Annotated in this window: 49 protein-coding genes, 13 pseudogenes and 2 other annotated features (2 of these 64 cut by a window edge); of the genes and pseudogenes, 30 read left to right on the forward strand and 32 right to left on the reverse strand. The window is 59.3% G+C overall.

Annotation, left to right across the window (positions count from 1 at the left end; genetic code table 11):
* From HJB83_RS22925 to HJB83_RS22945, 5 genes are all read left to right on the forward strand, one after another.
* On the forward strand, positions 1-381 hold the end of the coding sequence (locus HJB83_RS22925; protein WP_221133007.1) for a hypothetical protein. Its footprint begins 465 nt before the window's first position; the window shows 381 of its 846 coding nt (coding positions 466-846); its start codon lies beyond the left edge, outside the window; its stop codon occupies positions 379-381.
* A gap of 177 nt (positions 382-558) precedes the next feature.
* The gene (locus HJB83_RS22930) at positions 559-1,110 is read left to right on the forward strand and encodes a phosphatase PAP2 family protein (protein ID WP_221133008.1); all 552 of its coding nucleotides are present in this window, start codon (positions 559-561) and stop codon (positions 1,108-1,110) included.
* A 10-nt stretch (positions 1,111-1,120) separates the two neighbouring features.
* Positions 1,121-3,259 (forward strand): bifunctional DedA family/phosphatase PAP2 family protein, encoded by a 2,139-nt coding sequence (locus HJB83_RS22935; RefSeq protein WP_221133009.1) that lies wholly within the window; start codon positions 1,121-1,123, stop codon positions 3,257-3,259.
* A 353-nt stretch (positions 3,260-3,612) separates the two neighbouring features.
* Positions 3,613-4,188: a dihydrofolate reductase family protein gene (locus tag HJB83_RS22940; RefSeq protein WP_207584474.1), complete on the forward strand. Its 576-nt coding sequence runs from the start codon at positions 3,613-3,615 to the stop codon at positions 4,186-4,188.
* A 1,043-nt stretch (positions 4,189-5,231) separates the two neighbouring features.
* Positions 5,232-5,378: a DUF1127 domain-containing protein gene (locus tag HJB83_RS22945; protein ID WP_080753481.1), complete on the forward strand. Its 147-nt coding sequence runs from the start codon at positions 5,232-5,234 to the stop codon at positions 5,376-5,378.
* Between the two features lie 491 nt (positions 5,379-5,869).
* On the opposite strand, the pseudogene HJB83_RS34775 reads toward HJB83_RS22945, so the two are convergent.
* Positions 5,870-6,190 (reverse strand): annotated as a pseudogene (locus HJB83_RS34775) (2'-5' RNA ligase family protein); the annotation flags it as partial.
* A 36-nt stretch (positions 6,191-6,226) separates the two neighbouring features.
* Between HJB83_RS34775 and HJB83_RS34265 the strand changes: the two are divergent.
* The 4 genes and pseudogenes from HJB83_RS34265 to HJB83_RS34270 all read left to right on the forward strand — a co-directional run.
* A pseudogene (locus tag HJB83_RS34265) lies at positions 6,227-6,454 on the forward strand (ISL3 family transposase); the annotation flags it as partial.
* 240 nt (positions 6,455-6,694) lie between these two features.
* Positions 6,695-6,991 (forward strand): co-chaperone GroES, encoded by a 297-nt coding sequence (gene groES, locus HJB83_RS22950; protein WP_207584475.1) that lies wholly within the window; start codon positions 6,695-6,697, stop codon positions 6,989-6,991.
* 65 nt (positions 6,992-7,056) lie between these two features.
* Positions 7,057-8,700, forward strand: a complete 1,644-nt coding sequence (groL, locus tag HJB83_RS22955; RefSeq protein WP_207584476.1) for a chaperonin GroEL — start codon at positions 7,057-7,059, stop codon at positions 8,698-8,700.
* Positions 8,701-9,022: 322 nt separating this feature from the next.
* Positions 9,023-9,689, forward strand: a pseudogene (locus HJB83_RS34270) (LysR substrate-binding domain-containing protein); the annotation flags it as partial.
* Here HJB83_RS34270 and HJB83_RS22965 read toward each other — a convergent pair.
* From HJB83_RS22965 to HJB83_RS22975, 3 genes are all read right to left on the reverse strand, one after another.
* The gene (locus HJB83_RS22965; RefSeq protein WP_207584479.1) at positions 9,667-10,275 is read right to left on the reverse strand and encodes a J domain-containing protein; all 609 of its coding nucleotides are present in this window, start codon (positions 10,273-10,275) and stop codon (positions 9,667-9,669) included. The pseudogene HJB83_RS34270 and the gene HJB83_RS22965 sit on opposite strands and share 23 nt — an antisense overlap.
* Before the next feature lie 168 nt (positions 10,276-10,443).
* The gene (locus HJB83_RS22970; RefSeq protein ID WP_221133011.1) at positions 10,444-11,034 is read right to left on the reverse strand and encodes an SOS response-associated peptidase family protein; all 591 of its coding nucleotides are present in this window, start codon (positions 11,032-11,034) and stop codon (positions 10,444-10,446) included.
* Positions 11,024-11,308, reverse strand: a complete 285-nt coding sequence (locus HJB83_RS22975) for a hypothetical protein (protein WP_246762817.1) — start codon at positions 11,306-11,308, stop codon at positions 11,024-11,026. The genes HJB83_RS22970 and HJB83_RS22975 overlap by 11 nt, the downstream gene beginning before the upstream one ends.
* A 43-nt stretch (positions 11,309-11,351) precedes the next feature.
* Here HJB83_RS22975 and HJB83_RS22980 point away from each other — a divergent pair, with 43 nt between their 5' ends.
* Positions 11,352-11,846 (forward strand): SOS response-associated peptidase family protein, encoded by a 495-nt coding sequence (locus HJB83_RS22980; protein ID WP_221133012.1) that lies wholly within the window; start codon positions 11,352-11,354, stop codon positions 11,844-11,846.
* Here HJB83_RS22980 and dinB read toward each other — a convergent pair.
* The gene (gene dinB, locus HJB83_RS22985) at positions 11,843-12,931 is read right to left on the reverse strand and encodes a DNA polymerase IV (protein WP_207584482.1); all 1,089 of its coding nucleotides are present in this window, start codon (positions 12,929-12,931) and stop codon (positions 11,843-11,845) included. The genes HJB83_RS22980 and dinB overlap by 4 nt on opposite strands.
* Before the next feature lie 228 nt (positions 12,932-13,159).
* On the opposite strand from dinB, the gene HJB83_RS22990 reads away from it, so the two are divergent.
* On the forward strand, positions 13,160-13,387 hold the full coding sequence (locus HJB83_RS22990) for a hypothetical protein (protein ID WP_207584483.1): 228 nt from the start codon (positions 13,160-13,162) through the stop codon (positions 13,385-13,387).
* Positions 13,388-14,009: 622 nt separating this feature from the next.
* Here HJB83_RS22990 and HJB83_RS22995 read toward each other — a convergent pair.
* Positions 14,010-15,182: pseudogene (locus HJB83_RS22995) on the reverse strand (IS3 family transposase); the annotation flags it as partial.
* Positions 14,784-14,900 (reverse strand) — a sequence feature (AL1L pseudoknot). Its footprint overlaps the pseudogene before it by 117 nt.
* A gap of 317 nt (positions 15,183-15,499) precedes the next feature.
* Between HJB83_RS22995 and HJB83_RS23000 the strand changes: the two are divergent.
* Positions 15,500-15,748, forward strand: a pseudogene (locus HJB83_RS23000) (methyltransferase); the annotation flags it as partial.
* 567 nt (positions 15,749-16,315) lie between these two features.
* Here the strand turns inward: HJB83_RS23000 and HJB83_RS23005 are convergent.
* Positions 16,316-17,066, reverse strand: a pseudogene (locus tag HJB83_RS23005) (IS6 family transposase).
* A gap of 464 nt (positions 17,067-17,530) precedes the next feature.
* On the opposite strand from HJB83_RS23005, the gene zwf reads away from it, so the two are divergent.
* From zwf to HJB83_RS23020, 3 genes and pseudogenes are all read left to right on the forward strand, one after another.
* The gene (gene zwf, locus HJB83_RS23010) at positions 17,531-18,997 is read left to right on the forward strand and encodes a glucose-6-phosphate dehydrogenase (RefSeq protein ID WP_018494277.1); all 1,467 of its coding nucleotides are present in this window, start codon (positions 17,531-17,533) and stop codon (positions 18,995-18,997) included.
* Between the two features lie 217 nt (positions 18,998-19,214).
* Positions 19,215-19,924 (forward strand): annotated as a pseudogene (locus HJB83_RS23015) (ISL3 family transposase); the annotation flags it as partial.
* Positions 19,925-19,943: 19 nt separating this feature from the next.
* Positions 19,944-20,329 (forward strand): annotated as a pseudogene (locus HJB83_RS23020) (IS6 family transposase); the annotation flags it as partial.
* 382 nt (positions 20,330-20,711) lie between these two features.
* On the opposite strand, the gene HJB83_RS23025 reads toward HJB83_RS23020, so the two are convergent.
* Positions 20,712-21,311 carry a peptidoglycan-binding protein gene (locus HJB83_RS23025; RefSeq protein WP_207584489.1) on the reverse strand — a complete coding sequence of 200 codons (600 nt, stop codon included), beginning with the start codon at positions 21,309-21,311 and terminating at the stop codon, positions 20,712-20,714.
* Positions 21,312-21,467: 156 nt separating this feature from the next.
* Here HJB83_RS23025 and HJB83_RS23030 point away from each other — a divergent pair, with 156 nt between their 5' ends.
* Genes HJB83_RS23030 through HJB83_RS23045 form a run of 4 tightly spaced genes read left to right on the forward strand, consistent with a single transcriptional unit; the run spans position 21,468 to position 22,600 of the window.
* Complete coding sequence (locus tag HJB83_RS23030) at positions 21,468-21,701, forward strand: hypothetical protein (protein WP_207584490.1); 234 nt, start codon at positions 21,468-21,470, stop codon at positions 21,699-21,701.
* Complete coding sequence (locus HJB83_RS23035; RefSeq protein ID WP_207585203.1) at positions 21,701-21,883, forward strand: hypothetical protein; 183 nt, start codon at positions 21,701-21,703, stop codon at positions 21,881-21,883. Before HJB83_RS23030 ends, HJB83_RS23035 begins: the two co-directional genes overlap by 1 nt.
* Positions 21,884-21,920: 37 nt before the next feature.
* Positions 21,921-22,175, forward strand: a complete 255-nt coding sequence (locus tag HJB83_RS23040) for a type II toxin-antitoxin system Phd/YefM family antitoxin (protein WP_207584491.1) — start codon at positions 21,921-21,923, stop codon at positions 22,173-22,175.
* Positions 22,175-22,600: a type II toxin-antitoxin system VapC family toxin gene (locus tag HJB83_RS23045; protein ID WP_207584492.1), complete on the forward strand. Its 426-nt coding sequence runs from the start codon at positions 22,175-22,177 to the stop codon at positions 22,598-22,600. Before HJB83_RS23040 ends, HJB83_RS23045 begins: the two co-directional genes overlap by 1 nt.
* A gap of 109 nt (positions 22,601-22,709) precedes the next feature.
* On the opposite strand, the pseudogene HJB83_RS23050 reads toward HJB83_RS23045, so the two are convergent.
* The 4 genes and pseudogenes from HJB83_RS23050 to HJB83_RS23065 form a co-directional block, all read right to left on the reverse strand.
* Positions 22,710-22,926: pseudogene (locus HJB83_RS23050) on the reverse strand (cysteine hydrolase family protein); the annotation flags it as partial.
* A 25-nt stretch (positions 22,927-22,951) separates the two neighbouring features.
* The gene (locus HJB83_RS23055) at positions 22,952-23,806 is read right to left on the reverse strand and encodes a transglutaminase family protein (RefSeq protein ID WP_221133013.1); all 855 of its coding nucleotides are present in this window, start codon (positions 23,804-23,806) and stop codon (positions 22,952-22,954) included.
* 16 nt (positions 23,807-23,822) lie between these two features.
* Entirely contained in the window at positions 23,823-24,266 is a 444-nt protein-coding gene (locus HJB83_RS23060; protein WP_246762870.1) for a response regulator, read from the reverse strand.
* A gap of 274 nt (positions 24,267-24,540) precedes the next feature.
* Complete coding sequence (locus tag HJB83_RS23065) at positions 24,541-25,158, reverse strand: TetR/AcrR family transcriptional regulator (RefSeq protein ID WP_207584494.1); 618 nt, start codon at positions 25,156-25,158, stop codon at positions 24,541-24,543.
* A gap of 89 nt (positions 25,159-25,247) precedes the next feature.
* Between HJB83_RS23065 and HJB83_RS23070 the strand changes: the two genes are divergently transcribed.
* The 7 genes and pseudogenes from HJB83_RS23070 to HJB83_RS23100 form a co-directional block, all read left to right on the forward strand.
* A complete protein-coding gene (locus HJB83_RS23070) occupies positions 25,248-26,021 on the forward strand; it encodes an SDR family oxidoreductase (RefSeq protein WP_207584495.1) in 774 nt (257 codons plus the stop codon).
* Between the two features lie 1,220 nt (positions 26,022-27,241).
* A pseudogene (locus HJB83_RS23075) lies at positions 27,242-27,554 on the forward strand (hypothetical protein); the annotation flags it as partial.
* Between the two features lie 393 nt (positions 27,555-27,947).
* Positions 27,948-28,541, forward strand: coding sequence for a DUF6088 family protein (locus HJB83_RS23080; RefSeq protein WP_221133014.1), 594 nt, complete (start codon positions 27,948-27,950; stop codon positions 28,539-28,541).
* Positions 28,534-28,821 carry a hypothetical protein gene (locus HJB83_RS23085; protein WP_405049178.1) on the forward strand — a complete coding sequence of 96 codons (288 nt, stop codon included), beginning with the start codon at positions 28,534-28,536 and terminating at the stop codon, positions 28,819-28,821. Before HJB83_RS23080 ends, HJB83_RS23085 begins: the two co-directional genes overlap by 8 nt.
* A 130-nt stretch (positions 28,822-28,951) precedes the next feature.
* Positions 28,952-29,395, forward strand: a complete 444-nt coding sequence (locus tag HJB83_RS23090) for a plastocyanin/azurin family copper-binding protein (protein ID WP_207584497.1) — start codon at positions 28,952-28,954, stop codon at positions 29,393-29,395.
* A gap of 21 nt (positions 29,396-29,416) precedes the next feature.
* A pseudogene (locus HJB83_RS23095) lies at positions 29,417-29,587 on the forward strand (pyridoxamine 5'-phosphate oxidase family protein); the annotation flags it as partial.
* 395 nt (positions 29,588-29,982) lie between these two features.
* Positions 29,983-30,177: pseudogene (locus HJB83_RS23100) on the forward strand (IS66 family transposase); the annotation flags it as partial.
* Positions 30,178-30,239: 62 nt separating this feature from the next.
* Here HJB83_RS23100 and HJB83_RS23105 read toward each other — a convergent pair.
* The 6 genes from HJB83_RS23105 to HJB83_RS23130 all read right to left on the reverse strand — a co-directional run bounded on the left by HJB83_RS23105 (position 30,240) and on the right by HJB83_RS23130 (position 35,277).
* On the reverse strand, positions 30,240-31,556 hold the full coding sequence (locus HJB83_RS23105) for an ATP-binding protein (RefSeq protein ID WP_207584505.1): 1,317 nt from the start codon (positions 31,554-31,556) through the stop codon (positions 30,240-30,242).
* Positions 31,553-32,230: a response regulator transcription factor gene (locus HJB83_RS23110; RefSeq protein WP_221133015.1), complete on the reverse strand. Its 678-nt coding sequence runs from the start codon at positions 32,228-32,230 to the stop codon at positions 31,553-31,555. Before HJB83_RS23110 ends, HJB83_RS23105 begins: the two co-directional genes overlap by 4 nt.
* The gene (locus HJB83_RS23115; protein ID WP_221133016.1) at positions 32,227-32,793 is read right to left on the reverse strand and encodes a cytochrome b/b6 domain-containing protein; all 567 of its coding nucleotides are present in this window, start codon (positions 32,791-32,793) and stop codon (positions 32,227-32,229) included. The genes HJB83_RS23110 and HJB83_RS23115 overlap by 4 nt, the downstream gene beginning before the upstream one ends.
* A 3-nt stretch (positions 32,794-32,796) precedes the next feature.
* Positions 32,797-33,063 carry a PepSY domain-containing protein gene (locus tag HJB83_RS23120; RefSeq protein ID WP_207585185.1) on the reverse strand — a complete coding sequence of 89 codons (267 nt, stop codon included), beginning with the start codon at positions 33,061-33,063 and terminating at the stop codon, positions 32,797-32,799.
* Positions 33,064-33,412: 349 nt separating this feature from the next.
* Positions 33,413-33,721, reverse strand: coding sequence for a hypothetical protein (locus tag HJB83_RS23125; RefSeq protein ID WP_221133017.1), 309 nt, complete (start codon positions 33,719-33,721; stop codon positions 33,413-33,415).
* A gap of 324 nt (positions 33,722-34,045) precedes the next feature.
* Positions 34,046-35,277, reverse strand: a protein-coding gene (locus HJB83_RS23130; RefSeq protein WP_259669724.1) for an IS3 family transposase whose coding sequence is annotated in 2 segments (ribosomal slippage) — positions 34,046-34,986 and positions 34,986-35,277 — 1,233 coding nt in all. Because the reading frame shifts where the segments join, the coding sequence is not laid out codon by codon here.
* Positions 34,877-34,993: a sequence feature (AL1L pseudoknot), on the reverse strand. (Overlaps the previous gene by 117 nt.)
* A 981-nt stretch (positions 35,278-36,258) precedes the next feature.
* Between HJB83_RS23130 and HJB83_RS23135 the strand changes: the two genes are divergently transcribed.
* Together HJB83_RS23135 and HJB83_RS34780 are read left to right on the forward strand one after the other, a co-directional pair.
* Positions 36,259-39,285, forward strand: coding sequence for a glycoside hydrolase family 38 C-terminal domain-containing protein (locus tag HJB83_RS23135; protein WP_221133018.1), 3,027 nt, complete (start codon positions 36,259-36,261; stop codon positions 39,283-39,285).
* Between the two features lie 51 nt (positions 39,286-39,336).
* Positions 39,337-39,478: pseudogene (locus HJB83_RS34780) on the forward strand (hydrolase); the annotation flags it as partial.
* 6 nt (positions 39,479-39,484) lie between these two features.
* Here HJB83_RS34780 and HJB83_RS23140 read toward each other — a convergent pair.
* On the reverse strand, positions 39,485-40,123 hold the full coding sequence (locus tag HJB83_RS23140) for a TetR/AcrR family transcriptional regulator (protein WP_207584509.1): 639 nt from the start codon (positions 40,121-40,123) through the stop codon (positions 39,485-39,487).
* A 148-nt stretch (positions 40,124-40,271) separates the two neighbouring features.
* Here HJB83_RS23140 and HJB83_RS23145 point away from each other — a divergent pair, with 148 nt between their 5' ends.
* Complete coding sequence (locus HJB83_RS23145) at positions 40,272-42,734, forward strand: beta-glucosidase (protein ID WP_221133019.1); 2,463 nt, start codon at positions 40,272-40,274, stop codon at positions 42,732-42,734.
* A gap of 95 nt (positions 42,735-42,829) precedes the next feature.
* On the opposite strand, the gene HJB83_RS23150 is transcribed toward HJB83_RS23145, so the two are convergent.
* From HJB83_RS23150 to HJB83_RS23190, 9 genes are all read right to left on the reverse strand, one after another.
* On the reverse strand, positions 42,830-43,366 hold the full coding sequence (locus HJB83_RS23150; RefSeq protein WP_207584511.1) for an OmpA family protein: 537 nt from the start codon (positions 43,364-43,366) through the stop codon (positions 42,830-42,832).
* 14 nt (positions 43,367-43,380) lie between these two features.
* Entirely contained in the window at positions 43,381-44,055 is a 675-nt protein-coding gene (locus HJB83_RS23155) for a L,D-transpeptidase (protein ID WP_207585187.1), read from the reverse strand.
* Between the two features lie 221 nt (positions 44,056-44,276).
* The gene (locus HJB83_RS23160; protein WP_207584512.1) at positions 44,277-45,278 is read right to left on the reverse strand and encodes an ABC transporter ATP-binding protein; all 1,002 of its coding nucleotides are present in this window, start codon (positions 45,276-45,278) and stop codon (positions 44,277-44,279) included.
* Positions 45,275-46,252 (reverse strand): ABC transporter ATP-binding protein, encoded by a 978-nt coding sequence (locus HJB83_RS23165; protein WP_221133020.1) that lies wholly within the window; start codon positions 46,250-46,252, stop codon positions 45,275-45,277. The genes HJB83_RS23160 and HJB83_RS23165 overlap by 4 nt, the downstream gene beginning before the upstream one ends.
* Positions 46,249-47,163: an ABC transporter permease gene (locus HJB83_RS23170; RefSeq protein ID WP_221133021.1), complete on the reverse strand. Its 915-nt coding sequence runs from the start codon at positions 47,161-47,163 to the stop codon at positions 46,249-46,251. Before HJB83_RS23170 ends, HJB83_RS23165 begins: the two co-directional genes overlap by 4 nt.
* Positions 47,164-47,167: 4 nt before the next feature.
* Entirely contained in the window at positions 47,168-48,142 is a 975-nt protein-coding gene (locus HJB83_RS23175; RefSeq protein ID WP_065282810.1) for an ABC transporter permease, read from the reverse strand.
* Between the two features lie 124 nt (positions 48,143-48,266).
* Entirely contained in the window at positions 48,267-49,877 is a 1,611-nt protein-coding gene (ggt, locus tag HJB83_RS23180) for a gamma-glutamyltransferase (protein WP_221133022.1), read from the reverse strand.
* Positions 49,874-50,728: an alpha/beta hydrolase gene (locus HJB83_RS23185; RefSeq protein ID WP_221117186.1), complete on the reverse strand. Its 855-nt coding sequence runs from the start codon at positions 50,726-50,728 to the stop codon at positions 49,874-49,876. Before HJB83_RS23185 ends, ggt begins: the two co-directional genes overlap by 4 nt.
* A gap of 148 nt (positions 50,729-50,876) precedes the next feature.
* On the reverse strand, positions 50,877-52,451 hold the full coding sequence (locus HJB83_RS23190; protein ID WP_221133023.1) for an ABC transporter substrate-binding protein: 1,575 nt from the start codon (positions 52,449-52,451) through the stop codon (positions 50,877-50,879).
* Between the two features lie 193 nt (positions 52,452-52,644).
* Here HJB83_RS23190 and HJB83_RS23195 point away from each other — a divergent pair, with 193 nt between their 5' ends.
* Positions 52,645-53,409: an IclR family transcriptional regulator gene (locus HJB83_RS23195; protein WP_221117188.1), complete on the forward strand. Its 765-nt coding sequence runs from the start codon at positions 52,645-52,647 to the stop codon at positions 53,407-53,409.
* Between the two features lie 47 nt (positions 53,410-53,456).
* On the opposite strand, the gene HJB83_RS23200 is transcribed toward HJB83_RS23195, so the two are convergent.
* The 4 genes in view from HJB83_RS23200 to HJB83_RS23215 are tightly spaced (at most 24 nt apart) and all read right to left on the reverse strand, a layout consistent with a single transcriptional unit that may run on beyond the window.
* Positions 53,457-54,392 carry a dihydrodipicolinate synthase family protein gene (locus HJB83_RS23200; protein ID WP_221159655.1) on the reverse strand — a complete coding sequence of 312 codons (936 nt, stop codon included), beginning with the start codon at positions 54,390-54,392 and terminating at the stop codon, positions 53,457-53,459.
* Between the two features lie 24 nt (positions 54,393-54,416).
* Entirely contained in the window at positions 54,417-55,370 is a 954-nt protein-coding gene (locus HJB83_RS23205; protein WP_221133025.1) for an ABC transporter ATP-binding protein, read from the reverse strand.
* Positions 55,371-56,387 (reverse strand): ABC transporter ATP-binding protein, encoded by a 1,017-nt coding sequence (locus HJB83_RS23210; RefSeq protein WP_221133026.1) that lies wholly within the window; start codon positions 56,385-56,387, stop codon positions 55,371-55,373.
* Positions 56,388-56,395: 8 nt separating this feature from the next.
* On the reverse strand, positions 56,396-56,412 hold the 3' portion of the coding sequence (locus tag HJB83_RS23215; RefSeq protein WP_221133027.1) for a dihydrodipicolinate synthase family protein. 901 nt of this gene lie beyond the right edge of the window; 17 of the gene's 918 nt are visible here — the last part of the coding sequence; its start codon lies beyond the right edge, outside the window; its stop codon occupies positions 56,396-56,398.

Raw genomic sequence — 56,412 nt, forward strand, 5'->3', positions numbered from 1 at the left:
GCGGCCGGCGATCTGGTTGCCGAGACGTTCGCGCTTGGATATCTGGCGACCGGCATCCTGTTCGGGATGATCATCCTGTCGCTCAGCATCGGCTATTTCTTCCTCGGTCTCGATCCGATACTCGGCTTCTGGCTGGTTTATATTCTGACCAGACCTCTGGGTGCCTCGTTTGGCGATCTGATGTCTCAGCCTACCCAATATGGCGGCCTCGGCCTCGGCACGATCATAACGAGTGCAATCTTCCTTGCCGCGATCGTCACGATCGTCGCCTTCATGAGCCTGCGGCACGGAGGCGACGAATTGGCCGTCGTCGGTCAAGATGGGGAGCTGCTGGCGGTGGGTGAGGGCAAAAAGCTGATTGCCGCCAACGACGAACTCTGAAGCGGTCGACAGCGCACTATGGGACATCACCGGGCCCGCGGCGACATTCCTTGCTGGCGCCGCTTTCGTGGCTGTCACAATCCGAGCGCAGGTGGAGATCCAACCAATATCCAAGCGTCAGTTGACTAGCCGAGATTGATGTCTTCGGGGCTGCAAGGGTTGAACTGGAGTGTGACAATGTATGAACTCGACGTAGCTGTAACACGTGCCATCAATGGATTAGCGGGACATAGCGCTGCGATCGACTACTTGATGGTCTGGATCTCCGGTATCGGCGTCCCGGTCATGGTGATGGCGGTAGCCCTCCAATGGTGGCGCGGGTCTGACAGGCCGCATATACGGCATGTCATCGTGGCGGCAGGCTTCTCGTTCTTGCTGGGACTCGGCCTCAACCAACTCATTCTTCTCTTTATCCACCGGGCTCGTCCCTATGACAGCGGAGTAACAAACCTGCTGATCGAACGGAGCGCCGACTTTTCGTTTCCCTCCGATCATGCAACGGCGACCTTTGCGATTGCGGCCGCTTTTCTCCTTCACGGCGCCCGACGCTCCGGATTTGCCTTCCTTGCGGCGGCGTGCTTTGTCACCTTCTCCCGCATTTACATCGGGACCCACTACGCCAGCGACGTCTTCGGCGGAGCACTGACCGGTGTCATCGCAGCACTCATGGTCCTTGCAATATATCGCGAAGGCACCAAAGCTGACCGCCTGATCACTCGAATCTTTTAGGTTACCGGCAATGCTCGCGGGGTTTCTCTCATCGGTGATCCATTGGCTGAGCGCGCATTCCCATATTGCCTACATTGCAGTGTTCCTGCTTGCACTCTCCGAGTCGATCCCAATCATGGGCGTCGTTGTCCCCGGCACGGCGGTCATAATTGCCTTAAGTGCGCTAGTGCCGAATGGCGTTCTCCTCCTCTGGCCCTTGATGGCCGCAGCGACTTTTGGCGCGATCGTCGGAGACGGCTTATCATTCTGGCTCGGCCACCGATACCATCGCGAGATTCTCTGCCTCTGGCCGCTAAAGCGATACCCGGAGCTGATCGAGCGTAGCGAAGCCTTCTTCAAGCGGCACGGTGACAAGAGCGTGTTTATCGCCCGTTTTGCGCCTGGTGTTCGAGCATTCATCCCGCTTCTCGCGGGCATGCTCGGGATGCCCGTCAGGCGGTTCTATGCGGTCAATATCACTTCGGCCCTGGTGTGGGCACCGTCACACATTCTACCGGGCGTTCTCGTCGGTGTAACGTTCGGTGCTCTGGGCTCGGCAGCAAGGCCGTTGGCAATCCTTTTAGTCATTCTGCTCGCAACGGGTTGGGTGACGTGGCGTCTTGGGCGGTGGGTATTAAGGCGAGGTTTTCCCCTTCTGGAGGTTCTCGTCACAGAGGCACGAAGGTGGTCTGAGACCCGCAACACGTGGCTCAGCCGCCGTGTCGGCGACATGCTCGATCCGGCGCGCCCGGAAGCGTGGGTTCTCGCCATCATGCTTGGCTTACTCGGCGGGGCCGCCTGGTTGTTCCTCGGCATTCTCGAAGATGTGGTCAATGGTGATCCGCTGGTTCTCGCAGACCACGCCATTTATAACGCATTGCAGGAGGTTCGCACGCCGCTAGGCGATGCGATCATGGTTGCCATCACGGAGATTGGTGACACCAAAGTTGTGGTGGTCGTCACCACAGTCATATTCCTATGGCTTGCTTGGAAGCGGGCTTGGCGCACGGCTGCCTTCTGGCTGGCTGCTGTCGGTGGCGCGTCGGCTCTCAATACGGTCATCAAGGTGGCACTTCACAGGGCAAGACCGGATGAGCTGTTGTATTCCGGTTGGAGCGCGTTTTCTTTTCCGAGCGGCCATAGCACGACGAACATGGCGCTCTATGGCTTTCTTGCATTTCTGATCGCCGGCGAGCTTCGCCCAGCACTGCGCGTCTTGATCGGCACGGGAGCCGCAGTTCTTATCTTTATGATCGCGTGCTCGCGTCTATACCTCGGTGCACATTGGTTCTCCGATGTGGCCGGCGGAGCGGCGGTTGGATCCGCATGGTTTATTCTGCTCGCCATCTTTTATCTGCGGCGTCCGGTCGAACGAATAGGATCTTCAGCGCTGCTCGTGACCGCGTCCGCAGCCATTATCCTTGCAGGCGCCGGCAACATCTATCACAGCCACTCCACTGATATTGCGCGGTACGCGGCCAAAAACGCGATACATGCGCTCGCCGTTGCTGATTGGTGGACGACTGGTTGGCAGACCCTTCCGGACCGTCGGGTCGATCTCACCGGCGAAGTGGAAGAGCCGCTCACATTCCAGTGGGCGGGGAGCCTGCAGGGTTTGCAGGATCTTTTGCAGCAGGACGGTTGGAGGCCATCCCTCGGTTGGACGCCAGTCACTGTACTTAAATGGCTCACCGCGTCTACAGATACCACCGTTGTTCCGGTGGTGCCTCATTTTGCCAGCGGCCGTCTACCGGATATAGCCTTCGTTCGGTCCTCAACCGCGCTGGCCCCGTCGACCGCGCGGCTCGTTCTCCGTCTTTGGGAAACCGATATGAAGCTCGAGGATAGAGAGCAGACCCCGCTTTGGGTGGGTTCGATAACGGAGGAGCGGATCTACCGACTACTATCGCTAGTTACAATGGTCTCGACACAGCCTGATTTCACCGGACCACGGGAAGCGCTGGCGCGATCACTTCGGGAAGGACATCTCGTGTCGCGCGATGAAGTGGAGGCCAAGGGAGGATGGGACGGGCGTGTTCTGCTGGCTCGCCAGAAGGCATCTCATCCGCCCCCGCTCCTCCCTAGCAACCCGGCCCAGCCGGTCGGATCGGGGGCTGATCCGAGGAACAAGTGTCGCGTTTCTAATTGGCTGGAACCGTCGCGGCTCTAACCAGCTTTGACAACACTGGGATAGCGGGTCAACGGGTCTGGCACGGCGATAGCTTTCGAGGCCAGCGTCCGGCTTGTTGCAATGGCGTTCACGGTTTAGGCCAGGAACATCGCATAATGGATCGACCGGAACACACAAGCCGAAGTGGGGAGGGGCGGAGAGCAGTCTTTAGGAGCGGCTTCATTCACCTTGCGTGGCTGCCGGAATCTGCTGCGGATAGATGCCGTGCATCACAGAGGAGTTCGGACGCTTCAAGAGGCCGCGACGAGTTATTTTTTGTCCCCGATGTAGATTTGACCGACTCTCATTCGTCATGAAGGCGTAACCGCAACCGATCGGTCACGGAGATGCAAATGACCAAGGTCGCTTTCAATATCAGCATGTCGCTCGACGGCTTCATTACCGCAGGAAACCAGACCAGGGAGGAACCACTCGGCAAGAACGGCGAATTTCTTCACGAATGGTTCTTCAACAGCGGTGCAGAGGGCGATGCATATGTGCAGCGCCTCACCAGCAATGTTGGCAGCGTGATCTGCGGGCGCAAATGCTATGACGACTCGATCCCATACTGGGATGAGAACGGGCCGACGGGGCCGTTAAAGCTGCCGCTTTTCGTCGTCACTCACCGGCCGTTACTCGCCTCGCACAGCACTGGAATCTATCACGCGGTTGGGACAATTCCCGACGCGGTGAAGCAGGCGAAGTCGGCGGCCAGAGGCAAGGATGTGAGCCTCATGGGCGGAGCCGACGTCTTTCGCCAAGCACTGGCCGGCGGGCTTGTCGACGAGATCGAGTTGCATATCGTGCCGGTGCTCTTTGGTGCTGGGAGTCGCCTGTTCGACACGCTGCCCAACCAGATCAAGCTTGAGCCCACCAGCATGCTCGACACGCCACTCGCTCGGCATATCGCCTATCGCATTGTGAAGTAAGCGAACGCAACCAGCCCTGTCTGACCAGGGTCCAGTCCCACAAATACCGTTTATGCCCCGCGCCGCCTCAAAAGACGTGGTCGACGGTTCGATTCCCTTCAAGGCGACCGGTGGATAAACGGACAGCAAGCGGAATAATTTGCGCCGCGAATGGGACGCTGACAGTTCGAATCCCGCAAGACAGAGTTTCGCTAAGTCATTTCCCTCGAGATCCCATGCGGCTTACCGCTAAAACTCCGCATCAGGTGTCGAAAGACGACGCGAAGTTCCGCCGGTACATGCCGCTTCGTCGGGTAGTCGGCCTGTAAGATGAGGTCGCGCGTTCTAACCTCTCGGCCACAGAGCTATTTTTGGCTGCAACGCGCTCGGTGGCTCAAGGCTTAGAGAGCAAGATGGACGAACGCGTTCACAGCGTGCTTTTCAACTGGTATCCGGCCCGGTCTGACGAGTCGCGATCAGAACGATGCAGGTTAATAATTCGCGATGCGTCCTTGGAGCTTATCCCGTGTTTCTTCGCGAAGTAATCGACATCGTAAGGATCGGAGATTTTCCTGCGTGTCTCCCGTTCGGTCAGAGGATCTCGCCGCATTTTGGTCTCCTTGGGGCAATTTGGAATTTGCCATCCGACGATGGCTGCGCCGGACCAGTTTGGCGATAGTGAAGATCGTTTCTAACCCCTTTGGCGAGCTTTCTGCTCGGAGTGTTGCAGGGAAGACTCAAGCTGTTCAGGTCTAAGCCAAAGCAGCGCCTGCGAACGTCCTTTGGAGGCATCAATTCTGCGACCCTACCCATGGCGCGGACGCTGGAGCATGCCTGCATGTGGCTGAGCCTCTGCGATCAAGCGCCTCACGGCCTTCGATCGGTTCAGGGCTCGATCTGCATAGCGTTCAAGCAGAACCCCTCAAACCTTTGCGCCAGACGCATGGGTGGCGTGAGTTATCGTCACTGTTTTAAACCGATTGAAAGGACTATATTCCAATCATCGAAACGACGCCGGGACCAAGGGTTGCTGACGTCAAAAGCTCTCCGGAAAGGGGATTATTTTGAACGTAGCACGCTCTTTCAACAACTGGCGCAAGTTCCGTCAGACCGTTACCGAACTTGGCCGCATGTCCAGTCGCGAACTGCAAGACCTTGGCATTGACCGCGCGGATATTCGCAGCGTTGCCCGCGCATCGGTTGCTCGCTAACAGGGGTACTTGCCCACTTTTGATTGCTTCTACGCCCGCTGATGATGCGGGCGTTTTCGTTTCAAGATAGTGAGAGCTTATCTCATTCAACTTCACGCTTTTGCGAGATATGGAGCTATGGTTCCCGCGCATACCTGCACTGCAGCATTGAGACTGTTAAATCCGCGACGATAGCATATCTTAATCCTCATCGAAGCAATGCACCTCCTCCCGCAGAGCTTCGTGTTTCAGACGGCCCACTCCTCCTCCCAAGGGACGTCTATTGGAACAGCGGCACTCCTCCTCCCAGTCGTTGTTCGGTTCTTTTCGAAAGCCTGCCGCACCTCCTCCCGCGGCAGGCTTTTTCGTTTTGGGACGGGCGTTCGTCGGTGTCGCTTGGCAGTTTGAGGGGTAATTGTGGACGAGAGCACCGAACCCCACTTGAAAACCCCTCAGCGGCTCGTATTAGGCTGACTGTGCAGCAGCTCCGGCCCCTGGTGCGGTGATCCGTGTCAGGGAACCTTGCCAAACATCGCGAACGTTTCGTGCTGCCACGGACCATTCAGATGCCGCCACAGATCAAGGCCGACAATCTCGATAGGATGCGGTAGAAATTCTCTCACGAGCGACACGTGCAAAGTATCCGCTACCAACCTCGAGACCTTGTTCTGGATCGTGATGTGGGGCTGCCACTTCTGCATGTCCTGGCCACCCAACCAGGGGATGAACTCACCCCTCAGCTTGGCGTGGATGCCCTGAAGGTCCGGGCTGGCAATCGTGAAGGCAACGCCAGTGCCGAGATGACGAAGGCCACTGACGTCGGCTGTGATTGGGCTATATTTGGCTGAAGCCTATTCGCCAGGCAGGTGTTCGATACGGTCCATGCCCTGAGCAAAGAAGATTTGTCATGCTCCGAGATAGCACGTCGCACCGGATATGGCCGACACAGCATCGCGAAATGGCTGACTTTCGAATCCCCACCCGATCGACGCAGGGCTGCACTGCAGCCCACATTCCCTTTATACTTCGAAGCGTTTCTTACCCAGTGTTGGAAAGATGGCAATCGCTGCGGGCGGTATCTGTTTCACGATATCAGGCATACATACGCGCCGATGCATGAGAGCATATACATCTCACGTCGATTTCGACCCTTCTTGCAGACTTGGCCCTAGCGATCTAGGTGCGCTACCGCGTACGGTCTTCGACCGCGCTGCAACTCAATGGGCTCGACAAATACCGGCATGACACGAATCCTCGCTGGCACTCTCAACGCAAGACTGCTAAGGTGAGGTATCGGGATTGGCCATTCGGCCGCGACCCCGTTGAGGAACCCCAAAATGATTAATACCATTTTCCGGCCGCTGCACGACCGCGTCGTCGTGCGCCGTATCGAGGCTGAAGCCAAGACCAAGGGCGGGATCATCATTCCCGACACCGCCAAAGAGAAGCCGCAGGAAGGCGAAATCGTCGCCGTCGGCACCGGCGCACGCGACGAGAGCGGCAAGATCGTTCCCCTCGATGTCAAGGCGGGCGATCGCATCCTGTTCGGCAAGTGGTCCGGCACCGAGATTAAGTTCAACGGCGAAGACCTGCTGATCATGAAGGAAGCAGACGTCATGGGCGTCATCGCCTGATCTTCGGCCGCTTCCTTATTTCCTTTTGACGAAGACCATGGGGCCAATGGCCCGGGAGTTATTCCATGTCTGCGAAACAGATCAAATTCGGCCGTGATGCACGCGAGAAGCTGCTGCGGGGCGTCGATATTCTTGCCGATGCAGTGAAGGTCACGCTCGGTCCGAAGGGCCGCAACGTCGTGATCGACAAGTCCTTCGGCGCACCGCGCATTACCAAGGACGGCGTCGCTGTCGCCAAGGAAATCGAACTGGACGACAAGTTCGAAAACATGGGCGCCCAGATGGTCCGCGAAGTCGCTTCGAAGACCAATGACGTCGCTGGCGACGGTACCACCACAGCTACCGTTCTCGCCCAGGCGATCGTTCGCGAAGGCGGCAAGGCCGTTGCAGCCGGCATGAACCCGATGGACCTGAAGCGCGGCATCGATCTCGCCGTTACCGCGGTCGTGAAGGACCTGCTGGCCAAGGCCAAGAAGATCAACACATCGGAAGAGATTGCCCAGGTCGGCACCATCTCGGCCAATGGCGAGAAGGAAATAGGCCAGTATATCGCCGACGCGATGCAGAAGGTCGGCAATGAGGGTGTGATTACCGTCGAAGAAGCCAAGACCGCCGAAACCGAGCTCGAAGTCGTCGAAGGCATGCAGTTCGATCGTGGTTATCTTAGCCCCTATTTTGTCACCAATGCCGAAAAGATGGTGGCTGAACTGGAAGATGCCTATGTGCTGCTGCACGAAAAGAAGCTCTCCAATCTGCAGGCCATGCTTCCTATCCTGGAAGCAGTCGTCCAGAGTGGCAAGCCGCTGCTCATCATTTCCGAGGACGTCGAAGGCGAAGCTCTCGCGACGCTCGTCGTCAACAAGCTGCGCGGCGGCCTCAAGATCGCTGCCGTCAAGGCTCCTGGCTTCGGCGACCGCCGCAAGGCCATGCTGGAGGATCTGGCGATCCTGACCGGCGGCACTGTCATCTCCGAAGACCTCGGCATCAAGCTCGAAAACGTCACGCTCGAGATGCTCGGCCGTGCCAAAAAGGTCTCTATCACCAAGGAGAATACTACCATCGTTGATGGTGCGGGCACCAAGGCGGATATTGACGGTCGCATCGGCCAGATCAAGGCTCAGATCGAGGAAACCACCTCCGACTACGACCGCGAGAAGCTGCAGGAACGCCTTGCCAAGCTCGCTGGCGGCGTTGCCGTCATCCGCGTTGGCGGCTCGACGGAAGTCGAAGTCAAGGAAAAGAAGGATCGCATCGACGACGCGCTCAACGCCACACGCGCGGCTGTTGAAGAAGGCATCGTTCCAGGCGGTGGCACAGCTCTGCTGCGCGCTTCCATCGTCCTCGATATCAAGGGCGAGAATGACGACCAGAACGCCGGTATAGCGATCATCCGCAAGGCACTTCAGTCGCTGGTTCGCCAGATTGCCGAAAACGCCGGTGACGAAGGTTCGATCGTGGTCGGCAAGATCCTGGAAAGCAATACCGACAACTTCGGTTACAACGCTCAGACGTCTGAATATGGCGACATGATCGCCATGGGCATTGTCGATCCGGTAAAGGTTGTGCGCACCGCCCTGCAGAACGCGGCTTCGGTTGCCGGCCTGCTGGTGACCACAGAAGCCATGATTGCCGATCTACCGAAGAAGGATGCTACCGGCGGCGGCATGCCTGACATGGGCGGCATGGGCGGCATGGGCGGCATGATGTAACGGGTCCGCTCCGGAGCTCCCGGAATTACTCCGCAGCTTGGGCTTTTATCAAAGCCCAAGCTGCGCCAATAAAAAGCAAGACGTTATAATATCCATGGACCGCGTCCGCGGCCGAGCGGCAGATGGCAATTGCCACAGGATGCTGAGTTACCAGTCGCGGGTCCAGGTCACCGTTTGTGATCCTGTGGTAAGACCCGCGAAGCGGCTCACAGTGCCGGCGCCCGATACCTATCGCGCCAATGGTAGTAACCGGCTGCGCGCCCCGCGGTCCAAAATCGTCCTGCTCAACGCGGCTGACAGTGTTCGCGGTAACTTTTGCTAGATCGCCTGGTCGGTCGCCGGCAAGACGGCGCGAAAGATTGCGATCGGTACCGTCTATCCCGCCACGATCGGCATGCTGCCGTCCTTCCTCTCAGGCATTGCCCGCAAATATCCCGATATCCGCCAGCATATCGAAAGCGGTACCACCGATGACAGCATCCGCCATATCGAGGCAGGCCGCATCAATCTCGGCTTCATCCGGCAGGTGGAGCGGCTCCTTACGCTTCTTTCTCGTTATCTCCAGGCCATTGTCCGCCAAGAGCGAGACCGCCATCGAGGATGGAGAAGATCATCTCCTTCTCCCGCCAAAACCCCTCCTACAGCGAGCGTTATTTTGCGGAAAAATTCAAGGAGCACGATCTGAGCGGCAATGTCGCCTACCCCTGCGGCGACACCTTCTCGCTGTATCGCTTCTCTCCGCCGGGCTTGGCATCGGTTTCGTCCCGGAATGGACGCAGGATCTGCCGAACCGCGGGTTCGAGCTGAAGAGGGTGAGGGGTGTCGGTTCAAGATCGGGGCTCGGTGTCGCCTGGAACAGAAAAGACCCAACCGCCTCGCGTGTCGACCCCATCGATATTGCACGCTCGCTCGTGCGGCCGGGCCGTTTATGGAGGTCGAGCCGCTGCTCGCCAGCGCTCTTTTTGTTCAGCAAAAGCCGTTCAATTTGAGGATCTTATAGGCGTCGATTGCAGCCCGAAGCTCGTCCTCCGAATTCCGATCTCCGCTGTTAGCGTCAGGATGGTGCATCTTTAGCTTCTGCTTGTAGCGGCTTCTGATTTGCTCGGGGCTTGCCTCCGGCAGAAGGCCGAGTGTTTCGAACGCTTTGGCTTCCAGCACTTTCAGCTTGCGCCGTTGAAGATCCGCTCTTGCCCCCTGACGTTCTGCAGCGTTTCTGCGGGCATTCATCGCCTTTGCAGAACCAGATCGGACCGTGAAGGGGAGCGCTGCCTCCGCAGGCTGACGGATCCTGCTTCCCCAGGTCGGACGGGCGCCGCTTGCCGCTTCTCTCTGATAGCGAGCGACGACAGGATCGGACAGATTGCTCGCAAAATTGTAGCCTCTGCCGTAGTCCTTCATATGCTCGGCACAGAAGAGCAGATACAATCCCTCTCCATCCCGTCCGACGGGAGCGCGGTGAATGCCGCCCTTTTGGCACCCGTCCCATTGGCATTTCGGACCATCCGGCTTCCGGTTCGAATCTGTCTTTTTGCGGAGGGGTCGCAAGCCAACGAATATTTTGGAATCTGAATTCATCGCGCCTTATATGACTGCTTCCGTGACGCTAACAAGGCAAGGCGAGTGCAGGACACAGCTTCAGTAGTTCGCCTCTACAGGTCAGGTAGGGCGAGGGTTCGAGCAAACGCACTGCCGGGGGACGGCGAATCTCACTTTCATACGTCACGTGTAATCAGCGATTATCGGTCAACCGACCTGCTCCACCGATAGCGTTCCCGCTAAAAGCGGCCTGATCAATGACTTTGCAGAAACAGTTGGATCGAGCCAGTCGGCCCACGCGTTGCGCTCGAGGATGACAATCTGCCGGTCGTGGTACGGCGCGATGTCCGGCCCCGGCTCCATCGTCAGCATAGTGAAGGCCTGGCCGATCTCCGGCGTTTCGCGCCAGATGCCGGCGATGCAGAAAATCGGCTCGTCCTTCTTGGTAAATAGCCACTTGTCCTTGCGCTTCTTTTTGGCATCCTTTGGATCCGTGAACTCGTAAAAGCCGTCGGCAACGATCAGGCAGCGATTGGAGGTGAACTCCCGTCCCTCCGAACGGAAATTATAGACCGGCCGCTTGTTCGGCCCCGGCCAGCTCCAGCGCCGCTGCACGAGCTCGGCCTCGTCGCGGACACCATCGATCGTCCTGACGATGGGGCCGACATCGGTTATCTTGATGTCTTCGCGCGCTTCGAGGTTCGGCGCGCCTTCACCGAAACGGATCTTGATCTTGAGGTGGACGAAATCCTCGACAACCGAGGCGACATCCACCATCAGCCGATAATCATTGCACATTGCTCTTCCCTTCGAATGTGGGTGCCATCACCTCACGACCGAGGCGCTGCAGGTGCAATATGTGCTCGGATTGTATGCGCTCCAGCAGAACGAGGAGGTCTTCAGCTTGTCTTGTCGGCAGGGGGAGACCAGCCAGTCTTTTGATCAGCGCAGTTTGGCGCGCGACGATGGCGGCGCCATCGCGAACATGCCGCATGACCATCTGAAGTTCGGTCTCATTTGGGCGCATCCATTGAGAGTAGCAGCTTTCGGCTATCCGCACACGATTATCCATCGACCTTGTCTAATGTACGCGTTCCTGATATGTTCCAATCACTATGAACGCGACCGTTTTCCAGTCCGACGCCCCACTCGACAAGCGCCGCGTCATCATAAGACGCCATGACGGCGATGTGGAGATGGTGGAACTGCCGTGGGGACTGCGCCCGCGCGACGGCGGCCCCCGCGCCGTCAACGTCGTCCGATCGGAAGGACGGACGTTCCCGACCCACCGCTGCCTGGTGCCGGCCTCGGAGTTTCGCCATAAGAGCTTCAGCTTCTCGCTCACCAATGGCGACTGGTTCTATTTCGCGGGGATCTGGCGGCCGGCAACCGAGGACTGGCCGGAGGCCTACGCCATCCTGACGATTGAAGCGAACCCTGATATCGCGCCGTTCCACGACCGGCAGATGGCGGTGCTGACACGGCACCAACGCATGGCCTGGCTCGACGAACTTGTGCCCGAAGAGGAAATCCTACGGCCGCTAGCGGCGGGGACGTTCCGGCTCAAGCGCCACGCGGGCGCTTCTGCCCAGCCGATGCTGGCTGTCTAAAGCGCCAACCGCAACTGCGGCTGCGTTCCGGAATTCCGCCGCTCCAGCGACGACAGTGAGACGCCGAGCAGGCGAATGCCCTTTCGGGGCGGAAAGATCGGCACCAGCAAAAGGCTGACGATGTCCTCCAACTCGGTGATCGCCGCCAGAGGTGCGGGAACCGTCTTGCTGCGGGTGATCTGGTTGAAGTCGGCATACTTGACCTTGAGCGTCACCGTCTTGGCGCCGATCGCATTGGCCTCGCAATAAGCCCACACCTTTTCGATCAGCGGCTGAAGCCCTTCACGGGCCGGCTCAACGGTATGGAGGTCTTCTGAGAAGGTGTCCTCGGCGCCGACGGATTTGCGCACCCGGTTCGGCTTGACCTGGCGCTCGTCGATGCCGCGGGCAATGCCGTAAAAATATGGCCCCGACGTCCCGAAATGCTCGACCAGGAATTCGAGGGTCTGCTGCTTGAGATCGGCGCCGGTGTCGATCCCGAGCCGGTGCATCTTCTTAGTCGTCGCGGGGCCGACGCCATGGAATTTCTTGACGGGCAGGGCCACGACGAAGGCCGGCCCGTTCTTCGGCGTAATCACAGCCTGGCCATTGGGCTTGTTCAGATCGCTCGCCATCTTGGCGAGGAACTTATTGTAGGAAATCCCGGCCGAGGCATTGAGGCCGGTGACATGCTTGATCTTGGCGCGGACCTCCAGCGCGATCTCGGTGGCAATCTCCATGCCCTTGAGATTCTCGGTAACATCGAGGTAGGCCTCGTCGAGCGAAAGCGGCTCGATCAGAGGCGTGTATTCGGTGAAGATTTCGCGGATCTGCTGCGACACCGCCCTGTAGACATCGAAGCGCGGCGGCACGAAGATCAGATCCGGGCATTTTCTCTTGGCGGTCACCGATGGCATCGCGGAGTGGACACCATAGACACGCGCCTCGTAGCTCGCCGCCGCCACCACGCCGCGAGCGGCCGAGCCGCCGACGGCAATCGGTTTGCCCCGCAATGCCGGGTTATCACGCTGCTCGACCGACGCATAAAACGCGTCCATGTCGACATGGACGATTTTTCGGACGGGAGTCGAACTCATGTCGTTCATGGCGGCTTCAGCGATGGCAATGGGATCGGCATATGACTTGCGCCGAAACAAATCGAGAACATAGCAGGCTTGAGCGCGATATCAACCGTTTCAATGGGCGCCTCGGCCCCTGCCGCCGAAGCCTGTCCATCACGCCGTTCTCCGTCACGGCGTCTTAACCATCCTGCTTTCACAGCGCGCAGGAATCGTGCGATGTTTGCCGCATCTGTCAGGCAGACAGGAGGCGCCGTGGATACCGATGCTCATAACCGCTTTGTCCTGGACTTCATGGCTATGCGCGCCATGAACGTGACCGACAGCGTCCCGGTCGACACTATCGTGGACTATGGGATCGATAAGGGGCTCAGCTTGGGCGAGGTGGAGGCCGCGCTGATTCACGCGAGCGTCCAGGAGCACCTGTCACAAGCTGGGTACGTGCAGATCGGGCCTGCGAATGACAACTCGCCTTCCAGCTGATTTCGGCCCTGCATTCCTTGCGGCAAGCAACTCCCGCGAAACACGAGGCAAGCCTGGGCAGGGTTGACAAGGGCGAGCGCAAGCACTGACCTCAAGACTGCCATTGGCCCGACGCGCCGCTTGGAAATACGGCGGTCATAAGGTGCTGGAGAAAGGTCCGACCAAGAGCTTCTAGCAATCGCTATTTGTGATCAAGGACGTTGGTAGAAAAGAAACGCGATAACGGAATCCGCCTGCAAAGCGGGTTCCAAACCCAACAATGAAGAGTATCGGAGAAATCATCATAGCGGCGCCGTGAGGCGGATTTCAGGAATTCTCAGCGGCCGTCAGGCGGGATGAAGAGATCGGATGGGGTACTCCCGAAGTCACCATTCAAGTAAACGTCAACGGCCAGCGCTTCACAAGGCGGCTTGATATCGCAGATATAGAAGACCAGCGAGGTGTCGAACTAAAGACCGGATATCAAACCGCCACCCAAGCCAACTTGTGGGAGGTAGCGCGTGATAAAGCACTTGTGGACACAGGCTGAACCGCGCCGGGTTTGCCGGAGGCTGTTTGGTTTAAGTTATGCGGCCATGGCTGGTTCGTCCAGCATGGCGTAATACTGCTCCTCGGCTTCGGCTGGCGGAATGTTGCCGATGGGCTCCAGAAGTCGTCGATGGTTGAACCAGTCGACCCATTCCAGGGTCGCGAATTCCACCGCTTCGAAGCTGCGCCACGGTCCGCGCCGATGGATGACCTCGGCCTTGTAGAGGCCATTGATCGTTTCGGCGAGGGCGTTGTCGTAAGAGTCGCCGACGCTTCCGACGGAAGGCTCGATGCCTGCCTCGGCCAGTCGCTCCGAATACTTGATCGACACGTATTGAACGCCCCTGTCCGAGTGGTGAAGCAGGCCGCCGCCATGAACGGGACGCCGCTCATGAAGGGCCTGTTCCAAAGCATCGAGGACGAACCCTGCATGGGCCGTCCGACTCACCCGCCAGCCGACAATCCGGCGCGCGAAGGCGTCGATGACGAAGGCCACGTAGACGAAGCCTTGCCAGGTGGCGACGTAGGTGAAATCCGAAACCCAGAGCCTGTTCGGCGCAGGAGCCTTGAATTGGCGGTTCACCCGATCAAGGGGGCTCGGAGCCGTCTTGTCCGGGATCGTCGTGCGGATCGGCTTGCCCCGGATAATACCCTGAAGTCCCATCGATCGCATGAGCCGGGCGACGGTGCCGCGGGCTATATCGAAGCCCTCCCGCTTCAATTGCCGCCAGACCTTGCGCACGCCGTAGACGCGGAAGTTTGCCTCGAACACACGGCGTATCTCGATCTTCAATGCAATGTCGCTGCGGGCGCGGACCGACAGCCGGTCCACGTCCAGGCGTTTGGCAACGTTCTCGTAGTAGGTTGATGGGGCAATCGGCAGCAGTCTGCAGATCGGCTCGACCCCGAATACCGAGCGGTGTTCGTCGATGAAGGAGATCATCGCTTCAATGGGCGGTCGAGCTCCGCCATCGCGAAATAAGCGGACGCTTTGCGCAGTATCTCGTTGGCCTGCCGAAGCTCGCGGTTCTCCCCGCTCCAGCGCCTTCATCTTCTCGGCGACTTCGCCTGGGAGTCCGGGCCGGGAACCATCGTCCACTTCCGCCTTCTTCACCCATTCATTGAGCGTCTGCGCCGTGCAGCCGATCTTGGCGGCGATCGAGGAAACCGCTGCCCATCGCGAGGAATATTCGACTTGGTGATCCAAAACCATCCGCACTGCTCGGGCGCGGACTTCAGGTGAAAACTTGTTTGTTGTCTTGCTCATATCGGCTCCACTTTCTCAGAAGTTGGAGCCTCCGGCAAACCCGGCGCGGTTCAGCGTGTGGGGACACCGCTGCGGTTTTTTTGAGTGTTCGCATCATCTCGCTGGACCGTCCGCTGATCTCCGACGAAGGGTCGCCCTAATGTCGGGTTACCTCCTCGACGATCCGACCCCAGTAGCGACCGGCTTCCCGGTCGCAAACGGCGAAGTCGAAGGCCTCGTCCGCTCCGCCGCTCTTAGCCTCGACCCGCGGCATCCGGATCAACGCCGTAAGCCCGAGAATGGCCGAGGAGTTCGGACGCTTGAAGAGGCCGCGACCTATGTACGACCAATCCAAACCATCCGAGTTGATCCGGTTTGCACGCATTGATGCGGGTGCCACCGTCATCGACATTTATCCAGGCGGCGGCGACTGGACACGCCTGTTCTCCGACATCGTTGGACCCGAAGGTCGAGTCATCAGCTTCGTGCCGGCCGAAGTCGCGCACTTCAAGAACGATCCAGTCGGCCTCATCCAAACGCTCGCGCAAGAGCCAGGGCGGGAAAACGTCGAAGCCGTGTCAGCGGACCAAGGACACGGCGAGAAGACTTCAGTCTGTGTATTCTACGCCTCGGGAAGGGCACTGATAGGAGCGGAGCTTGGTATGATGCTCGACGTTACCGATATCGACGGTTCTCGTCCGGTCTCGCAGCGCCACAGGCTTGGCAGCCCGCCAGAACTTCACCCTAGTCTTTTGGCTTCTGACATGAGGAAAGAATTTTGAACTCGATCGACTGCCCAATGAAACGACCGGATCACTCCCGTCCAATCTCTTACACACGGCAAAAGTGTTTCTTTCCGCAGGCACATATAAGCTTGGCGCAGAAAGCACTTCACCGGCGCTTGTAATCAGGTGCTGCGCAAGAGCCAATCGGGTGTCCGTATTTTTAAATGCGCCAACATAGGTTTGCTCGTGCCACTCGCTGCAAGATGGCAAGGTGCCACTCTTGTTTTCCACTTTCGGAAACCTTCAGGCGTGGTCCTTTCAGATCATGATTTCGCCACCCGTTACCGGGATTACCGCGCCCGTCATGTAACTGCCCGGCGTTGTCACGTTGTTTCTCCACTGCCAAGAATGAGGTGTGTATCTGCGTAATCAGGCACCGGCGGCTGTCGCAGCTTTCCACTGCGCCATAGCGTCGATACGATGGATGTGGGTGGCCAGAGCGGAGCGTTTTTGGTGCGGCGCGACGAAGAGATTTCGGACTGCAGAAAAGATCGCGACGAAGCGTTGCAACCGCCGACCGATCGAAATCCCTGCATCATCCGTTCTCGCTTTCGCAATGGCAGATGAGAATTCTCCGCCCGATTGTTCAGGCCCTTGTGTGATCGATGTTCGATACTGGGCATGACATTCCGTTTTGCGGCCCCCTAGGAGCGCAGTTTGTCGGTGATGATGCGCTTCGGCGTCAGACCTTGCTTCTTCAGCAGTCTGAGCAGCAGTCGCTTGGCAGCCTTGATATCGCGGCGGGTCTGGACGATTTCGTCGAGAACGTAACCGTCCTGGTCGACGGCACGCCACAGCCAATGCTTTCGACCGTCGATGGAAGTCACCACCTCGCCCAGATGCCAGATATCTTTCTGCGACGGCTTCGTTCTGCGCAGTTGCTTTGCGTAGGCCGGGCCAAATTTGCGGCCACATCGCCGGATCGTTTCATAAGAAACGACGATGCCGCGCTCCAGGAGCATTTCCTCGACCAGCCGCAGGCTCAAAGGGAACCGGAAATACAGCCACACCGCACGGCCGATGATCTGCGGTGGAAAGCGGTGGTTCTTGTAGCTGATCGTCGACGTGCTCATCTAGCCGGCTCTATCTGCCAACCGTTAAGCCAACGACAACGTGACAACGCCGGCGCGTGGGCTGATTGGCACGCTGATGCTCGTAAACAGCAAGGTTCGACGGTTTGGCCGGCTGGCGAAGGCGTCACCTTCGCATGGCACGCTGCCGTGACTGCAGAACTCGATCTTTGACAAACGGAATTCAAAGGCAACTGATATCGAAGCCCCCCGAGCGTCAGCTTTGGATTTGCTGTCAATGACCGCCCTGCGCCTCTGAGGAGGGTCATCTTACTGAATGAGGTGTTCAAGACCTTGCTATCAAGAAAGTCGACAAGCGAGCGACCGAAGTAGCTAAGACGGGGCACTTCGGGACGCTACTGCCGCCCCTTGCTCCGCTAGGCAATCCATGCCTCTATTTAACCTTAGAGGGGTGAGCTTCAACGTCATGGCATCACGCACGAAGATAGCCGCTTCGCGGCAGCGCGGAGTTGGGGTCGACCTCCATCCCCAAGGGACAACGGAAGACTTGAGGATGAGTGTTTTGCGCAAGAATTCAACTCGGGTTGGCCCCGGCTATCCACAGGTCGTTGTGCTCGTCGGCGCAACGGGCGATCTCTCACGGCGCAAGCTACTGACCGGGCTGTTCCACCTCACCAATGCGGGCTTCATCCCAGGGTGCCGCATTATCGGCGTCTCGCTCGACGACATCGACGCCGATGCCTTCCGCACCATTGCCCGTGACTCGCTGGACAAGTTCTTGACTCGCAAGTTCTCGCAGTCCGAATGGGAAGCGTTTGCCGCATCACTCGACTACGTCCCGCTCGCTGCCGGCGCCAATGCTCTCAAGGAAGCGGTCGATAGGGCCGAGGAAGCACTGGGCGCCGAGACGCGGCGCGTGCATTATTTATCCGTGCCACCAAGTGCTGCCCTTCTGGCCGTGCAACTCCTCGCCCAAGCTGAGCTGACTGAACGCTCCCGTATCATTATGGAAAAGCCCTTCGGCACGGATCTTGCCAGTGCCGTTGCACTAAACAAGAAGCTGCACGAGGTGTTCGACGAGAAGCAGATCTTCCGCATCGACCATTTCCTCGGCAAGGAGCCGGCGCAAAACATCCTGGCCTTCCGATTTGCCAATGGCCTGTTCGAACCAATCTGGAACCGCAACTTCATCGACCATGTGCAGATCGACGTCCCGGAGACACTCGGCCTTTCGACCCGCGCCGCCTTTTACGAGACCACCGGCGCCTATCGTGACATGGTGGTGACCCACCTCTTCCAGATCCTCGCCTTCATGGCGATGGAGCCGCCCACCGCCCTTGAGCCTGCGCCAATCTCGGAAGAGAAGAACAAGGTGTTCCGCTCCATGTTGCCAATTGAGCCGCGCGACGTGGTGCGCGGTCAATACATTGGCTACCGCAATGAGCCTGGCGTCGATCCCGAAAGCGACACTGACACCTTCATCGCCCTAAAATGCGCCATCGACAACTGGCGCTGGGCCGGCGTTCCCTTCTACCTGCGTACAGGCAAGCGCATGGCCGAGGGGCAGCGCATTATTTCGATCGCATTCCGCGAGCCCCCGAAATCGATGTTCCCTGCGGGATCTGGCGTGGGGGCACAGGGCCCTGACCACCTCACCTTCGACCTCGCTGATGCCTCCAAGGTCTCGCTTTCCTTCTATGGCAAGCGCCCTGGCCCGGGCTTCCGGCTCGACAAGCTCTCGCTGCAATTCGCCATGAGCGAAACCGGCCTGATTGGCGAAGTTCTGGAGGCCTACGAGCGTCTGATCCTCGACGCCATGCGCGGTGACCACACGCTGTTCACTACGGCCGAGGGTATTGAGCGGCTCTGGGAGGTTTCCCAACCTCTCCTCGATAACCCGCCGCCCGTACGCCTCTACGACCAGGGCGGCTGGGGGCCGAAGTCGATCCACCAACTCATTGCCCCGCACGCCTGGCGCCTGCCGTTCGAGCGCGCCTGGAGGGATGCGGCAAAAGGGTGATTGACGGTCAATAGTTGGATCGATGCCGGCGACCGGAATGGCGCCGACCAATTTTGCGAAAAATCCCAATAAAAAAGGGTCTTCTCAATTTGTGTGGCGGTTCACCGGCTGTTAGCGGCGATGCCGGTACGGGCTAGCCATGCGAACGAAATCAAAATGGTCGCCCGGTCCGGGTATCAAAGTGCAAGATGTTTTACCCAGCGAGGATGGCAATTGGATTTTGTCCGCCTGCGGGGTGCCGTCCGGGATTTGCCCTGATTGCGGATGCCAAAGCAGAAATAGACACGGATGGTCACACCGCAGTCTTCAAGACCTCCCAATCCAGGGCAAAGTCGTGGCGGTGAAGCTCCAGTTGAGCCGGTGGCGTTGCACATATCGGCTCTGCAAACGGCGGACTTTCACTGACCGCATCCCAGCGATTGCCGCCCCCTATGCCCGTCGGACAACCAGGGTCGCGGAGATAGTGGGCATGCTTGGCCATAATGCTGGCGGCCGCCCCGGCGAGCGATTGATGCAACGGCTCGGGATGCCCATCAGCGACGATACCATCCTTCGACATTTGAAGCGGTGTGCCGCGCATGCCAAAGACGACACCCCGGCTCGCGTGGTCGGCATAGATGACTGGGGCTGGCGGAAGTCGTGGCGCTACGGCACGATAATCGTCGATCTTGAACGGCGCACGGTTTTGGACGTTCTCGCCGACCGAAGCGTAACGAGCGTTGCAGGATGGTTGACGCAGCATCCCTCTATCGAGGTTGATAGCAGAGATCGATGCGGACTTTACGCGCAGGCTGCTCGCGAAGGGGCGCCGCAAGCGCATCAAGTGGCTGATCGCTTCCACCTGATGCAGAACCTGCGCCTGGCTATCGAGGAACAGATGAGTTTTTCCGGCCGTGCCCCGGCAGAGCTTTGCTGCCCGATGAGGCATCGGGGTTTCTCAAGGGCGTTGTCACGTTGTCGTTGGCTTAACGGTTGGCAGATAGAGCCGGCTAGATGAGCACGTCGACGATCAGCTACAAGAACCACCGCTTTCCACCGCAGATCATCGGCCGTGCGGTGTGGCTGTATTTCCGGTTCCCTTTGAGCCTGCGGCTGGTCGAGGAAATGCTCCTGGAGCGCGGCATCGTCGTTTCTTATGAAACGATCCGGCGATGGGGCCGCAAATTTGGCCCGGCCTACGCAAAGCAACTGCGCAGAACGAAGCCGTCGCAGAAAGATATCTGGCATCTGGACGAGGTGGTGACTTCCATCGACGGTCGAAAGCATTGGCTGTGGCGTGCCGTCGACCAGGACGGTTACGTTCTCGACGAAATCGTCCAGACCCGCCGCGATAACTGAACGCGTTGTAAGCTAGGTCGCCGACTTTATCGAAGGCGTGCCCGTTCGCTTTGAGGAAGGCCCGGTCCTCCGCGGTCATGTCGCCTTGGGCTGATCCTGGAAATGAAGAGTATCGGAGAAATAAGCATAGCGCCGGCCAGCGGCCGGGATTCCGGGAATTCTCGACGCGCAATGAGCGGAAACCAGGGCAGCCGCAGGAGCTTCATCATAGTGGCCCGAAGGGGAAGCTGGACCGACTGCCCCGCTCCTTGCGCTCCGCTTTCGTGGGGCAGGTGGAGTTTCGAGGGGTGAGGCGTCGCTCGTCCTTGAATAGGCCCGCATAGATCGTAGAGCATCGCGCCTCCCGCTGACCAAAATGACGCCGAGAGGCGAAGTCTCAGCGCGATGCTCGACGCCGTCCATTGGCGATGGGCGCCTTCCTCGATCTTCCCCACAAGAACACGAACACGCCGAAAAAAATGAGCATGACAATGAAGTAGCTCGACCCATCGCCTTTCTTGTCCGCTGTCGGGCTCGGCGCGGAGGCAGCGGGCGTCACCTGTGCCTCGCGTATCGGCAGTTTCGTTGGTTCGGACGACGATCTTTCCGACGTGGACGTCTGCACGGCAGGTGCGGGGACGGCATCCTGCGCATTGGCTGCAGGAGGCGGTGTGGAGGTGGCGATAGACGGAAAGAGCGTCCATAACGAATCTTGGGTGATGACGCCAGTCGGGATGAGATCATGAGCGCGTTGAAATCCCTTCAACGCGGAAATGGATTTTGTTCCCCAGATGCCGTCTGGCACCCCCGCGTCGAACCCTTGTCCCGCCAACGCCTTCTGAACGTCGCGAACCGGTCGGATATCCGCGAACGATTCCGCCGCCGACACTGCTAAGAGCATATATGCAAACAGCAGCGTCGCGTATCCTGCCTTCATCCCCATGCTGCCGTCGCCCTCGCCGAGATGCAAATATACACCACCAGGTTTACTATCCAAGATGCGAAACCTGCATCCGGGTCGAATTCCCGGCGCTTTCATATCTCGTTGAAGCAAAGCCCAAAAAAGTCTGGATCAACTCTCGCGATAAGATTCTGGAATCGTCGCAACCCGGCTATATTCGCATCTCCTGGTTGCTCGTTCGGAATGACATTCGTGACTATAGACATTGCGCCGATCTTTCGGCCCTATCTCGATGAAGCGATCGCACGCTTCTCTTATCTACATCCTGACGTGGACGTCGCGACCACCGAGCGGGGCGTCGCGCTGAGCACTTCCGATCCGGCTATAGTTGCTGAATTCCGGCATACGCTCTACCGCCAGAAGATTCATCGCGAGACCGACACGCTTCGCCGGGCGGTGATCGAAAGACTGCTGCGACGAATGTGATGCCGCTGAAGTTCCGCCCGACTGGCGGGCACGAGTTGATCTTCTGCGATGATGCCGGCGGCTTCTTCCGGTCGAGCGACGCTTTCCTCGAGCGCTTTACGCCTGCCGACTGTCAGTCGCGCAGCTTGCGATCGCTGCCCCGCGAGCCGCTGCATCTTGCAATTCCGATTTATGCGGATTAAATGTGGTTACGTAACCACGAAATGCTGGAGGCTGGCCATGACCATCACCACGCTGTCAGGCCGAGAACTCAATCAGGATCTTGGCCGCGCAAAGCGCGCCACCAAGTCTGGGCCTGTCATCATCACCGACAGGGGACGGCCTGCGCATGTTCTCCTGTCATTCGAGGAGTACAAGCTGCTTACAGGCAAAATGCGGACGCTCGGTGACATGCTGGCGGCGCCAGGTGCAGAAGACGTTGACTTGCCGCTCCCGCAGCGCACGGAACATGCCCAGCCGGTCGACCTATCCTGATGATGTTGCTCGATACCAATGTCGTGTCCGAACTGCGCAAGGTCGCGAGCGGCAAGGCTGATCCCAATGTCGTGGTCTGGAACGAAACCGTCGATCCGGCCCAGACCTTCATTTCATCTGTCGTCCTGCACGAACTGGAGATTGGCGTTCGGCTGGTGGAGCGTAATGATGCCGCCGCCGGGAAGGCGCTTCGGAACTGGCTGGAAAATACCGTTCTCACTGCGTTTTCCGGCCGAATCCTGCCTCTGGACGAGGCGGTGGCAGTTCAGGCGGCCCGATGGCATGTGCCCAACCCCAAACCGATCAATGACGCTTATATTGCAGCGACAGCCTTCACCCGCCGTATGACGCTGGTCACGCGCAACATCAAAGATTTCGAAGGCACGGGAGTTGCACTCGTGAATCCGTGGAATCTTCCGACATAGCATCCACAGCGATCGTTCGTGTGGCGCAATTAATTGTAGCCTGGTGGGAAACGACCGCCTGACAGCCGCCTGATGTCAGAGGTTCGCGCGTGGTTTCATGCATGAGCGAGCTTTCTAGAATGTCGTCGACACGGGCGGTCCAGCCGACGATAGCGCCCTGCGCGCGGATCATGGATCATGGCGATGGCTGCAGCTTTGAATTCGGGGAAATAGCTTTCCGTCGCCTCCTCGGCGAGCAGGCATTCATAGCCGCGGTCGTTTGCTTCGCGCATCGTCGTCTGCACGCAGACTTCGGTGGTGACGCCGGCAAAGACGAACTGACTAAGTAGAGCAGGCGAACGTCATCTGCCGCTATTCTCGTGTCTCGACCACCTTGACCGACACGTCCAAATCCAGGAAATCGTCCGGCATTCCCGTATATCCGCCGGTAACAGGCATGATCTGTCCATTGTTGCGGGCAAACGCTACGGGAATAAGACATGCTTCTCCCACTCGTCGATGGGTGGGATCAAACGCAATCCAACCGGCTCCCGGAAGATAGACTTCCGCCCAGGCATGTGTCGATCCGCCGTCGTCGACAGATGCCCGCGGGTCGTAGATGTAACCGGAGACAGCACGCGCACCGAACCCTAAGCAACGAACAGCTTCAATGAAAAGCGCTGCGACGTCCCTGCATGAGCCACTGGCCTGCTCCAGTGTTTGTTGCGGCGACTGTGTGCCTTCCTCGTCTCGGATGCGATAGCTGACATCTGTCAGAATGCCGGCATTGATGTCTTTCAGGAGCGAAAGCGTGTCGGTCGGGCGGCTGCCCGCGAACGCTCGGGCCCAATCCGCCACACGACTACCAGGAGAGGTCGCGGCAGCAAACGCCCCGAGGTCGGTCTCGTCTTCGGTCGAGTAGGTGAAGGGATAGGCATGCGCCGAGATGTCTATATTGAAGACCGGCCACGGGTCGGCGGTCTGCTCGACAACGGCAGCACTGGAGATCGTCAGTTCGCAGGTCCGTTCAGAAAACGTTACCGTCGCGACCGTGTTGCCGAAAACGTCCTTCGACCAGTCGATCGACCCGTTCGCAGAACAGTCAATGCTGAAAGACAAGGTCCGAAGCTGTTGGTCGGTCCTGGGCGACAGGATCAGGCGGTGCGCAAGCAGCCCGACTGGCCGCAAGTAACGATAGGTCGTTCGATGCTTGATCTGAAGTTTCATGATGATTTCCCGGCCGTCAGACTATCTCAGACATAGGCCAGGGAAACGGCGCTCGTAAAGTGTACGCGCTTTGCGGACTCCGTTGTGGCGACGAGACTTCTTCTCGATGTTCGGATTCAATAAGGAGCTTGAAGCATGTCATTAGGGGCTTGGTAGCGTACGGCTTCCTGACAAATCTAAAGCGGTGCGGTAGCAACGACTGTCGCAGATTTACGACCCCGGACGTCATAACAATCGCTAGCTTTGGCCATCTTGCATGAACGCGCACCGCGAGTTGGACACCATCTATTGGGCCTTTCATATTAACGGATGTGAACACGAGACTGATGTCGTCCCGCATTTCCAAGATCTCCAGCGCATCTGCGCCATTGGATGCCTCGGCTGTCCCATAGCCGGACCCTTTACACGCAACTACCGCTTCCGCGCGGATGCCCCGGTTCTCTTCTACAATTAGGATCACGTGTTTTTGAGCATGGCCGTTCAACAACTTGATTTACCCAGCAAAGAGTTTAGCGACAGAACTATCAAATCACCAATGCTGCGGCGCAGCAACAAGATATTGGCAGCGCTATCCGCCGAGCCATGCGCTGTGATTGTCAAATTGGAATACAGCGGCTGAACGGCGGGGTCGCGGGTTCATGTCCATTCAAGGCGCCCTGGGCGAACCACCGATAAAGTTCTGCGACGCTTGCGGTAAGCCCGTAACGGTTCACGTGTCTTCGGCCGAACTCCCGTTAGGTACTACACTTCCCAGGCCAAGCCGTGAGTGCGACATCAATCAGCCGCTTCAGCAGCGCATTGCAGGCGCCATCGCAGGCCTGTGCGGACATGCCCTGGATAATTGCACCGTAGAAGCGCGCGAGCGTATCGGTATCGGTTTGCGCCGGCAATTCGCTTTCCTCAACGGCGCGGTCAAAGCGGGCTTTCACGGTTTTGATCGACGCCTCGCGCAATGCTGCCGTCATCCGCGCGACGGATGCATTTTCTTCCGCATGCTGCAGCACGGCTGTCGATACCATGCAACCTCGCGGCTTGTCCGGTTGGGTGTCACCGTCAGCGATATCGTAAAGGTAACGGCTCAGGGCTTCATAAACTGGAAGATTAGATTGGAGGATTTCCGACCGTCGGCTGGTTTCACGGGCAATGCTGAAGTCGAGCGCCTGACGGTACAATTCCTCCTTTGATCCGAACATCGAATAAAGAGTCGGCGGATTGATCCCCATGGCCTTCGTGAGATCTGCGGTCGAGGTTCCTTCGTAGCCGCGTTCCCAGAACAGCCGTGCCGCGATGTCGAGCCCAACGTCGCGATCGAGCGCGGGCGGTCTGCCTCGTTTGCGGACGGGCTTTTCCATTAAAATAGTGGTCCCTATTAAATGCGTTGACAGAGGGTTTTCTGCTCTTATTATAGGGGTCACTATTTAATTTAGCAACGGAGTGGTCCATGTCCCAAAGACTAGCAAACAAGATAGCCCTCATTACCGGAAGCTCGCGCGGTATCGGCCGGGCGGCCGCCCTTGCGTTTGCGAGGGAGGGTGCCGCGTTGATTGGTGTGCACTACACCGCCAACGCGGATGCCGCTAATGCCACGGTACGCGACATTGGGGCGCTTGGCGTCAAGGCTGTCGCTGTGAAAGCCGATCTCAGACACGGCAAGGACGCGGCCGATAACCTCTGGGCCCAGTTCAGCGAAGCCGCGCGTATAGAGACGGGCTCATCCGCTCTGGACATTCTGGTGAACAATGCGGGTATCGCGCCGGCGTTACCGTTGGAGCAGACGAGCGAAGCAGCTTTCGACGAGGTGATGACGATTAACTATAAGGCGCCGTTCTTCCTGATCCAGGCAGTGGCGGACCACATCCGCGACAACGGCCGCATCATTAATATCTCCACTGGGTTTACGCGGATCGCTGCGCCGACACATCCTGCCTATGCGGCCTCCAAGGGGGCGCTGGAGACATTGACACTGGCACTGGCACCTGAATTTGCAACTCGGGGGATTACGGTCAATGCGGTGCTTCCGGGTGTGACGGAGACGGATATGAATGCCGAGTGGCTGGCATCGCCGGACGCGCGCGCCGGCGCCGAAGCGCTCTCGGTCTTCTCACGTGTCGGCCGGGCGGAGGACGTCGCTGACGTTATCGCTTTCCTCGCATCGAACCATGCGCGCTGGACGACGGGCCAGATGATCGATGCGACGGGGGGTGCGCGGATCTGATCGATCCTAAGACTTTTCTGTGTTTGCAGCCATCCAAACCGCGGCACAGGATGCATCCTCGACGAGGTACCGGTTTAGGTCCGCTTCCCCGTTAGTCCATAAGGCAGAATCGCGCTCGCCAGGCGCGATCATGTTTTCATCCAATCGGCGGGGCGCCTGCCTAAGCTGGCAGGATCGTTCCTCGCATCCCGAACAGCCTCAACGCGCCGACATTAACTCGCCCACCAAGAACCTCTTTCGTTGGAGGTTGAATGTTCCGGTAAACGGCGGCGTAAACGGACCTGGCCGCGACAAGCCAACTCATCCTCAATGAGCAGCTGCCAACGTGTCCTCCCCCTGTCGGCGGTGATCGTGGACTGGACGCATATCTTCAGTGTGTCGTTTCGATTAAAAGTCGCGTAATCAATTTGTTGAAAAAAACATGTGCCGAGGATCGCTGTGTTTCGCGATTACCTCCGGCGCGCAGGCGAGCGTATATGGAACGCGCTTGCTTTGAATCTCGGGTGCGACTCAAGTTCCTCAGTAACATTTCGTACGAAGCATTCCTTCGAAATTCGGTGTGCTGCTGCAAGCTTTTACATCTCGAGCAAGATTCGCCTTCGCTATTGTTGCCTGCTCTCGACGAGGAGCATCTTTGTTGGCCGCGGGAAAGCTTGTGCAACTGGGCAGAAACGTTCCCGCACCGGCGAGGTAAACGGCTATGATCGTTCGACGCACGATGACTACCTCCATATTGCTTAAACGAGGCAAAAAGCAGTGTTGCCCGATCCACCTTGCGTTACGCCCCATTCAAAAAGTATATGTTTGAATTCAACTGATATGTCAGCAGTTCATTTCCCATCAAGGCGTTTGATCTGAACAGAAAAAGCTCGATCGCGCCGATCTAGCTGCGATCGGCATTGTCCTGACCGTCACGCCTATGACAGCAGCCAATGGTTCACGCGAGGGCGAATGCAATCCCACGGCGCGGGATCCGGGGAAAGCTAGACGAGAAACGCATCGAATGCCCTTACGTTCGGATTGTCGCGCCGACTTTTCGGCCACAGCGCCGTTATTTCCCGTCACCAGACTGCGCAACGCATTCAGTGAAAGCGTGTCGGCATGCTCGGGGGAGGGGAGCCGTCTCTTTGCCATCCCCGGACCGAATCATGATTTGCCCGGTCTTAGGAATCCCTGCGCCGACCAATAGGGTTCTACGCGCCGGGTTATGCACACTTTCTATGGGCGGTCGCCGAAATGCTGCCACCGATTTTGCCCCACGTACCCGGATGGAGCCGGCCTTCCGCGCCGGCATCGCATTGGCGCGTCTCGATGCGCGCATTGCCCGCTCGCCGGTTGGCGCCGGCTTCCTCGAACGATCCCAGTTTGCCGATGCCTGTGCCTCGTTGTGGATCGACGGCGAGCTTGTGCATCTCGAGGACCTCGTCCCCGACGACGCCACTCGCGATATCCGCACACCCACCCAAGCTGACCATCACCCGCTCGCGCCGGCGCATCGCCGGCCAACGACCTGGCTGGGCGATGTCCGCTGAGGTGCATTCGCACCCTGCGCCAGAAGGTGACTTTTGGCCAAAGATCGTGTTCGTCCGCGAACTTGTCTCACACATCATGTTCCACGAGGTCGGCTATACCGGTCCATATCAGAGCTACCTCGACGGCTACAAAATGGTTCATGCGGCCATGTCTGTCGGGGAAGACTCCGAGGCGGGTGATCCGGTCGATGAAGGGGCGGATCCACCAGCTTTCATTGAAAGTCTCCCGTCTTCATCGTGACGCTCGATTACCCTTCGCAGCGTTTTGTTCGTTCGCGTTTATACACTATGACGATCAGCATCTCGACGACTATCTGAGGGCTTGAATGTCAGAAAAATATAGCCTATTTTCTGACACATGAAAACGCTCACGGCATCAGTTCCAGACCGAATCATGAAGCGCGCCCGTGCCAGCGGGTGTGGCGGCGTCTTCACACCCAGTGACTTTTTGGACGTGGCCGCGCGGGCGACGGTCGACCAAGCCCTTTCCCGGTTGGCCAAGAATGGGAAACTCCGCCGCTTGGCGCGAGGACTGTACGATTTCCCGAAGGTTCATCCGCAACTTGGGGCCCTTTCGCCGACGCCTGACGATGTGGCGAAAGCGTTGGCGCGGGAGACCGGATCCCAGGTGCAGATTGCCGGCGCGCGTGCGGCGAATGCCCTTGGCCTATCAACACAGGTCCCGGCAAAGAGCACCTATCTGACCAATGGCCCCTCCCGCCGTGTCGTACTCGGTAAGCGCGTCGTGGATCTGCGCCACGCTTCGCCCAAGCACCTTATTGCTCCGGGCAGTGCTGCAGGCACCGTCGTACAGGCCCTTCGTCACGTCGGGGCAATACGTGCCGCCGACGTTGGGCAGATCGCGTCGCGTCGGCTGTCGGCCAGCGACAAGAAGACGCTTGCATCCAATGCGATCCAGGCCCCCGCATGGATGCGGCCGACGCTCGTCTCGATCGCCAACGCAGCATCGGGTGAGATCGATGGATAAGGTTGCTCTTCTTCCTGCCGATGATCGGGCGGCCCTCTTTGGCGAGACGGGTGCTGGCCGAGGCGTCACCAATACGATCATAGAAAAAGACTTCTGGGTCTGCTGGACCTTGAAGCGGCTTTTCGGCCTGCAGCAGAAAGATACGGCCACCCTTGTGTTCAAGGGTGGCACTTCGCTTTCCAAGGCGTTCGGTGGCATCAGCAAGAAAAAAGCCGAGAAACTCATCGAAGCCCTGGTAAGCGCCGCCAATTGGCCTGATTTTGCTCCGCCGTTGACATAACAAAGCGCTTCCTCGCCGAAACTGACCAAAACCAGGACTTTGATCCAGATCAACCCGCGTCCTCACCGGTTGGCTATACTGTGGTCTTGCTTTGGCGATTGGTGCGCAGGGCTAAAAGGGGACTACGTCAATGATCAGATCATCTCCAATTGGGCCCGCTGTGGTCGCGTTCTTCTTTGCCGTTGCCGTTGCCGTTCCGGCCTACGCCTTGGGCCAGACCGTGGTTAAGGCGGAACTGTGGAACAAACCAGATGGCTCGCAAGGCGTTACCCTAAGCACTGATCACGTCAAACCGGGCAAAGTTCAGTTCCAGGTAAAGAACGTCTCCACCGACGAAGATCACGAACTTCTGCTCGTCAAGACGGACCTTGCCCCCGCGGATTTTCCAATGGATGCAAGCGGCGCGCGCGTCGATGAAGACAAGTTCAAGGGCCTCAAAGAGCTCGGCGATGTGCATCCGGGCAAGTCGCGAAATACCACCTTGACCCTTAAGGCCGGCAAATACGTGCTGTTCTGCAACGAGCAGGGACACTTCGGTGCGGGAATGTACATTGCTTTCATGGTTGAACCCTAGGTGTTTAGTCCCAGCGGAGTGTGGCAAAGCGAAAGGATGCGGGCCTGGTCGCTTCTGCAGAAGCACATGGACTGGTGGGAGATCGGCTCCATGAAGCCCCAGGAGCTCCCCGTGCTCGAAGTGTCGCCGCATGTCTTTTACGGCATCGCCGTCACGAGCGTATCAGGAAGGAGAGCGTCCGACACCAACTGACGTCCTGGCGCGACTCGAGCGGTCGTCCGCAGAACGAAAAATGGAGCAGGGCGCGCGCTAAACGGCATGGTCTACGACCGAGCCGAACACGTCCCAATCGGCGGCAATTGCGACGAGATTGGCGCCGACTTCTTTGCCGATCAAAACGATGACCTGGAACCGATTGCTCGCACACGCGTGAACCGAAGCGGGAGTGTCGACGGGCCGGCCCCATCGTCTTGCCGGCACAGGTCATAGGATTAATCATCCATCCGGCCATCGCGATTACGACACCGGTCGGACCTAAGACCCGAAAAACTCACCTGTCGCCCACCGCTCGACGCGACGAACACAGACCTTCTGACCGAAATACGGATGCCAAGGGTAATGAACTTCCACTTCATCGCCGACTTGGGCGGAATGAACGGGGGACGGCTCTCAAACGGAAGGACGCTCTTTTTGTCGGGCATGGCGCAGGGGCTGAGAACTGGGCGATCATCGCCTCGCTTATCAAGATCTGCAAGCTCGCCGTCGATCTGCTGGCCTACCTGACCGCGACGCTTACCGCCAATAGCCACAAGCAGAGCAAGATCGACGAGTTAATGCCATAGATCACCCCATAATCTGGCAGAAACGCGCGGTATTGAGTGCAAATCGTGCAAAGCGCACCGCTTTATCGGAAGTCCAATTCGACGATATGTCCAGAATTCGATCGTGATGTCGAGAACGACGCTTGATGTATTTCTACTATGCGTCCGACAATCTTCAGCCCGATCCCAAGGCTGTCAGGGGGGCTGGACGCGCTTTTATGAAGCGGCGAGAGTTTGGGGGAGCGATCCTCGACTGCGATGGTGCCGTTGCCCACACAAACTATCACCACGGTGTGATCAGGGGTGTGCCTGACGGCGTTCTCGATCAAATTGCGAACCGCGTCTCTTAGAAGAGAAGGCGCACCCCTGAATATGGTGCTTTCGACCTGACTGAAGAACTCCAGCGAATGTTTGTTTTCGTAAACCCAGGGGGCTAGTTGCGCAACGACGGATGATGTTAGCTCCACGAGGTCGACCTCCTCGAACATGCCGTGATCAACGCTGTCGAGCCGAGCAAGGGCGGTAAGCTGAGCAACGAAGTTCACCAGGTCATCAAGGTCGGCTTCTGCCCTCCTGGCACGGGGATCATCGATATGACCGAGTTCCAACTTCAGCGCCGCAAGCGGTGTTCGGATTTCGTGGGCGATCCCGGATGTCAGGACCTTCTGCGACATCATCAACTCGCCAACGCGCTCGAAGGCGCGGTTGACTGCGGCTGCAAGATGCGCAACTTCCCGCGGCATTTGGTCGAAGTCCAAATGCGAACGTGAATCCATAGGGTCAATCCGGTCGGCTGCATCTGCGGCAGCTCGGACCGGCCGCAATGCTTGGCGGACAGACAACAAGGTTCCACCAAGTACGAGCACGAGGAGAATGCTCATCGGCACAATCAGGTGTTCAATCACCTCGTTCCAGAGGACGTCAGACATAATGTCAGAGGGATCACCGATTGTCGCGATGTCGACGAGGAAGCGCTGATTAGCAATTACGAACGCCCGCCCGCCGACCAGCGACAGAGGCTTTCCAGGTACCAAAGATCGCAGCCAGAAGTCCGGAGGGTTCACATCGGTTGGGAGGAAGCGATCCTCACAGGCGGCGTCGCACGATTGGAACACCAGCGCACCGTTTGCTGCACGAATTCGGGCAACATAACCGCTGTCTCCTTTATGGTAACGTTGCTGCACACTATCTGGAAGACGGTAGCGAATGCTGGATTCTTCCACTGTGATCCCGGCCGCAAGCCGCTCTGTTTCCTGCTCAACGAACAATCGAGATAGCTCACCAACATTCCAGTAGTAGTCCGAGAAGACGATGGCAAGTTGCAGGAGCATGGCGAAGAGCGCGAAGAACGCGATCCGGCGAGCGAGAATGGCCCCTAGCGTCGCGCGCGACTGGCTCAATCACGCACCTCACGCATCAGATAGCTCACGCCCCTGATCGTCTCGATTGATAAGTGGGTATTGTGCCTCTCTAGCCTCTTTCTGAGACGGGATACGGCCAGTTCGACAGCGTTACTGCTTCTCTCATCGCCAAATTCCGAGAATGTATGCTCAATCCTGGCTTTGGCGACAACTTTTCCACCATTGCGCATCAGCAATTCGAGCAATCCTTTCTCCGATGGGGCAAGAGCGACTTCATCACCCGCGCAGGTTACCTGTCGCGCCGCGACATCAAGTTTCAGCGCCGCGAATTCGAGAACTGGCATGGATGTGACGGGCGACCGGCGGATAAGTGCGCGTATCCGCGCAGTGAGTTCGCCGTTGTGGAACGGCTTAGCCAGATAGTCGTCAGCGCCGGCATCAAGTCCGGCGATCCGTTCGTCGATCGCACCTCTTGCAGTTAAGGCAAGCACTGGCGTCTGGGTGCCCGCATCCCTGAGCGACTTCAGAACGTCGATCCCATCTTCATCAGGGAGACCGAGATCGAGCAGCAGCAGGTCGTACTCCCCTTCTCGAAGGGCCACGCGTCCCTCCTGTGCGGTCTCGAACGCGTCGATCTTCCAACCCTCATCCCGGATTGCCTCGCAAAGAAGCCCACGAAGCCGGGCGCTGTCCTCGATGAGCAGAATCCTCATGCCTTCTTTCGACCCGTAACCATCGACCAGACGAGATTTTCTCGATGCCTCCAGCTTTCCACGACAGCAGCGCCAGCGTGGACGAAGACGAGAACCATAATGCTGTTGGCGATGGTGCCGTGCAATTGTTCAAGCCATTTTTCGCCCCAGAAGGCGTCCCACGTCGTCATCCAGCCTGTCAGGGCAGTTGCCCCAAGAAGAGCGATAAGCAAGAGCATCATCACCGATGCCAGCGGATTGTGGCCGAGGTATCGCTTCTCTTTGCGCTGAATGATCCCGCTGATTTGATCCTTGACCTTGCGCGGTGTCGGAAAGAACTCGGTGAATCGCGCATGCTTCGTGCCAACAAGGCCCCAGACGAGACGAACGATGATCGCTCCCGCCACCACGTAACCAGTGATGCGATGCCAGTATTTCCCTTCCTCCAGGATGAAAAGGTTGAGTGTGCAAGCTGTGACAATGGTCCAATGGAAAATACGGACGATCGGGTCCCAGACCTTGACGCTCTTTTGTGCGGTGTCGGAGGGCGATACGCCCCCCTTCGTCGACGAGATCACCGTCATCGCTCAATCGCCCTTCTGCACGATGTCACCGGATACCGGATTGAAGTAGACCTCGGCTCGCTTGCCCTCCTTATCCTTGCCGTAGATTTCATAGCAGTTTCCCGTGACTTCGAAGGTCTTGACCTTGTAGCCGAGCGTATCGATCTTCGCCTTCATGGCGTTCTCCGACATCCACTTGGACTTCGGCTCTTTTGTACAACTCGGGCTGGCCAACGCCAGTGCCGGTACTGAAGCGACGATTGCGACTGCGGTCATCAGTTTCAACATAATCATGCGGTCCTTTGCTTACACCCAACCGGGCGACGAACCGAGCAATAGAATTCTCCAGCTGTCCGTTTGCTGTCAGACGGTACGAAAGGTGCTCTCGGCGACTCATTCAGGCGTCAATGTGCGAGCGCCACGGCGGTTACGGTCGACCGCGGCGCCTCCGTCAGTCTGTTCTCGGCGTTGGCTGCAACGCCGGCCGCAGCAGTCCCGCCCGGCCATCGAAGACGTCGGTCCCTCCGCGGCAAGAACGGGGTGACGGCTCCCGTCGGGAGCGACCTACATGCGGGTGGTTTCGATGAACCGGAGCATGCGTCACGATCCTCGGCCGATGGCGCAGACGGTGGCGTACATGTCAGTAGACGTCCTTCCCAGACAGGCCGATAAACTCGGTCGTCAGACCTTCGATGTGGGCTTCCTTGAGGAGACGGTCGGCGCTCATGATGTCGAGGCACATGGCTCCGTTGAACGACTGCCTCAACGGGCAGCAAAAGTGATCTCTCACCCACGACAAGCCTCGCGGCGTTGCCACCGTCACCTCCCAGCGATCCTCGTCCCGGCGCTCGAGAACCAGGTCGGTGGCGTTCCGCTCGACCGGGGCCAGCCCGGCGGTCGGCGTCGCGGCTGTTGTCTCCTTTTTATGGATGATGCCATCATCGCGCATGTCCGTGTCCTTCGGATGAAGCCATGGTTTAAGGTCCTATCCAAGCAGGCTATCGGAGGCGGCGCGCGCGGTCTTTGACGCGCATCAATCCTTGCGTTTGACGGACGCCGCCGTTTGGGAGGGCGATAGCGTTCCGAAGGCGATATTGCCAATGGAGAATAGCTTCAAGGCCATGGTACTCGAACAGGTAGGTCGTCCGCTTCGCCTTGTAGAGCGACCGGATCCTTCGCCGCCGCCCCTCGCTCATGCGAACCAAGTGCTAGACGATCTGCGGGCCGGCCGCATTGAACCGCGCCGGGTTTGCCGGAGACCGTTTGGTTTAACTTATGCGGCCATGGCTGGTTCGTCCAGCATGGCGTAGTAGCGTTCCTCGGCCTCGACTGGGCGCATGTTTCCGATGGGCTCCAGAAGGCGGCGGTGGTTGAACCAGTCGACCCATTCGAGCGTGGCGAACTCCACCGCTTCGAAGTTGCGCCATGGTCCCCGGCGATGGATCACCTCGGCCTTGTAAAGGCCGTTGATCGTTTCGGCGAGAGCGTTGTCATAGGAATCGCCAACGCTGCCGACCGACGGCTCGATGCCTGCCTCCGCCAGCCGCTCGGAATACTTGATTGACACGTATTGCACGCCCCTGTCGGAGTGGTGGATGAGCCCGCCGCGATGGATGGGCCGCCGATCATGAAGTGCTTGGTCCAGAGCGTCGAGGACGAAACCTGCATGGGCAGTCCGGCTTGCCCGCCAACCGACGATGCGGCGGGCGAAGGCATCAATGACGAAGGCCACGTAAACGAAGCCCTGCCAGGTCGCGACATAGGTGAAATCGGAAAGCCAGAGCATGTTGGGTGCTGGAGCCTTGAAGTGGCGATTGACGCGGTCGAGCGGACATGGGGCAGACCTGTCCGACACGGTGGTTTTGACTGGCTTGCCGCGAATGATGCCTTGAAGACCCATCATTCTCATGAGCCTTGCGACGGTGCAGCGAGCGATATCGAAGCCTTCTCGCTGCAACTGTCGCCAGACTTTCCGCACGCCATAGACCTGGAAGTTCTCGTTGAACACCCGGCGTATCTCGACTTTCATGGCAATATCATTCCGTTCGCGGGCCGATAGGCGGTCCACGTCCGTGCGCTTGGCGATAACCTCATAATAGGTGGACGGGGCAATCGGCAGCAGTCTGCAGATCGGCTCGACCCCGAGCACCGAGCGGTGTTCGTCGATGAAGGAAATCATCGCTTCAGTGGGCGGTCGAGCTCCGCCTGGGCAAAATACGCCGAGGCTTTGCGTAAAATCTCATTCGCCTGACGAAGCTCGCGGTTCTCCCGCTCCAGAGCCTTCATCTTCTCCGCCACGTCACTCGGCAAACCTGCACGCTTGCCGCTGTCGACCTCGGCCTTCTTCACCCATTCATGGAGGGTATGCGCCGAGCAGCCGATCTTGGCCGCTATCGATGATACCGCCGCCCAGCGCGATGAGTGCTCGGCTTCATGTTCCGTCACCATCCGAACGGCGCGGGCGCGGACTTCAGGAGAGAATTTGTTCGTCGTCTTGCTTGTCATAGACCCTACTTCTCACGAGTTGGGGTCTCCGGCAAACCCGGCGCGGTTCACTGCAATGGAACGCGCAATGACGGCACCTTTAGGGAGAAGTCACCAAAGGCATCCCCCACCTAAGTCGAATTGAGCCTAAAATAATCCCCACCACGTGATGCATTATGCATGTTGGCGTGTTCTCGTCCAGATTGACGAGATGAGCTGTTTACCTTCAGGATCTAGGGGTGAATTCCTCCGATCGCCAGCACCTTTCCCGCGTCGCCGCCCTCGGCTGCACCGTGGTGCTTCCCGATACCGGCGAGCGGTGCTGCCCCCGGCTGAAATCCACCACCCACGTGACGGACAGGGGATGGGCAACGGGCCCACCATTCTCAAGCGATTCCGCTGTGTTTCAATCACCATTCCGCCCAATCGCCGCTTCCGTATGGTCACGCCGTCCATAAGGGCACCAAGACGTTCGAGGCGATATATGGGACGGAGTTAGAGCTGTTGGCGCGGACGCGGGAACCACGGGCGCCACCCGGACATAGCCATTTCTGTTGCCGGTACACACCGCCGTACGGCTTATGACTGAGTCTATCTCCTGGTCAACGCCCCAGGCTTCAGCGCCATGTCCACGACCCGCGCACGGCATGCCCGTTTCGCGGTCGTCGCCAAATTTAACGGTTCAAGACGTACGGGCAATCATCCCTCTCGGTGCTTTGGCAGCCAGCAGAGTTCGTTCGCCTCCTTTTTGAACGGGTGGAAGCGACTTATCGAACATTGGGAAAGGAAGCTGGGATAAATGGAAATGAGATTGGGACATCGACAAGAATGGCGTCGAATGAATTTCCTTCGGGCTTGACGGGAAATCAAAGTTACTTAATCTAACGGGCTCGGAACTCTTGGAGGAGCGGGACCGAGCTTTCGCGCTCTCTGTCGCACCATCTTCATCGCCCTAAGCCATGATTCCGGATCGTTCGCCGTCGATTTTCAACAGGATAAGCCATGTCTCTGACTATCACCCAACGCCTCAATGGCCTCAAAGTCCGCATTGCCGAGCTGGCGCATTGGCGGGATCGACAAAGTGCGGCGATCGAGGGTTGGACATTTGAGGGCGAGTCGATCGGCCATCAGCAGGATTGGCCGCATCGTCGGGGCGTCGTACATTTTGCCGCGAGCGCTGAAGCCCCGGCGGGCTGGCCTCTCCAAGATATCCGCCTGCAGCTCGATCTCGGCGGCGAGAGCCTGATCACGCTGAGCTATCCCGATGGCCAGAGCGAGACATTCGGCCTCGATCCCTACCATCAGGAATTTCCGGTCAAGGGGCGCCGCTTCCAGATTGCGACGGAAAGCGTCGCCCGCTTTCCGTTCGGGGAGCCGAACCGGGCGCCGAGGCTGAACAAGGCCCGGTTCATCTGGCTCGACGGTCCGGCGCATCGTCTGCATCTTCTGTTGAAGCAGGTTACCGAAGCGATCGACGTGTTGGGCGAGCATGACGTCGTGCCGCATCTGATGGAGGCGGCCGAGCATGCGCTTCGCAACCTCGACTGGCCCTCGGATACGGCGGCTTATGTCTCCCGCACGTCGGACGCCGTGATGCAGCAGAAGATCTGGGAACTGCCGGAGCTTGAGGCAAATCCCGCAGGACTGACCGACGAGCAGAGCGCTTCGGCGGCCTCTGCCTTCGAGGCTTTGACGGCAAGATTGAAGGCGCTGCAGAAGCGGTTTCCCCCGAATGGCGAATTGCTGCTGACCGGCCATGCGCATATCGATCTCGCCTGGCTTTGGCCCTATCGCGAGACGCGGCGCAAAATGCGGCGCACCTTCAATACGGCGCTGTCGCTGATGGAGCGTTCCGACGATTTCCGTTTCAACCAATCGACCGCCCATTATTACGCGCAGATGGAAGAGGAAGACCCGGAGCTTCTGGAACGCATCAAGCAGAAGGTCGCGGAAGGAAAGTGGGAAACCGTCGGCGGCATGTGGGTGGAGCCCGACACCAACATGCCGACCGGCGAAAGCCTCGTCCGCCAGGTTCTCTACGGCCAGCGCTATTTCGAAAAGACCTTCGGCACGCGCCACACGGTCTGCTGGCTGCCGGATTGTTTCGGTTTCTCCGGCGCTCTGCCGCAGATACTGAGGCAAGGCGGCATCGACAGCTTCTTCACTATCAAGGTCAATTGGAGCGAGACCAATCATATTCCCTCCGATCTCTTCTGGTGGAAGGGCCTCGACGGCAGCCGGGTGCTGACCCACACCTTCGACAATCCGATGCAAGGTTATAACGGCTTCGTGCAGGCCGATTGCTACGTACCGACATGGAAGAATTTCCGCGGCAAGACGCAGCATGAGACCTCGCTTCTGGCTGTAGGTTACGGCGACGGCGGCGGCGGCGTGACGCCTGAAATGGTCGAGCGCGAAGTGCAGTTGCGTGATTTCCCGGCCATCCCGCAGGCGCGCTGGGGCACGGTCAAAAGCTTCTATGAGCAGGCGCACCGCACCGCGGGGGAAAAGAGCCTTCCGGTGTGGGACGGCGAAATATATCTCGAATTGCACCGCGCCACGCTGACGAGCCAAAGCGGCGTCAAGCGCAAGCATCGCCAGGCGGAGCGGGCGCTGATCACCGCTGAAACTCTGGCGTCGCTGGCGCATTTGCTGGGCGCCGACAGGCCCAAAAGCTTCGAAGCGGATTGGCGCGTGGTGCTGAAGAACGAGTTCCACGACATTCTGCCGGGCTCGAGCATCCATGAAGTCTATCAGGATGCGGAGCAGGAGCTCGATGGCGTCATCGACAATGCGAGGAACGAGCAGGCAAATGCATTGCAAGTGCTGTCGGCCAATCTGCCGAAGGGCGGGATTGCTGATGCGCTCGTCGTTGTCAATCCGTCGCTTGCGCCGCGGGCGCTCAGCGCCACGTTTGCCGACGGCACTGTCGTCTCTGCCGAGGATATCGTCGCCCCCTTATCCGTCGCGGTCTTCGACAAGCGCGCACTCCGGCCGGCGGGTGGGCTGAAGGCCGGTCCCGACCGCCTCGAAAACGACCATCTCGCCGTCATCATCGGCAAGGATGGCGCGGTTGCGAGCCTCATCCACAAGGCGACGGGCCGTCAAGCGGTCGACGGCTCGGCCAACCAGCTCTGGGTCTATCCGGCCGACAAGCCGCGCAATTGGGACGCCTGGGATATCGATGCGGATTATGCCGAAAAGGCCGTCCGCCTTGAGGCGCCGGAGAGCATCGCCCTCGTCGAAAGCGGCCCGCACCGCGCGGCGATCCGCGTCATCCACCGATACCGCAATTCAAGCGTCACCCAGACCTATGTGCTGACAGCCAACGCCAAACGGCTTGATATCGAAACGACGATCGACTGGCATGACCGCCGCACCCTGCTACGAACATTGAACCCGGTCGACGTCCGGGCTCGCAAGGCCACGTTCGAATGCGCCTTCGGCTTCGTCGAGCGGGCAACGCACACGAACACCTCCTGGGAGCAGGCAATGTTCGAGGCCGTCGCCCATCGTTTCGTCGATATCAGCGAACCCGGCTTCGGCGTCGCAGTGCTCAACAATGCCAAATACGGCCACAGCGCCCGTGGCAACGTGATCGGCATGAGCCTGGTGCGCGGGCCGATCTATCCTGATCCGCTGGCAGACGAAGGCGAACAGAGCTTTACCTATGCGCTGATGCCGCATGAAGGCGCTTGGCATGAAGGCGGCGTCCTCGACGAGGCGATCGATCTCAACCAGCCGCTCGTCGCGACCGAAGCCAAGGATCTCTCCGCCGGCAATTTCGCGCCACTCACCATCGCCGGCACCCCTGTCGCCTTCTCGGGCCTGAAGCCGGCCGAGGAGGGCGATGGCCTGATCCTGCGCCTCTACGAACCCGCCGGCCGGCGCGGCCGCCTCTCCCTTGCCCTGCCTTCCGGATGGTCGGCCTCGCAGCCGCTGAACATTCTCGAAGAGCCGATGGAGCGGAAAGGACCCGCCGACATCATGCCGTTCGAAATCAGGACCTGGAGACTGCAAAGGGCCTGACGTTGCTTTCTTGGGAGAGCCCGCACCGCCGCTCCGATGCGGCGGTGAGGACGAGGCCGGGCGACAGCGCGGCACATTGGCGGCACGTATAGATATTCAGGGTGCGAGATATACGGGTTTGCTGGTCGGGCAGAGGTATCGCGAAGCCGTAAGCGGCATCGTGAACTGGTTGGCCCGGCTTGATGGAAGATAAATCCAATCAGTCTTCCAAACCGAGGCTTGCCAACAGCCGGCCGACATAGGCTTCCAGGCCGCCGACCATGTCGAAGCGGGTGGGATCGCGCAGCCAGAGCATCTGAAGGCCGTCCATCACGGCGATCAGTTCGGCGGCCATCGCCTCGCCATCGATCTTGGCGTCGATCGTGCCATCTGAGATGGCTCGTTCGAAGGTCGAGGCGACATCGTTCTGCATCTGGGTGGCGCGAGCGAGAAACCATGGCTTGGCGGGGTGATCCTTCATCAGGCTCTCAGCATTCAGGATGGCGAAGGCCCTGACCACCTCGACCATTTCGGCGTTGCGGCGGAAGACTGCAATCATGCCCTTGAGCAGGCCGCTGAGATCGGAGCGGTAGTGCCCGATGAAATCCGCGCTTTCGAGATCGCGCCTGGCGAGGATGGCGAGCAGGAGATCGACCTTGGTCGGGAAGTGGTGCAGAAGACCGGGCAGCGACAGGCCGACATCCCGGGCGATGTCGGCGATGGCGGCATTCTGGTAGCCGTCTTCGGCAAAGCGCCGCATCGCCGCCGTCAGGATTTCCGCGCGGCGGGCTTCGCCCTTGGTGGATCGACGCTGCCGCTTTTCGTCCTGTCCGGTCTTCTGTTCTGATAATTCCGCCATCGTCTCTTGCCTGCCTCTTGGAGCGGCGATCGGCGCGCGCCTCAACTGATTTCTCCGGTGCTCTTCATCCATACATCAGGCTTGCCCGATTGACATCTTAAAAATACCGAGTAATCGGTAGGTTTAAAGATTTTCTTGGGAGGTTTGCATGATCGATTCCATTCTCGACCAGATGACGCTCGAGGAGCAGGTCTCCCTGCTATCCGGCGCCGATTTCTGGACGACCGTTCCTGTCGAGCGTCTCGGCGTACCGAAGATCAAGGTGACAGACGGGCCGAATGGCGCCCGCGGCGCCGGCTCACTGGTCGCCGGCGTCAAGGCGACCTGTTTTCCCGTCGGCGTCGCCCTCGGCGCCACCTGGAATCCTGATCTCGTCCGGCAGATGGGTGTGGCGCTGGCGCGTCAGGCAAAGAGCAAGGGTGCGGCGGTACTGCTGGCGCCCACGGTGAATATCCATCGCTCCGGCCTCAACGGACGCAATTTCGAATGTTATTCCGAAGATCCGATGCTGACCGCCGAACTCGCCGTCGCCTATATCGACGGCGTCCAGGGCGAGGGGATCGCGGCGACGATCAAGCACTTCGCCGGCAATGAATCCGAGATCGAGCGGCAGACCATGTCCTCCGATATCGACGAGCGGACGTTGCGCGAAATCTATCTGCCGCCCTTCGAACAGGCCGTCCGCCGCGCCGGCGTGATGGCCGTCATGTCTTCCTATAACCGCCTCAACGGCACCTATACGAGCGAGCATCACTGGCTGCTGACCAAGGTGCTGCGTGAGGAATGGGGATTTGACGGGATCGTCATGTCCGACTGGTTCGGATCGCATTCGACTGAAGAGACGATCAACGCCGGTCTCGATCTTGAAATGCCGGGTCCGGCGCGCGATCGCGGCGAGAAGCTGGTTGCCGCCGTGCGCGAGGGCAAGGTTGAGGCCGCCATTGTGCGGGCGGCGGCGCGGCGCATGTTGCGTCTGCTCGAGCGGGTCGGCGCCTTCGAGAAGAAGCCCGATCTCACCGAGCAGGCGATCGATCTGCCTGAAGACCGGGCACTGATCCGGCGCCTCGGCGCGGAAGGCGCGGTCCTCCTCAAGAACGACGGCATCCTGCCGCTTGCCAAGACCTCGCTCGACCGGATTGCCGTTATTGGCCCCAATGCCGCAAGCGCGCGTGTCATGGGCGGCGGCAGTGCGCAGATGGCGGCGCATTATACGGTTAGCCCGCTCGAAGGCATTCGGGCCGCGCTTTCCTATGCCAACAGCATCAGCCATGCGGTCGGCTGCCGCCACAACCGTCTGATCGACGTGTTCAAGGGAAAGATCACCGTCGAATATTTCAAGGGGCGTGGCTGTCAGGGCAATCCGCTGCATGTCGAGACCGTCGACAAGGGCGAGTTCTTCTGGTTCGAGCTGCCGTCGGGCGAACTCGACCCCGCAGATTTCTCGGCCCGGATGACGATGCAATTCGTGCCCGAGGAGAGCGGTGATCATGTCTTCGGCATGACCAATGCCGGCCTGGCGCGGCTCTTCGTCGATGCTGTGCTGACGGTCGACGGCCATGATGGCTGGACGCGCGGTGAGAACTATTTCGGCACAGCCAATGACGAGCAGCGCGGCACCCTGACGCTCGAAGCCGGCCGGGACTATGCGGTTACCGTCGAGTATGAGCCGTCTACCGCGAGCGGGGAGGGCATCAACCTCATCGCCGTCCGTTTCGGTCTGGAAAAGCCGCTCGGCGAGGCCGATATCGGGGCAGCCGTCGAGACGGCCCGCAATGCCGATGTTGCGCTTCTCTTCGTCGGCCGCGATGGCGAATGGGATACCGAGGGTCTGGACCTGCCCGACATGCGGCTTCCCGGCCGGCAGGAGGAACTGATCGAGCGGGTTGCGGCTGTCAACGCCAACACCGTGGTCGTGTTGCAGACCGGCGGCCCGGTGGAAATGCCCTGGCTCGGCAAGGTTCGCGCCGTGCTGCAGATCTGGTATCCGGGGCAGGAACTGGGCAATGCCGTCGCCGATATCCTGTTCGGCGATGCCGAGCCCGGCGGGCGCCTGCCGCAGACCTTCCCGAAGGCGCTGGCCGACAATTCCGCCATCACTGGCGATCCCATCGTCTATCCCGGCAAGGATGGGCATGTACGCTATGCCGAAGGCGTCTTCGTCGGCTACCGTCATCACGACATACGCGCCGTCGAGCCGCTCTTCCCCTTCGGCTTCGGCCTTGGCTATACGCGCTTTGACTGGGGTGCGCCGCGGCTTTCGGCCAGCGAAATGGGCGCCGAAGGCGTGACTGTCAGTGTCGATCTGACCAATATCGGCGACCGGGCGGGATCGGAACTGGTGCAGCTTTATGTGCGTTCACCGAAGACCAAAGTGGAGCGGCCGGACAAGGAACTGCGCGCCTTCGCAAAGTTATCGCTGCAGCCCGGTGAGACCGGCACGGTCACAATGAAGATCCTGCCGCGCGATCTCGCTTATTTCGACGTCTGGGCCGGCGCCTTTCGGGCCGAACCGGGCGATTATCAGCTGGTCGTGGCGGCGAATGCCGCGGATATCAAGTTCGTCGTCGAGCTGCCGTCCCCATCCAGCTACGTGCTGCCGCCGTCTCACTAACGGTGGCGGCAAAGCCCCTTTATAGTCGACCCGGGCCTTGTCGGTACCCTCAGCCGTCCGCCTTCGAAGAGACGGTCGCGTGGTTCGACCTGCGATCAGACCGCGTCGGGCTGGGTGCGGAGATTGGTTACGACGCGCCTGTTCTGCACCTTGCAGGAGCGATCCGTACAGTCGCGAACTTCGCGATCGTTGCCGTAGCCCCTGGCCCACATGCGCTTGGCGTCCACCCCCTTCGAGGTGAGATAGGCCATTGCCGCATCGGCGCGCTTCTGCGACAGCGTCTCCATCTTCGAAGCGGAACCGGAATCGTCGGCAAATCCCTGCAGCTTGAGCAGCCAGGTCGGGTTCCTGTTGAGCCAATTGGCCTGATTATCCAGGGTTGCCATGGCGACGGAATCGAGCGCGGCGGAGTCCTGCTTGAAGTAGATCCGCCGGCCGACATTGAGGATAAAATCCTCTTCGCTGCCCGCCGCCACTTTTTCGAAACCGGGCGCGGGATCGTTGGTCTGGCCGGTCATCGGCGCTGCGGTGGGTTCTTCCAGGGAGGCGATTTCTGTGGTGGAGCAGGCCACAAGCCCCAGGAGCATGGCGGCAGCAAGAAGGCGTCTCGTGTATCCGGTCGTGATAGACATCAGGGTGATATTCCTTATTCGACCGGAGTTGTTTGGCTGACCTGAGTGGTGCTTTCAGCCTGGTCGGCGATATGCGGGAGAACCTGTACGGCCGTGCCGATGGGGCAGCGCTGGTAAAGATCGATGGCGTCCTCGTTGAACATGCGGATACAGCCGCTGGAGGCATCCTTGCCGATGCTCCAGGGCTCAAGCGTGCCATGGAAGCGATAGCCGGTGTCGACGCCGTCGCGATGCAGGTACATGGCGCGCGGGCCAAGCGGGTTCTTCGGGGAGCCTCCCGCCACGAATTCCGGCAGTTCTGGATGGCGCTTGCGCATCTCCGGCGGCGGCGTCCAGCGCGGCCAAAGCGATTTGGCATCGATCGTGGCGCGGCCGAACCATTTGAAGCCCTCGCGACCGACGCCGACGCCGTAGCGGATGGCGGTCTTGTTCTCCATAATCACGTAAAGAAAATGGTGCCTTGTATCGACGACGACGGTGCCGATCGGCTCGCTGCTGAAGTATTTGACGACCTGGCGGTGCCACTGTTTGTCGATCTTGGCGAAGTTGGTCCCTCGGAACGTCACGCCATTATCGACGATCGTGCCACCAAAATAGGAAGACGCCGCGGCGAGCGCCGGTTTCCCGACTGCACCGGCGCCAAGTAACGCCAAACCACCAAGCAAAATATCCCTGCGGGTCCCCACCATCGACAATATCCCCCTTAAAGCCACAGCAGTGAAAATCAGTAAAACAGATTTTTCATTTGCGACAACAGAAAATTCTTCCCTTCCCTCAGGGCCGGGGTCGAGTTGCCGGCCTTCTGGATAAATTTTGCTCAAATCGTTACTCATCCAAGATGACGCCACGCCTACAAACCCGCGAACCACTTGCACAAACAGATCGCTGTCAGCGGTCCTGTCGTTTGAGATCATTCATCATTGAGATGGCAAGCCGACAGATGCCCCGGTGCAATTTCCTTTTTCACCGGCACTTCCATATGACAGCGGTCCATCGCGAATGGGCATCTCGGATGGAAGTGACAGCCTTTCGGCGGGTTTATCGGGCTGGGGAGTTCGCCATCGACGGGCTTGAACTGTCGTTTGCCGGGTTCGATGCGCGGCACCTCGGCCAAGAGCGCTTTCGTGTAAGGATGATTGGGCCGCCTGAAAACTTCCTCGACGGGCGCCTCTTCGACGATGCGGCCGAGATACATGATCGCAACGCGGTCGGAAATATGTTCCACGACGCCGAGATCATGGCTGACGAACAAATAGGTCAGGTCGAGCTTGTCACGAAGTTCCATGAACAGGTTGATGACCTGGGCCTGGATGGAAACGTCGAGCGCCGCGACGCTTTCGTCACAGACGAGGAATTTCGGCTGCACGGCAAGCGCGCGCGCAATGTTGACGCGTTGCCGCTGGCCACCGGAAAACTGGTGCGGGTATCGCTTTTTCATGGCCGGGTTGAAACCGGCCAGCATCAAATATCTGTCGACATAGGCGTCGCGTTCCGTCGAGCGGGCAAGCCCATGTGTTCGAGGCGCCTCCCAGATAAGCTCCTCGACGGTCATTCGCGGATTGAGAGCCGCCATCGGGTTCTGGAAGATCATCTGGCTGGCGAGACCGAACTGATGCTGCTCGCCTTTCGACATGGCGCTTCGGTCCATCCCCTTCCAGAGAATGTGGCCCTGGCTCGGCGAGGTGATCCCTGCAATGGCGCGGCCAAGCGTCGACTTTCCGCAGCCGCTTTCGCCGACAAGGCCGACAACCTCTCCAGGCCGGATGCTGAGGCTGACATCATCAAGTGCGTGAACGACAGGCGCCGGTTTGGCCAGCTTGAGCTTGAGCGCGATCTTGGCGGCCAGGTCGGGCTTGGCTCCGAAGCGCTGCGACACGTTCCTCGCTTCGATCAGGGGCATGGCGGTCATCATGCTATCTCTTTCGTTACGGGGTGAATGCAGCGGAAGGAGCGATCACCTTCCGGCATGAGCGCCGGCATGACCAGACAGCCGTCGGTTGCCCGATCACAGCGCGTACGAAAACTGCATCCCTGTGGGAGGCGGTTGATCGCCGGCGTCATGCCGCGGATCTGGCGAAGCGGCTCTCCGCGTCTGTTTTGCGAAGGAACGGAAGCGATCAGGCCGGCAGTGTAGGGATGGTGGGGATCGGTCAGAACCTTGCCCACCGGTCCGGTCTCGACGAGGCGGCCGGCATACATGACAGCGATCTCATCGGCCAATCTTGAGACGATCGCCAGATCGTGGGTGATCCAGATCACCGCCGTATTTCCCCCTTCGGTGAGTTTCTGGAATTCGGAAATGATCTGGCTCTGGATCGTCACATCCAGCGCTGTTGTCGGTTCATCGGCAATGATAAGGTCCGGCTTGTGAAGAAGCGCGATGGCAATCGCCACGCGCTGGCGCATTCCGCCGGAAAACTGATGTGGGTAGGCGGCAAGCCTTTCTTCAGGGGTTGGTATTCCGACCAGCGCCAAAGCATCCCGCGCCCACTGCCTGGCGGCATCCTTTGAGACACGCTCATGTGCCTGGACGGCTTCCACCATCTGCGTCCCGACCGTCAGGACCGGATTGAGCGTCATCATCGGATCCTGGAATACCATGGCGATCCGCTTGCCGCGTAGCTGCCGCATCTCCTCGTCCGAATATTTCGCAATGTCGGCGCCGTCGAAGATGACCCTGCCGCCGGCAACCCGGCCGGGTTTATCGAGAAGCCGCATGATCGAGAAGCCGGTCACCGATTTTCCGGATCCGGATTCTCCCACAAGACCAAGGACCTTGCCGCGCTCCACCGTAAACGACACATCATTGACGGCGCAAAGGCTGGGGCGTCCCCTGCCGTCGCCGAATTCGGTGACGAGATTGCTCACTTGCAGCAACGGGGTCATGACATGTTCCTCGGGTTGAGGACATCGCGTAGCCGGTCGCCGACGAGATTGATCGCCGCAATCGTGACCAGAAGGGCAATGCCTGGGAAGAAACTGATCCAGTAGAGGCCTGTCAGAAGATACTGGTAGCCGGTCGAGATCAGCATGCCGAGCGAGGGTTCGGTCACGGATGCACCGAGACCGAGGAAGGACAAGGTTGCTTCGAGGCTGATCGCCCTGGCGATCTGCATGGTGGCTATGACGATGACCGGCGCAAGACAGTTCGGCAGCAGGTGCCTGAAGAGGATGCGCCATCCGGGCAGGCGCAGCATCCGGGCCGCCTCGATATATTCCTTTTCGCGCTCGACCAGAGCGGTGCCGCGGACCGTGCGGGCATAAGTCGCCCACTCGGCGATAATCAGTGCGATCACGACGTTGGACACACCCTTGCCGAGGATGGCGAGAATCATGAGCGCCATCAAGATGGTGGGAAAAGACAGCTGCAGGTCGACGAGCCGCATCATTGCGGTTTCCGTGCGCCCTCCCATGTAAGCGGCGAACAGCCCGGCAGAGGTTCCGATAATGGCAGCAGCGAAAGCCGACAGAACGCCCACCAGTAACGAGGTGCGCAGGCCATAGAGGATGCCGGACAGAATATCGCGGCCCTGGCTGTCGGTACCGAGGTGATAGACGAGCCCGGTCATGGATTCGGACCCCGGCGGCAGTCGCCCGTCCATGATGTCGAGCTGCATCAAATCATAGGGATTTTGCGGGGAAATCCATGGCGCGAGCAACGCCAGGCAACAGATGATCACCAGCGTGAGGAATGCGATCGCGGCTGCCGGAGAGCTGAAGAAATCCGCGATCCCTTTCGACAGACGACCGGGTTCGGGCGTTGGAGCGCTTGTGTCTTGCGTGTTTGGTTCGGCCATGGGGTCAAGCCTTTCCTTCCAGCCGGACCCGAGGATCCAGAAGGGTATAACAGATATCGATGATGAAATTGAGGACAACGAAGAGCAGCACCATCATCATCAGGTAGGCGACGATGACGGGGCGATCGAGAAGGTTGATGGAGTCGATGATGAGCTTGCCCATGCCCGGCCACGCAAAGATGCTTTCGGTGACGACCGAAAAGGCGATCAGTGAGCCGAACTCGAGACCGATGATGGTCACCACCGGTATCATCAGGTTCTTGAGAACGTGCACCGAAATGATCCGCCGCTCTCGCAATCCCTTGGCGCGGGCAAACTTCACATAGTCCTGGGGAAGAACCTCCTGTACACCGGCGCGGGTCAGCCGAAGAATGAGCGACGTCTTGAACAGAGCCAGGTTGAAGGCCGGCAATAAGAGATGCCGGATGCCGTCTCCGGTCAGAAACGACCATTGTGCACCAAGCAGTTCCCGCGTTGGGCCGCGGCCATTCGTCGGCAACCAGCCGAGCTCGACGGAAAACACCATGATCAGCATGAGGCCGACCCAGAAGGTCGGAAGTGAGAAGCCCAGAATCGAGCCGCTCATGATCAGCTTGGAGGAAATCCGATTGGGGTAGAGCCCTGCATACAGCCCAAGCGGCAAGCCGAAAAGCAGCGCGATGCCGAGAGCCGTGATCGCCAGTTCGAGCGTCGCCGGGAGACGTTCGAGGATCAGACCCAGCGCCGGCCGCCCATAAACGAAGCTGTTGCCGAAGTCCCCATGCAGAAGTCCTTGGAGAAACAGCAGATACTGTTTCCACAGCGGCTGATCCAGACCGTAATGGGCGATAACCAGTGCCCGCTCCGCCTGATTGGCGTCCGGGTTGATGAGGATGTCGACCGGGTTGCCGATCACATTGACGCCGATGAAGACAATGATCGTCATCGCGACAATGACGAACAGCGCCTGTATCAACCGCCTGATAATGGATGTGACCATTGAACTCTCCCTCCAGCGCGCGTCTTCCGAGAGCCGCGAAGGACGCTGTAACACTTTGATCGACGTCGTTGTTTTCACGCATGTCGTTGTCGCAAAACCGCTGCGCACTTTTGCGCGACATGCTTTAGCCGACGGAGATCGCCATCCCGTCGCGCTGCGGATCGGCCGCGCCTTTCGAGATGCCGCCGTCAATCTTGATCGCGTGGACTGCGGCGAACGCGTATGTCTGCGGCGACCGCGCCACCTGGTAGCCCTGCGCCCGCAGTCCGTCTTCGACGGAGTGTCGAATCCGATTGCAGATGTCGATCGTGTTTGACACCCCTACAATCCTTGGCGCCGAGACGGCTTCGAGCACGGACATGTCGAAATCAATCATGTTCATCAGGGATTGCGCAACGGCCGGCGCGATATAGCTGCCGCCTGGCGCTCCGATGACGATGCTGGGCTCGTCGCCCTTGAAGACGATCGTCGGTGCAGCCGAGCTGGGACGCCGCTTGCCGGGCGCGATCGACCCGGGCTTGCCGGGAAGCGGATTAAAGCGGCTCATCGTGCCATTATACATGAAGCCGAGGCCGTCGGTGATCGCGCCCGAGGGGCTGCCGAGGGTGTGGGTCATCGCGACTGCATTGCCGTCCTTATCGATCACCGAGATGTGGGTAGTGTCGCGCTGTGAGCCATCAGGACGCGAAACACTGGCGATCTCGCCCGCCTTGATCGCGCCGGCATGCGCCTTTGCATGCTCTTTCGACAGCAGCTTTTCATAGGGCACGTCGACATAGGCGGGATCGCCCATATGCGCGTCCTTGTCGATCGTCATCCGCTTCATCGCTTCGAACAGGATGCGGACATGTTCGGCGCTGCCATGCTGCAGCGAGCCGACATCGAACTGCTCCATGATATGCAGGAGTTCGAGCATCGAGAAGCCCGAGCCTGGCGGAGGTGAGGTAGCAATGCGGTTGTCGCGGTAGTCGCCCCAAACCGGCTCTACCTTCGATAATTCGTAACGCGCCAGATCCTCCCGATCGATCAAGCCGCCATGTGTCTTGAAATCGTCGGCGATCTGTTCGGCCAGTTCGCCGTGATAGAAAATGTCCGAGTCGCCGCTTCGCGCGATGCGTTCGAGGGTCTCGGCCATGTCCTTGTTGACGAGCAGGTCGCCGACATTCTTGAGCGTGCCGTCGTCGTGGAAATAGGTTTTCCGGCCCGTTGCAGAAAAGCGCAGCTTGTCGAGCGTGTTGGCAAAGCCGTCGTTCGACTGGTCCTTGGCCCAATACCAGTGCATGTGGTTTCGGATCATGAAACCGTTACGGGCAAGGTGGATGGCCGGCTTGATGAGATCGGCCCAATCGAAGGTGCCGTAGTCGCGCAGCGCGGTCTCATAGCCCTTGAGCGAGCCGGGGGTGCAGACGGCAAGGTAGCCGATATCGGAAATATTGCCTTCAAGCACGTAGCCGAAGCCGTCGCGGCTCTGGTGCTTGATCTTGTCGAGCCACATGTCCGGTGCAGCCATCAACGGCGCGCGCGCATAAAATTCGAGGATCTCGTGCACGCCCTTTTTCGGCATGTAGACATGCATCGAGCCGAAGCCGCCGATGCCGGCCATCTGCGGGTCGACCACCCCTTGGACGAAAGCACAGGCGAGTGCTGCGTCGATGGCATTGCCGCCGCGTTCGAGAACTTCCGCCCCGGCTTCGACTGCCTCCGGCTGAGGCGCTACGATCGTTGCATTTCTCATTTCGCGAGCCGCTCCTCCAGCACCTTTGCCAGGAAGGCCTTGACGTGACCGAGAACCTTCATCCGGTCGTGAGAGACACCCGGAACACGATCGAATGTCACATCGACACCCGCTTTGCGGAATGAGTTCGCCAGGGCGGCAAGGCGCTCGGGCCGGGTGTTGCCGGCGTCGTTGGCGCCGTCCATATAATATTTGCCGCCCGGCTTGTGGGTGATTTCCCAGGTCTCCAGATCGGCATCGCCGACGATCATATGCACCGGCACCCTGGCGAGATCTTCGGGCCGGAAGGGCTTGCCGAAGCGCGCCTCCAGATCCCGAATGCCGACCCACCAGTCACGCGTCGGATCCAGAAGGGTGACGGAACCAGGTGCGCCGATGGATGCCGCCCAGAGTTTTTCCGGATGCAGGATGGTGAAACGGTGCACGAAATGCCCGCCGCCGGAGAAGCCGAACATGGCGAATTTGGACCAGTCCTGGCGGTATTTGTCGGCCATCTCCGCGACCATGGCGAGGACGACCTGGTCGTAACGGATGTCGCCTTCCTCAAGGAACTTGTAGCCGGAACGCGCACCATCGCCGAGAACGCCAACCGGGAAGATTGGGCAAAGGATGGCGCAGTCGTTGTAGAGCCCGAATTCGGCAAAACCGTCGCGGAAGTCGATGGCCGACGTGCGCCCGGTGCCGTGGACCGCGACCAGGAGGTCGAGCTCGCGGCCATCTGCCGCCGTCGGTGGCACATAAAGCACCATATGGAGGCGGGGATCGGCCTGAGAGGCGAAGATGGCCGTCTGGCCATAGTCATAGATGGCCTTCGCCCGGGCGACGGCTTCGCCCGTTCCAAGTTCCTGCATGAATGTCTCCTGGAAGATGAAGAAAGGGACGGCTCTGGTGCGGCCCCATGCTGCTGTTTTAAAACCGCGTCGCATCGAATGGATCGATGCGACGCACTTCAAATCTTAATTTGTCTCAAAACCGCTGCACGCTTTTGGACGACATGCATCAGTCCGCCGGCTTCACGTCGTAAGCGAGCGTATATTTGTCGCCGCGCGGAGTGTAGGACACGGTCTTCTTGGCACCCAGCACGACATTTTCGTAATGCATCGGTAGGAGCCAGAGGTTGTTGAAGGTCTCAATCGACAGCTCCTGGAGAAGGGGCGCGCGTGCAGCTTCATCGAGCGTCGAACTCGCCTTGGCCAGCACCTCGTCGATCTGCGGATCGGACACGCCGCCGCCATTATATCTGCCGGTCCCCTTTTTCTCGTCGCGCGTGGCGACCAGCGCAACAGTCGGATTGGTGGTTTCGCCGGTGTTGACACCCCAGGAGCCGAAATAGGTGCTGTAGGCGCCTTTCGAATAGGCTTCCGAATACATCGACCAGGGCAGGACCTCGACTTTCGATTTGATGCCGATGCGCGTGAACATCTGGCCGACCGCCTGCAGAACTTCGGCATCCTTGACGTAACGGCCAGAGGGACCATGCAGGGTCAGGCTGAAGCCATCCGGATAACCGGCCTCGGCCAGAAGCGCCTTGGCGGCGGCAGGATCATAGCCCACCTTCTCGACTTTTTCGGAATAGCCGGCATAGCCTTGGGCGACGAATTGGTCGGCCACCGTGCCGTTCTTCTGCATGACGCGGTCGACGATTGCCGGCCGGTTGATCGACATCAGCATTGCGCGACGCACCTGCTCATCCTTGAGCGGGTTCTTGTCGAGATCGGAGCCATCCGCAGCCTTCACGAAAGGTGAAACATCGCGGCTGACATCGAGGCCAAGATAAACGAAGCGGGAAGACAGGCCGTTGATGACTTGCAGATTATCGCTCGCTTCCACGCGTGCCATTCCATCGGCAGGAAGGGTTTCGACAATGTCGATCTCGTTGGAGAGAAGCGATGCCAGACGGGCGCCATCGTCGGGCAGGAAGCGGAGCGTGACGTTCGACCAGTGCGAGGGGCCAGCGAAATAGCTGTCATTGCGCTTCAAGGTCAGGTTGCTGCCTGGCGAATAGGAGACGAAGGAATATGCCCCGGTTCCGATTGCACACTTGCCGTTGTCGAAATCCTGGACTGGCGCCTCCTTGCAATCGGCGCTGATAATGCGAATTCGGCTGACGGAATTCAGCAGGATCGGATCCGGAACCTTCGTCTCGACGACGATGGTATAGAGATCCGTGGCCGTGACGTTCACAATATTGCGTGTGTAGGAAGCAAAGCTCTGGCTGGGCATGTCGCGGGCACGCAGAAGCGAAGCGATGACGTCATCGGCGTTGAACTCGCTGCCGTCATGGAATTTCACGCCCTTTCGCAGCTTGAATTCCCAGTGGGTAGGGTCGACGACCTTCCATTCGGTGGCGAGTTCCGGCGCATTTGCCGACGTTCCGGTGAGGTTTATGAGGCTGTCCCAGATATGGCGCGAGGTCGCATTGTTGGGCGCCGAACTGTCTTCATGGGGGTCGAGCGTCGTCGGCGTCGTCGACATCCCGATCGTCAGCGGGGTTTCCTGTGCGACGACCATTGCAGGAATAGCAATCGTGCCGAACAGCCCGATAGCTGCTCGCGTCAATGTTTTTACGGCCATTTCTTCAATCCCGGTTTAGCGTTTTTAGGCCGACCTTGCTTGGTCGGTACGAGCAGGTTCCCGTCCACTCTCGACACAAATTGGTAAGGGCCCCTCAAGGGGGGTGTCAAACGGAAAACAAGCGCGTTACGATAGGTGTAACTTCAAACTATGCCATGCCTTCAACCTCTGTCGCGGAAAAAATTCTGGTCCCATGGACAAAAGACAACCGTCAAAAAGCGATATCGTGCAGTCTGTTGATGTCTGCATCGACGTCTTGCTAAATGTCGCCAAAAACCCGGATATCAGATTGACTGAGGTGGCGCAGAACCTCGGGGAAACCAAGCCGAGAATTTTGCGCATGTTACGCACACTGGAACGGCGCGGCCTGGTGCGGAAGAGCGATACAGGCACTTACCGGCTGGGGACGACTGCGATCATTCTCGGGACTGCCGCCTCGACACAGGTTGATCTGGTGCGAATAGCCAATCCTGTTCTTGAAGAAGTTGGCCAGAAGGCGAACGAAACGACCCAGCTCAGGATCATCGACAATGGCGAATCCCTGTGCATTGCAAAGTTCGAACCGATGCGCGACTTGCGGGTACAGGCGATGATCGGTCGAAGACGACCGCTCACCGCCGGCTCGTACAAGGTGCTTCTCGCCTATCTCCACCCCCAGGTGCAGTTGCAAATGATCCCCGAGACTTTGCCGCGGCTGACCAAGCGCACCATCACGGATCGCAGCAAGTTGGTTGCTGAATTGGATAAAATCCGCCGCCAGGGATTTTGTGTGAGTTACGGTGAAGTCAGCGAGCAACTCGTCTCCGTCTCAGTGCCGGTTCTGGCATTCGACGGATCCGTGATCGCCGCGGTGAATGTCGGCGCCCCCGCCTTTCGCACGCAAAAAAGCGACGTCGACCGCTTCATCGTTCTGCTGAAGGAGGCCTCCAGCAAGATATCGGCCCGGCTGGGATGGTAGAGCTTTTCGTTCTGCGCCATATCGGAAAGCCCCTTCTTTAAGCAAATTCAGGGGAAAAGATCGGGGAGTTCGGAGCGTGCGATGCGTCGCAACCTGACCGCTTCTGCCGAGTCTATCGATTGATAAGGAGAGCGTAAGCGGGTGCCCACCGGTCCCCAATTGCCGATGGCACACAAAAGCTTGTCGAGAGCGGCGTTCGAATAGCCGAAATCCTGGCGAAAGGGGACGATATGCGCGTCCATAAACATGCAGATGTGTCGTTCCAGTTCGAGTGCGGCGTCGAGATCGCTTCGCATCGAGAGTGTCCAGGTCTGAGCACCGCGGGGACTAAGGCAGGCCACATTGGAAAAGGAGCCTGCTGCGACGCCTTGCTTGATGCCGGTTGCGAGATGATGGCCGGGGACGAAGAGCGAAAGCCCGGACAGATGCCGGCGTGTTTCGGCATACCAGGAAGCGTCGCCGTCGGCGAGCTTGATGCCGGTCACCTCCGGCACTGCCGCGCAGACCATGCCCAACTCCTTTGGCGCCAGCACCCGTTTTGCATGCGGCGGATTGTAGAGGATGAGCGGAATTCCGTCGGCGACGACGGCCGCCCGTTTCAAAAAGTCGACCGCTTCGGCATCGGTAAGCGGCCACCAGTCGGGCAAGATGACCTGAATGGCGCGGGGATCGAGCGCGGCGGCACGGCGGACGCGATTGAGCATGATCCGCGGGTCGGGCTGGCAGGCGCCGATCACGAATGGCATGGAGGAAGCCTCGCAGCGTTCGGCCAGCATTGTCTGGATCCTGTCGAATTCCTCCTCCGTCTGATTGTGGAATTCGCCAGCAGTGCCGTTCGAATAGATGCCGTCGACACCGGCATCGATGAGGATGTCGATCTCTTCGGCGAGCTTATCGAATTCGATGCTGTCGTCGGCTGCGATCGGCAGAAGCAGGCTCGCCCAGTTTCCGCCGATGGCCGGATGCGGCGTCTTCGCATTCATCTGTTTTCCCCGATGGATGACGGATCAGGTGAGGTCGTCGCGGATGCAGGCCTTGAAATGGCCGGGCGCGATTTCCCGCAATGGAGGAACGGCGCCGGCACAGGCATAGAGCGCACTCGGACAGCGGGTGCGAAAGACGCATCCGCTCGGCGGATCGGCCGGGCTTGGAATATCGCCTTTAAGGATCTGCCTGTCACGGCGGGCATCCGGATCGGGCGATGGAATCGCCGAGAGAAGGGCGCGCGTATAGGGATGCTGCGGTCGCGCGTAAAGATCGGCACTCGGTGCGATCTCCATGATGCGGCCGAGATAAAGCACGATCACCCGGTCGCAGATATATTCGACGACGGCGAGGTCATGCGAGATGAACAGCATGGTCAGGCCAAGCCGCTGCTGCAACTCGCGAAGCAGGTTGATCACCTGCGCCTGGATCGATACGTCGAGCGCCGAGACAGGCTCGTCGGCGACGATGAATTCGGGCGACAAGGTCAACGCACGGGCAATCCCGATGCGTTGGCGCTGGCCACCGGAAAACTCATGCGCATACCGATTGATCGCATCGGCGGGCAGATCGACCTGGGCCAAGGCCGACCGGGCCCGTTCCAGCCTATCGCGAGCGGTGCCGATCCCCTGGATCTTCAGGCCCTCCGTCAGGATTTCACCGATCGTCATGCGCGGCGACAGGCTGGCGAAAGGGTCCTGGAAAATATACTGCATGCGCGGCCGTTGCCGCCTGAGCGCAGAGGCGGAAAGTGCTGTGAGTTCATTGCCGTCGAAGCGCACGCTGCCCGACGAAGGTTCGACAAGCCGGAGGACGGAACGGCCGATCGTGGTCTTTCCGCTGCCGGATTCGCCGACAAGCCCGACCACTTCACCCTTGCCGATATCGAAGGAGATGCCCTCAAGAATGTTCAGCCGCGTACCGCGGGAGACATAATGTTTCGAGAGGTCGCGGACGGAGAGCAGCGGCGCGCTCATCTAAATCTCCTGCCATCTGATGCAGCGGCTGTGGTGCTGCGGATTGATCTGTGCGAGCGCGGGAACGGCGGCGCGACAGGCATCGATTGCGAACTTGCAGCGTGGGGAAAAGGCGCAGCCGCTCGGCATGTTCATCAGGCTTGGAACCATGCCGGGAATGGCGGCGAGCCTTTCGCCGGCCTGCTTCATCCGCGCGGCGTCGCCGAGGCGCGGCATGGAGGCGAGAAGACCCATCGTGTAGGGATGCCTCGGATTGCGGAAAACCTCGCCGACCGGCCCTTCTTCGACGATGCGGCCGGCATACATCACCGCGACGCGATGGGCGATTTCGGCGACCACGCCGAGATTGTGAGTGACGAAGAGCATGGCCATGCCGCGCTCGCGCTGCAGTTTGAGCAGCAGATCGAGAATCTGCGCTTGGATCGTCACGTCGAGCGCTGTCGTCGGTTCATCGGCAATCAGCAGCGTCGGATCGCAGGCGAGCGCCATGGCGATCGTCGCGCGCTGCCGCATGCCGCCCGACAATTCATGCGGATATTGGCCGGCACGGCGTCCGGAGTCCGGTATACCGACGCTTTCAAGCAGCGTGACGGCTGCGTCCATCGCCGCCTTCCGGTTTGCACCGCGATGGATGCGGATCGGTTCGGATATCTGGTCGCCGATCGTGAAAACCGGATTGAGGCTCGACATCGGCTCCTGGAACACCATGCCCATGTCGTCGCCCCGGATCTTGCGCATGCTCTCTTCATCAAGCGAAACGAGATCCCGGACCGCGCCGCCCCTCGTCGTCAGGCGGATGCTGCCGGCAGCTATCACACCGATGTTGCGGGTGAGAAGCCGCATGACCGACAGACTGGTGACCGACTTGCCGGAGCCGGATTCGCCGACGAGCGCCAGCGTCTCGCCGGCGGCGACGGTCAGGTCGATATCGTTGACCGCCGTGATTTCGCCGCCGCGGATGCGGAAGATCGTTCGTAATCCCCTGATGTCGAGTACCGGTCCGGCCGCCTGTTCCATCGGTTCGCTCAGTTCAACAGACCGG

The organism is Rhizobium sp. NZLR11 (assembly GCF_019685115.1).
In the GTDB taxonomy this organism is placed as follows: Bacteria; Pseudomonadota; Alphaproteobacteria; order Rhizobiales; family Rhizobiaceae; genus Rhizobium.

Bases quoted from the DNA above. Each gene is read 5' to 3' on its own strand.
- HJB83_RS22930 (WP_221133008.1), top strand. From the start codon at position 559: ATGTATGAACTCGACGTAGCTGTAACACGTGCCATCAATGGATTAGCG.
- HJB83_RS22935 (WP_221133009.1), top strand. From the start codon at position 1,121: ATGCTCGCGGGGTTTCTCTCATCGGTGATCCATTGGCTGAGCGCGCAT.
- HJB83_RS22940 (WP_207584474.1), top strand. From the start codon at position 3,613: ATGACCAAGGTCGCTTTCAATATCAGCATGTCGCTCGACGGCTTCATT.
- groES (WP_207584475.1), top strand. From the start codon at position 6,695: ATGATTAATACCATTTTCCGGCCGCTGCACGACCGCGTCGTCGTGCGC.
- groL (WP_207584476.1), top strand. From the start codon at position 7,057: ATGTCTGCGAAACAGATCAAATTCGGCCGTGATGCACGCGAGAAGCTG.
- HJB83_RS22965 (WP_207584479.1), bottom strand. From the start codon at position 10,275: ATGAATTCAGATTCCAAAATATTCGTTGGCTTGCGACCCCTCCGCAAA.
- HJB83_RS22970 (WP_221133011.1), bottom strand. From the start codon at position 11,034: ATGTGCAATGATTATCGGCTGATGGTGGATGTCGCCTCGGTTGTCGAG.
- HJB83_RS22975 (WP_246762817.1), bottom strand. From the start codon at position 11,308: ATGGATAATCGTGTGCGGATAGCCGAAAGCTGCTACTCTCAATGGATG.
- HJB83_RS22980 (WP_221133012.1), top strand. From the start codon at position 11,352: ATGAACGCGACCGTTTTCCAGTCCGACGCCCCACTCGACAAGCGCCGC.
- dinB (WP_207584482.1), bottom strand. From the start codon at position 12,931: ATGAACGACATGAGTTCGACTCCCGTCCGAAAAATCGTCCATGTCGAC.
- zwf (WP_018494277.1), top strand. From the start codon at position 17,531: ATGAGTGTTTTGCGCAAGAATTCAACTCGGGTTGGCCCCGGCTATCCA.
- HJB83_RS23035 (WP_207585203.1), top strand. From the start codon at position 21,701: ATGCCGCTGAAGTTCCGCCCGACTGGCGGGCACGAGTTGATCTTCTGC.
- HJB83_RS23040 (WP_207584491.1), top strand. From the start codon at position 21,921: ATGACCATCACCACGCTGTCAGGCCGAGAACTCAATCAGGATCTTGGC.
- HJB83_RS23045 (WP_207584492.1), top strand. From the start codon at position 22,175: ATGATGTTGCTCGATACCAATGTCGTGTCCGAACTGCGCAAGGTCGCG.
- HJB83_RS23055 (WP_221133013.1), bottom strand. From the start codon at position 23,806: ATGAAACTTCAGATCAAGCATCGAACGACCTATCGTTACTTGCGGCCA.
- HJB83_RS23065 (WP_207584494.1), bottom strand. From the start codon at position 25,158: ATGGAAAAGCCCGTCCGCAAACGAGGCAGACCGCCCGCGCTCGATCGC.
- HJB83_RS23070 (WP_207584495.1), top strand. From the start codon at position 25,248: ATGTCCCAAAGACTAGCAAACAAGATAGCCCTCATTACCGGAAGCTCG.
- HJB83_RS23080 (WP_221133014.1), top strand. From the start codon at position 27,948: ATGAAGCGCGCCCGTGCCAGCGGGTGTGGCGGCGTCTTCACACCCAGT.
- HJB83_RS23085 (WP_405049178.1), top strand. From the start codon at position 28,534: ATGGATAAGGTTGCTCTTCTTCCTGCCGATGATCGGGCGGCCCTCTTT.
- HJB83_RS23090 (WP_207584497.1), top strand. From the start codon at position 28,952: ATGATCAGATCATCTCCAATTGGGCCCGCTGTGGTCGCGTTCTTCTTT.
- HJB83_RS23110 (WP_221133015.1), bottom strand. From the start codon at position 32,230: ATGAGGATTCTGCTCATCGAGGACAGCGCCCGGCTTCGTGGGCTTCTT.
- HJB83_RS23115 (WP_221133016.1), bottom strand. From the start codon at position 32,793: ATGACGGTGATCTCGTCGACGAAGGGGGGCGTATCGCCCTCCGACACC.
- HJB83_RS23125 (WP_221133017.1), bottom strand. From the start codon at position 33,721: ATGCGCGATGATGGCATCATCCATAAAAAGGAGACAACAGCCGCGACG.
- HJB83_RS23135 (WP_221133018.1), top strand. From the start codon at position 36,259: ATGTCTCTGACTATCACCCAACGCCTCAATGGCCTCAAAGTCCGCATT.
- HJB83_RS23140 (WP_207584509.1), bottom strand. From the start codon at position 40,123: ATGGCGGAATTATCAGAACAGAAGACCGGACAGGACGAAAAGCGGCAG.
- HJB83_RS23145 (WP_221133019.1), top strand. From the start codon at position 40,272: ATGATCGATTCCATTCTCGACCAGATGACGCTCGAGGAGCAGGTCTCC.
- HJB83_RS23150 (WP_207584511.1), bottom strand. From the start codon at position 43,366: ATGTCTATCACGACCGGATACACGAGACGCCTTCTTGCTGCCGCCATG.
- HJB83_RS23155 (WP_207585187.1), bottom strand. From the start codon at position 44,055: ATGGTGGGGACCCGCAGGGATATTTTGCTTGGTGGTTTGGCGTTACTT.
- HJB83_RS23160 (WP_207584512.1), bottom strand. From the start codon at position 45,278: ATGATGACCGCCATGCCCCTGATCGAAGCGAGGAACGTGTCGCAGCGC.
- HJB83_RS23165 (WP_221133020.1), bottom strand. From the start codon at position 46,252: ATGACCCCGTTGCTGCAAGTGAGCAATCTCGTCACCGAATTCGGCGAC.
- HJB83_RS23170 (WP_221133021.1), bottom strand. From the start codon at position 47,163: ATGGCCGAACCAAACACGCAAGACACAAGCGCTCCAACGCCCGAACCC.
- HJB83_RS23175 (WP_065282810.1), bottom strand. From the start codon at position 48,142: ATGGTCACATCCATTATCAGGCGGTTGATACAGGCGCTGTTCGTCATT.
- ggt (WP_221133022.1), bottom strand. From the start codon at position 49,877: ATGAGAAATGCAACGATCGTAGCGCCTCAGCCGGAGGCAGTCGAAGCC.
- HJB83_RS23185 (WP_221117186.1), bottom strand. From the start codon at position 50,728: ATGCAGGAACTTGGAACGGGCGAAGCCGTCGCCCGGGCGAAGGCCATC.
- HJB83_RS23190 (WP_221133023.1), bottom strand. From the start codon at position 52,451: ATGGCCGTAAAAACATTGACGCGAGCAGCTATCGGGCTGTTCGGCACG.
- HJB83_RS23195 (WP_221117188.1), top strand. From the start codon at position 52,645: ATGGACAAAAGACAACCGTCAAAAAGCGATATCGTGCAGTCTGTTGAT.
- HJB83_RS23200 (WP_221159655.1), bottom strand. From the start codon at position 54,392: ATGAATGCGAAGACGCCGCATCCGGCCATCGGCGGAAACTGGGCGAGC.
- HJB83_RS23205 (WP_221133025.1), bottom strand. From the start codon at position 55,370: ATGAGCGCGCCGCTGCTCTCCGTCCGCGACCTCTCGAAACATTATGTC.
- HJB83_RS23210 (WP_221133026.1), bottom strand. From the start codon at position 56,387: ATGGAACAGGCGGCCGGACCGGTACTCGACATCAGGGGATTACGAACG.